We start from the raw sequence: 57,387 nt of genomic DNA, 5'->3' as shown, positions 1-57,387 counted from the left end.
GCGCGCCGACCAGGTCGACCAGCAAGGCGAAGGCGTCGTCGAAAGGCTGCAGTTCGGTGATCTGGCTGCCGATATGGGTATCGATGCCGGTGATCTTGATGCCGGGAAGCGTTGCCGCGCGGGCATAGACCTGGCGCGCCCGCTGCCACGGAATGCCGAACTTGTTCTCGGCCTTGCCGGTTGAGATCTTCTTGTGGGTCCTGGCGTCGACATCGGGATTGATGCGCAGCGACACCGGCGCCACCTTGCCGAGAGCCGAGGCGCGGGCCGACAAGAGTTCGAGCTCCGGCTCGGATTCGACGTTGAAGCAAAGGATGCTGGCTTCGAGCGCAAAGTCCATTTCACGCGCCGTCTTGCCGACACCGGAAAACAGGATCTTGCTGGCCGGGACGCCGGCGGCCAGTGCCCGGCGCAATTCGCCTTCCGAGACCACGTCGGCGCCGGCGCCGAGCTTGGCCAGGGTCCGCAGCACGGCCTGGTTGGAATTGGCCTTCATGGCGTAGCAGACCAGCGCGTCGAGCCCGGCAAAGGCCTTGACGAAGACACGGTAGTGCCTGGTCAGGGTCGCCGTCGAATAACAGTAGAACGGCGTGCCGACCTGTGCGGCGATATCAGGGATTGCCACGTCCTCGGCATGCAGCACGCCGTCGCGGTAGTCGAAATGGTTCACGAGAGCGGTTCCGGAAGTTGGCGGGTGCTAGATCAGCGGGTCGAGGATGAACTTCTTGTCCACGACCGGTTTTTCCGGTTCCGGCGGCACGGGCTGGTGGGCCTTCTCGGCATCCTTGCGCGCCTGGACAGCCGCCTCGTACGGCGTATCGAGGCCGGCCTTGCGGCCGCAGGCGGTCACGGAGGCAAGCGCCGCAAGCAGCGTCAGCGTTACCAAAATCCTGCTTCCGGTCATCGATCCATCCGTCCGAAACGTTTGCCAGCCGCCGCTTTTAGCCGAGTTCTCAACGTATTGCACCCCGGATATTGCCGATCGCAACATCGGGATATTTCTGGTCGCAACATCGGGATATTTCTGGTCGCAACATCGGGATATTGCTGATCGCAATATCCGGGATCACGCCTTGGCGATACGCTTTTTCCAGGCGCGGATCTGCTTCCTCACTTCCGACGGCGCGGTGCCGCCGAAGCTGGTGCGGCTCTTGACCGAGTTCTGCACCGCCAGCACCGAGAATATGTCGGAAGTGATGCCCGGGTTGATCGATTGCAGATCCTCCAGCGCAAGCTTCTCCAGGCTCACCTTCTTCTCTTCGGCCAGCGCCACTGCGCGGCCGGTGACATGATGGGCTTCGCGGAACGGCAGGCCCAAAGTGCGCACCAGCCAGTCGGCAAGGTCGGTGGCGGTGGCGTGGCCGGAGCCGGCGGCCTTCTTCATCGCGGCCGCATTGACCGTCATGTCCGAGACCATGCCGGTCATCGCGGCCAGCATCAGGTCGAGCGTCTCGGCGGCGTCGAAGACCGATTCCTTGTCTTCCTGCATGTCCTTGCCATAGGTCAAAGGCATGCCCTTCATGACCGTCAGCAGGCCGACCAGATGGCCATTGACGCGGCCGGTCTTGCCGCGCACCAGTTCGGCGGCGTCGGGGTTCTTCTTCTGCGGCATGATCGAAGAGCCGGTGGAAAAGCTATCCGACAGCCTGATGAAGCCGAATTGCGGCGTCGACCAGATGATGATCTCTTCCGCCAGCCGTGACAGATGGGTGGCGCAGATCGCGGCCATGGCGAGGAACTCCAGCGCGAAATCGCGGTCGGAGACGCTGTCCAGCGAATTGCGCATCGGCTCGCGGAAACCGAGCGCCCTGGCGGTCTGGTGGCGGTCGATCGGGAAGCTGGTGCCGGCAAGGGCGGCGGCGCCGAGCGGGCTTTCGTCCATCCGTTCGATGGCGTCGCGCACGCGCGACAGGTCGCGCGAAAACATCTCGACATAGGCCATGCAATGGTGGCCGAAGGTCACCGGCTGTGCTGCCTGCATATGGGTAAAGCCCGGCATCACGGTCGCCGCATGTTCCCCGGCCCGTTCCAGCAGCGCCCCGATCAACCCCTTCAACGCCTCGGCGACGCGAAAACACTCGTCCTTGACCCAGAGCCTCAGATCGACCGCCACCTGGTCGTTGCGCGAGCGGGCGGTATGCAACCGGCCGGCCGCCGAGCCGATCAGGTCGGCGAGCCGGGCCTCGACATTCATGTGGATGTCTTCCAGCCTGGTCGAGAACTCGAACGTGCCAGCTTCGATCTCTTTCAGGATCGTGTTCAGGCCGTGAGCGATTTTTTCTTGATCGGCAGCCGAAATAATGCCCGTCTGCGCCAGCATCTCGCTATGGGCGATCGAACCGCGAATATCCTGCGCGTAGAGTTTGCGGTCGAACGAGATCGACGCGTTGATGGCTTCCATGATCGCGGCCGGACCCGAGGCAAATCGTCCGCCCCACATCTGGTTGCTGGTCTTCTTGTCGCTCATCGCTATAAAACCCGTGCTTCGGAGCAGTTTTGAGAAAATGGCAGACGGAAACAGATTTTTCCCGGCCCCGCGCCTGATCCTCGCCGCCCTGGTGGCGGGAGCGCTGGCCGGTGCGGTCGCGGTATATGTCAGCGAGAGCCGGTCTGGCAACAACGCACCGGCGCAGGTGGCCGCCGGCGACAGCAAGGACGACGTCGCCTGCGCCGCCAAGAGCGATCGTGCCAAGAAGGTGGCGGCCGCGGCCACCGGTGAGGTCGCGGCACTTTTGCCGGCCGATCCGCCGCAGTCGATGAGAAGCCTCGCCTTCAACGGGCCGGACGGCAAGCCGATGACGATCGCCGACCATGCCGGCAAGACGGTGCTGCTCAATCTCTGGGCGACATGGTGCGCGCCATGCCGTGCCGAAATGCCGGCGCTCGATGCGCTGCAAAAGGAGAAAAGCAGCGACGCCTTTCAGGTCGTCGCCGTCAACGTCGATGCCGGCGACGATGTGAAGCCGAAGAAGTTTCTCGCCGATACCGGTGTGCACACGCTCGGCTACTACCGGGATTCGACGATGACACTGTTCAACGACCTCAAGACGCGCGGTCTGGCGCTCGGCCTGCCCGTCACCATGCTGATCGACGGCGAAGGCTGCCTGATCGCCCATATGAACGGTCCGGCCGAATGGTCCGGGCCGGACGCCAAGCGGTTGGTCGAGACGGCGCTCGGGTCGTGAGCCAACGCATGTCGCGCTTTAAGCCGACCGCACGCTCGGCTTGAGCAGCACGAGGCTGCCATCCCGGCGGCCGGCACGCACCGGAGCGGGTTTGCCGTGGCCGGTCAGGTCGTCGAACGCCTCGATCGGCGCCGGCTTGCCGAGATAGTAGCCCTGGCCGATCTCACAGGCCTCGGCGTCAAGGAACTTCAACTCGCCAAGCGTCTCGACGCCTTCGGCCAGAACCGGCAGGCCAAGGCCGCGCCCCAGCCCCAGCACCGCGCGCACGATCGCCGCGACCTGGCCGTTCGTGTCGACCGCCTTGATGAAGGAGGAATCGATCTTGATCTTGTCGAAGGGGAAGGCGCGCAGGTTGGAAAGAGAGGAATAGCCGGTACCGAAATCATCCATGGCCACGCGCACGCCGAGCGCCTTGACCTGCCGCAGGGTTGCCAGCGCACGCGGCATGTCCTTCACCAGCGCGGTTTCGGTGATCTCGAGTTCGAGCCTGGTCGGGGCAAGGCCAGTCTTCAGCAAGGTTTCGTGGACCTTGCGGCTGAAATTGGGGTTGTGGAGTTGCACCGCGGAGACGTTGACGGCGACCGTCAGCGGGTTTTCCCAGCGTGCGGCTTCCTCGCAGGCCGCCTCGAGCACCCAATCCCCGATCTGGCCAATCGCGCCGCTGTCCTCGGCCACCGGAATGAAAGTTGCCGGGGAAACCTCGCCACGCTCAGGATGGCGCCAGCGGATCAGGGCCTCGAAGCCAACCATCTTGCCGCTGCTGATCTCCTTCTGGGGCTGGTAGACGAGGTAGAATTCACCGCGCACGACGGCCTGGCGCAATTCGTGCTCCATCACGCGCTTGTCGCGAGCCTCGGCGCCCATCGAGGCTTCGAAATAGCGAAACGTGTCCCTGCCTTCGGTCTTGGCGCGATAGAGTGCCGTATCGGCATGGCTGATCAGGCTGGTCTGGTCCTCGGCATCGAGCGGATAGATCGCGATGCCGATGCTGGCCGAGACCAGCCCGCCACCGACCGCTGCCCGGTTTTCCTCACGCATGGCGGCGAGCACCGTATTGGCGATGCGGCCCGCCGCCTGCGGGTCGGGCAAATTGGGGGCTATGATGGCGAATTCGTCGCCGCCCAGGCGCGCAAGCATCTGGCCGTGGCGCAGAACGCCGGACGCGCAGCTTGCCACTTTCTGCAACATGGCATCGCCGGCGCCGTGCCCGTAGAGGTCGTTCACCTCCTTGAAGCGGTCGAGGTCGAGCAGCAAGAGCGCAAGATGCCGGCCCTTGATGTTTGCGTCGGCAGTCGCGACGCGGTTCATCGATGCGATTTCCGCGTCGAGACGGCTGGAGAAACTGCGGCGATTGGCAAGCCCCGTCAGCGGATCGAAATGGGCAAGGCGAAGGATCTCCTGCTCCGCCTTCCTGCGTTCGCGTATGTCGCGTACGGCGATGACATTGTGGGGCTTGCCGCAATAATCGATGCTCCTGGCGATCAGTTCGACGGGTATTCTCGTCCCATCGCGGCTCCTCAACTCCGCTTCCTGCGGCTGGCCCTCCAGGCTGGTCGCATCGGATGCTGCGCGTTCGTCGAAAAGTTCGCCCAGTTGCATGCCGTTCAGGGTCGTAGCCGGCGCGCCGGTCAGCTTGCCCATGCTGTCATTGGCGCTGACGATGCGACTGCCATCGCAGACGATCAGGCCTTCCACGGCTGCATTGGCCAGGCCATGCATGCGGTCGACCTCGAGTTTCTGGCGACGGAAGCGCAGGTCGATCCACAACGCCGATGCCGACAGAACCAGGATCACCAGGGTGGCGGCCGCGGCCGCGAAAGCCTGCGAGGTCGGCGCGATCGTGTACTGCGATATGACAATCGAGGAATCGGGAAAGATCGAGACGGCGCCCATGCCGATGAAATGCAAGGTGCAGATAGCCAGCGTCAGCAGCACGGCGCCGGCGGATGTCGCTGACAAGGAAGGGCGGCGCAGAACGACATGCAGCGCCAGTGCCGCAAGCGTTATACCGGCCAGCAGGGAAACGGCGACAAGCATCAGGTTCCATTCGATCCGCCCCTGGACCTCGAACGCCGCCATGCCGACGTAGTGCATGGCTGCGATGCCGCCGCCCAGGATGGCGCCGCCGACGAGATGGTAATCGATCTCGTCCCGCAAGGTGGCGATCCACATGCCGGCCGCCGTCAATGCGACCGAGGCGGCGAGCGAGATCACGGAGAGCCCCGGATCGTAAGCGCTGGGGATGCCCGGCGTGAAGGCGAGCATGGCAATGAAATGCGTTGCCCAGATGCCGAACCCCGTCGAAGTCGCCGATATCATCAGCCAGACCAGCCGGTTACGGTCCCCCGAGCGGCTGATGTGGTGAAGCAGGTTTACAGCAGAGAAACAGGAAATTCCGCAGATCAGCGCTGCCAGTGCGACCAGTCGCAGATCGTGCTGGTGCACGATGCAGTTATAGACCTTCAGCATCTTATTTCCCCCTAGCCACAGGAAATAAAAAAAGAAATATGACTGATTAATGCTTGGCTGTTGAAGGATCGATAAAGTCGCCTGCAACCATAGCGTGCCTTCGTGGCGCAGGCTGGCCGCAAAGGCACCGACCGGTTCAGCCGCATCGACTTGAAGATGGCGGCTATTTCAGGCGAACGGTCACGGTCAGGGCTTCATGATCCGAGCTCGGGCTGCCGTCCGGCAACACCGCCGGAAGGACCGCTGGCGCGCTGGCCGCGAGGCCGCGTGTGAAGAACCAGTCGATGCGGCCGACCGGCATGCCGGCAGGCCGGCGCTGGGTGGGCAGGTCCATGTCGTTGGCCGCCTGCCAATCATAGCCGCGTTCGGCAAGGGCCGCGAACAGCGGCTCATGGCGCTTGCTTCACCAGCATTTCATCATCCCTTTAGCCGGATAACCATGACGGCCTTTACGTCCCTGACAGCCGCCCTAGCTACCTAAGGCGCCGGTGTGACGTTTTCATGCCGGCGCAACCGCCGAGGGGGAGGAAAGACCGGCTGTCCACAGGCCCGGGAGGCCACAACAGAACTGTCACATACCTTCTCTAAGAGAGCGGGCAAGGACTTGCGCAGACCCTTGTCAACAGTCATTCAAGAGGGAAGAAATCATGACGATCATCAAGCGGGGCCTCGCTGCCCTTGCCGCAGGCGTGCTCAGCACGGCGGTGGCGGTTCCTGCCTTCGCGGAACCGGTAAAATTCGATTTCTGGTTCGGCCTTTCTGGCGATCTTGCCCGCGTCGTCGATACGCTGTGCAAGAACTTCAACGCCTCGCAGAAGGATTATGAAGTCACCTGCACCAGCCAGGGCAATTACGACGCGACGCTGCAGAACACCATCGCCGCCTTCCGCGCCGGAAAGCAGCCCGCCGTCGTCCAGGTCTACGACGTCGGCACCGCCACCATGATGCTGTCGGGCGCCTACAAGCCCGCCGACAAGCTGATGGAAGAAAACGGCTACAAGATCGACTACGCCGACTATTTCCCCGGCATCGCGCGCTACTACGCGACGTCGAAGGGCGAGATGCTGTCCTTTCCGTTCAATTCCTCGACCCCGCTGATGTACTGGAACAAGGATGCTTTCGCCAAGATCGGCAAGACCGAAGCGCCCAAGACATGGGAAGATGTCGCCACCGATCTCCAGGCCTTGAAGGACGCCGGCTATGAATGCCCGATGGCGATCAACATCTCGGCCAATGAAAGCTGGCAGCTGATGGAGCAGTTCTCGGCGCTGCACAACCAGCCGATCGCCACCAAGAACAATGGCTATGACGGTCTCGATGCCCGTCTGGAGGTCAACAAGACCAAATTCGTCCAGTACGTCACCGATCTGAAGAAGTGGTATGACGCCGGCCTGATCAAGATCAAGTCGAAGGATCTCGGCCAGGACATGGTGCAGGCCTTCGCCACCGGCACCTGCCAGGTCATTCTGACTTCGGTCGGCGACCACGGCACGGTCGGCCGCACGCAGAAGGAAGGCATGAAGTGGGATGTCGCCGAACTGCCGGTCTATGCCGGCACCGAGCGCAAGAACTCGCTGGTCGGCGGCGCTTCACTGTGGGTGCTGTCCGGCAAGTCGGACGCGGAATACAAGGGCGCGGCCGCCTTCCTCAACTTCATCCATGACCCCAAGACCGCCCTGTTCTGGTCGACCAACACCGGCTACATCCCGGTGACCAAGTCGGGCTTCGAATACCTGAAGTCGCAAGGGTTCTACGACAAGGCGCCCTACAAGGGTCGTGAAGTCGCGATCGCCAGCCTGACCGCGTCGGAGCCGACAGAGATCACCCGTGGCGTGCGCCTGGGCAACTTCACCCAGATCCGCGCCGAGTTCGGCACGCAGATGCAGGCGATCTTCGCCAACAAGGTCAGCGTCCAGGAGGGTCTCGACACGCTGGTCAAGAACGGCGACGCCATCCTCGACCGCTTCCAGCAGACCTATCCGGGCAAGACGCTGCCCTGATCCGCTGAAATGCACTGGCCCGTCCGGCGACTCCCGTTGAGCATGATCGCGAAACCGGTTTCCAGTTTCCGGGATCATGCTTGGGTCGACGGGCGGCCATTTCGTTATTAGTCTCACCTTGCACCAAGCGAGCCGCTTGAGCGGCGTCGGCGGACCGATGGAAAAACGCGTCACTTTCAGCAGATGGACGATCGGTATCCTGTTCGCGGTGCCGCAGCTGTTCCTGATCTTCACCTTCTTCTACTGGCCGGCCGGCCAGGCGGTATACTGGTCGCTGACGCTGCAGCAGCCTTGGGGCGGCGGCAACATCTGGGTCGGCCTCGACAATTTCCGCTCGATCCTGTCCAACGCCGACTACTGGAACTCGATCACCGCCAGCCTGATTTTCGCGGCCATCAGCACCGGCCTGGCGATGTTCATCGCGCTGGTGTTGGCCGCCTTGACCGACCGGCAGCTTGCCGGCTCGTGGCTGTATCGCGTGGTGCTCATCTGGCCCTACGGCATCGCCGCGCCAGCGCTGGCGCTGGCATTTCGGTTCATCCTGGCGCCGGAAGCCGGCTTCATGGCCGTCGTCAACCAGGTCTGGCCCGGCTTCTGGGATCCCGGCCTCGACGGCGCTGATGCCATGGCCTCGATCATCGTCGCCTTTTCCTGGAAATATGTCGGCTACAACTTCATCTTCTTCCTCGCGGCCTTCCAAGCAATCCCGCGATCCCTGATCGAGGCGGCGGCGATGGACGGCTCCGGTGTCCTCAGGCGCTTCTGGGACATCCAGTTCCCGCTGATCACGCCGACCATCTTCTTCCTGCTCGTCATCAATATCACCGAGAGCTTCCAGGACTCCTTCGGCATCGTCGACATCATGACATCAGGCGGACCGGCGAACGCCACCAACCTGATGGTCTACAAGATCTACTCGGACGGCTTCAAAGGCCTCGACTATTCGGGCGCGGCCGCGCAGAGCATTATCCTGATGGTGCTGATCGTCGCCCTCACCATTGTCCAGTTCCGCTTCATTGAGCGGCGCGTGCACTACAGGTGAGATGATCATGGTCGAACGCACCCCGTTCCTCAATTTCTTCACGCATCTGATCCTGTTCGTCGGCTTCGTTTTCTGTGTCGCGCCGTTCGCCATCGTGGCGATCGCCGCGTCGCACAATCTCAAGGACGTCAACGATGTGCCGATGTCGCTGTTGCCGGGCAGTGACTTCTGGGTCAACATCAAGACGGCCTGGGTGACGGCCGATCTCGGCCCCAAGCTGCTCAACAGCTTCATCATGGCGTTCGGCGTCGCGGCGGGCAAAGTGATCATCTCGGCGCTCACCGCCTTCTCGATCGTGTACTTCCGCTATCCTGGCCGCATGCTGATCTTCTGGCTGATCTTCATCACGCTGATGCTGCCGCTCGAAGTGCGCATCGTGCCGACCTACGCCGTGGTCGCCAACGTGCTCGAGCCCTATCAGACGATCCTGGACCTGACCGGGCTGTCCTCGCTGATCGAGAAAGTATCGGGCGTGCGGGTTGCACTGAGCCTGGGGCTGCTCAATTCCTATAGCGGCCTGATCCTGCCGCTGGTCGCCACCGCGACCGGAACGTTCCTCTACCGGCAGTTCTTCCTGACCGTGCCGGACGAGTTGACCGAGGCCGCGCGCATGGACGGTGCCGGGCCGCTGCGGTTCTTCATCGACGTGCTGCTGCCGCTGTCGCGCAACAATATGGCCGCGCTCGGCACCATCATGTTCCTGTGGGCCTGGAACCAGTATCTGTGGCCGCTGCTCATCACCACCGACCAGTCGCATGCGATGGCGGTGACCGAGCTCAAGCAGCTGATCCCCAATGTCGGTGGCGCCCCGGAATGGCACATCGCCATGGCCGGAACACTCATCATCATGCTGCCGCCGATGATTGTCGTGGTGTTGATGCAGCGCTGGTTCGTGCGCGGCCTGATCGCCACCGAGAAGTAACAAGGAGACAAAGATGGCCTCCATCGCAATACGCGGCGTCAAGAAGAATTATGCCAAGACGCAGGTCGTGCATGGCGTCGACCTCGACTTCGCATCGGGCGAGTTCGTCGTCATCCTCGGCCCGTCCGGCTGTGGCAAGTCCACCTTGCTGCGCATGATCGCCGGGCTGGAAGAGATTTCCGACGGCACGATCGCCATCGACGGGACCGTCGTCAACAAGCTCGAGCCGCGTGAGCGCGGCTGCGCCATGGTGTTCCAGAACTACGCACTCTATCCGCATATGAGCGTGGCGCAGAACATCGGCTATTCGCTGAAGGTATCAGGTGTTCCCTCGGCCGAGCGCAACCAGCGGATCCAGGCGGTGGCCCGCACGCTTGAGCTCGAGCATCTGCTCGACCGCAAGCCGATGGCGCTTTCGGGCGGTCAGAGGCAGCGCGTCGCCATGGGCCGGGCCATGATCCGCGAACCGAAAGTCTTCCTGTTCGACGAACCGCTGTCCAATCTCGATGCCAAGCTGCGCGTGCAGATGCGCTCGGAAATCCGCAAACTGCATCGCCGGCTGAACGCCACCTCCGTCTTCGTCACCCACGATCAGGTCGAGGCGATGACGCTGGCCGACCGGCTGGTGGTGATGAATGGCGGACGGGTCGAACAGGTCGGCACGCCAGGTGAGATCTACACCCGCCCGGCCAGCCGCTTCGTCGCTACCTTCGTCGGCGCGCCGGCCATGAACATTCTTGAAGGCACCGTCGAACTCGACGGGCTGTCGCTGCTCGGCGGCAGCCGGCGCCTGGGCATGGCTCGCGCCGGCCTGCCGGTCGGTACGAAGGTGGCGATGGGCATCCGGCCGGAAGCCGTCCGGCTGGTGGCGCCGGGAACGCCGGGCGCGCTCGATGCGACTGTCGACCTGGTCGAGGAACTGGGTGCGGGGCGGGTGATCTATGTCGACCTCGACGGCGCGCCGTTTTCGGTGATGACCTCGGAGGCCGTTCATCCCGAACCCGGTAGCACCGTCGGCCTGAAGATCTCGCCGGACGACATGCACTTCTTCTCGTCGGAGACAGGGACCCGTCTCGATGTCTTCAAGGCTTCCGTGCCCGAGCCGGCGCTTTGATTTCCCAAACGCTCAGCCAAGAGACGCGCATGAAAATCATCCAGGTCACCGACGTGCATCTTGGCCGGCGAGGTGAGCGCCGCTATGGGGCGGACCTGCATCAGCGGCTGGATCGGTGCATCGCGCACATCAATGCGCATCACCCCGACGCCGCGCTTTGCGTCTTCACCGGCGACCTGACGGAGACCGGTGCGCCGCAGAGCTATGCCGATCTGCGCGTTGCGCTTGGCACACTGTCCATGCCGTACAGGCTGCTGCCGGGCAACCATGACCGGCGGGCCAATCTCGTCGCCGCGTTTCCCGAAATTGCGGTCGACGAAAACGGCTTCGTGCAGTCGGTCCACGATACCGGCAACGAGGGTGCTGTTGTTTCTCGACTGCCTGGCGGAAGGACGCATAGAAGGCGAACTGTGCGACAGCCGGCTCGCCTGGCTCGAAGCCCGGCTGGGACAATCCGGCGGCAGGCCAGCCTACGTTTTCCTGCATCATCCGCCGGTCGCGCTCGGCCTGCCGCAGCTCGATCCGCTGGCGCTCGAACAGCCCGAGCGGTTGCTCGGCCTGCTGCGGGGCCATGGCAACGTTCGCCACATCTTCTTCGGCCATGTCCATCGCGACATTGCCGGCACCGTTGCCGGCATTCCGTTCTCGGCGCAGCGCGGCCTACATGCCCGGTTCGAGCTTGCCCTCGACCGATCGAGCGAGATCGTCGAACAGGCGCCGCCTTCCTACGCCGTCATCCTCGTCGACAGCGCCAACGAGTGCGTGGTGGTGCACAGTTGCGATTTTCTCGAGCAATGGCCGATCTATTCAGCGGAAACAGGCGAACGCATCACGGCGTGAGCTGGCCACTTCGCTGGGGTTCAACTCGTTCAGCCGTCGCTCTCAAGTGAAGACATGCGCCTTGCCCGATACAGTCAGCCGTACGATCTCGCCGACCGCCGGTGCGTCCATGCCGGGTTTGCGCAGGATCAGCGGCGTGCCGCCGATGGCGGCGGCGTCCGGCGGATCGGAATTGTTCAGGAGCCGCACCGCGACCGTGCATGTCGAGCCGGCGAACTCCGATTCCGTCACCTCGCCGAACAGCATGTCCGATGTGCCCGACATGCCCTCGCGCGAGGTGCGTTTCAGCCCGATCTGTTCCGGCCGCAGCATGATGCGGACGATATCGCGGCTGTCCGGCGTATCGACCGCGATGCGGCCGAGCGGGGAGCTGGCGAAGCCGCCCGAGACGCTGGCCGGCAGGATGATGGCATCGCCGAGGAACTCGGCGATCATCCTGTCCTTCGGCTTGAGATAAAGTTCGCGCGGCGTGCCGACCTGGGAAAATTTTCCATCCCGCATCACCGCCACCTGGCTGGCGAAGGACAGCGCCTCGGCCTGGTCGTGCGTCACCAGGATGGTGGTGATGCCGGCCGCCTCCAGAAGTTCGGCCACAGCCTTGCGCATCGAGGCGCGCAGGCCGGTGTCGAGGGCCGAGAACGGCTCGTCGAGCAGCATCAGCCGCGGCTTCATCGCCATGGCGCGGGCCAGCGCCACGCGCTGCTGCTGACCGCCGGAGAGCTCGTGCGGGCGGCGTTTCAGGATCGCCTTGTCCAGTCCAACGATATAGGCAAGTTCGACGATGCGCTCGGCGCGCTTGTCATCGTCCCGTCCCATACCGAAGCCGATATTGTCCGAGATGGTCAGATGCGGGAACAGGGCGCCGTCCTGCGCCACCACGCCGATGCCGCGGCGATGCGCCGGAACGGCGGCGCCGCCATTGGCCAGCACCTGCCCGTCGAGCACGATGCGGCCCTGATCGGGCGCCTCGAAGCCGGCGATCAGCCGCAGCAAGGTCGTCTTGCCGCAGCCGGAAGGTCCTACGATCGCCGTGCGGCTGCCGCTGGCGACGTTCAGGTCGACGCCGGCCAGTGCAGCGACCGGGCCGTAATGCTTGTGCAGATTGCGGAGTTCAAGAAAGCTCATCGTCCGGCCATCCGCTTCGACTGGACATAGAGCAGCCAGGTCAGGGGCAGCGACATCGCCACCATGATGAAGGCGTAAGGAGCGGCCGAGGCGTAATCGATCTCGCTGCTGTAGGACCAGAACGCCATCGCCAGCGTGCGGGTGCCGTTCGGCGCCAGCATCTGGGTCGCGGTCAATTCGTTCATGATGCCGAGCGCCACCAGCGCCATGCCGGCCGCCGCACCCGGCGCCGACAGGCGGATTGTCGTCGACCACAGCGCGTTGAGGGGCCGCCGGCCGAGGCTCGACGCGGCGCGCTCGAGCTCGACCGGCGCCTGGGCGATCGACGCGCGCAGGCTGACCAGGGCACGCGGCAGGAACATCAAGGCATATGCGACCAGGATGGTGAACAGGGTCTGGTAGAGCGGCAGGGCGATGCGCACGGTGATGGTGACCAGCGCCAGCGCAATGACGACACCCGGCAGCGAGCCGACAATGTAATTGCATCCCTCCAGAAGGCGCTGCAGCGGTCCCGGCGCGCGGATCGAGATCCAGGCCATCGGCATCGCCGCGACAGTGGCAAGCAGCGCCCCGGCAAGGGACAGGAACAGCGTCTGGCCGAGCGCCAGTCCAATTTCGTCGAGACGCCAGACATCGGCGCCGCCGGCGAGGAGCCAGCGCCCGATGGTGACGAACGGCACGCCAAGCGCCAGCAGCGTGGTGACGACGAGCAAGGCAAGGCTCGGGATGGTGGCGCGGCCTAGGCCGATGCGTTGCTGATACCGCGCGGCACCAGAGCCGACACGGGCATAACGTTCCTCGCCGCGCACCAACACTTCGAGGCCGAGCAGCACGAAGCAGCAGGTCACCAGCACGCCGGCCAGCATGTTGGCGGCCGGGCCGTTGAAGGTCGACTGGAACTGGTCGACGATCGCGGTGGTGAAGGTGTCGAAGCGGATGAAGACGTAGAGGCCATATTCGGCCAGCAGATGCAGGCCGACCAGCAGCGAGCCGCCGCATATTGCGAGCCTGAGCTGCGGCAACACGACACGCCAGAACACGCGCCAGGGTCCGAGACCAAGTGCCGCCGCCGCATCCTCCAGGGCGGGATCGAGGCGGCGCAGCGCCGCCGATACCGGCAGGTAAAGGAAGGGAAAATAGGCGATGACGGACACCAGCACGCCTGCCCACAGGCCGTGCAGCCCGGGCACCATGGTGATCCAGGCATAGGAGTGCACGAAAGCGGGGATCGCGAGCGGCGCCACGCAGAGCCAGGCCCAGAGCCGGGCACCGGGCAGGTCGCTGCGTTCGGTCAGCCAGGCCAGCGTCACCGACAAGATGATGGCGATCGGTACGGCCAGCAGCACCAGCAGGCCGGTGTTGACCAGCAGTTCGCCGACACGTGGCCTGAAGATCAGTGCCGAGACGGCCTCCCAGCCGGTCTGCACCGCGATCCCTATGATGAAAGCGAGCGGCAGCAGCGCCAGCAGGGAGACAGATATGGCGGCGGCGACAAGCCAGGGCGCCGCCCGCCGTTGCGCCCGCCGGCGCATCTTGGGCGGCAGGCCCGGGCGCGCGAGATGGACCGCGGACTGCATCAGCTCACACGCCGCGCCATTGCCGCCCGGCGGCGGCAATTGAAGGACCACGGTCGCGGTCGGATAGGCAACGTGTCGTCATCGACGAATGCAATCTCGAAAAACAAAACGCTCCCGCGGAAAGAGAGTCCGCGGGAGCACGGTCTGACGTTCTTATTAGGACGAACGCCAACTAAAGCAAGCCGGCTGCCGTCATCAGGTCGGTGACCTTCTTGGAGTTGAGCGTCGTGGCGTCGACCTTCGGCGCCTGCAGGTCGGCCAGGGGCACCAGCTTCGGATTGGACTGGGCGTCCTTGCCGACCGCATATTCGAAGGAGGTTCCGTTCTTTAGCACGTCCTGGCCACCCTTGCCGGTCACCCATTTCAGGAAGGCCTGGGCTTCCTTCTGGTGCTTGCTCGAGGCGAGCACGCCGCCACCGGAGACCGACACGAAAGCGCCCGGATCCTGGTTCTTGAAATAGTGCAGCGCGACGTTCTTGGAGTTTTCGCCGGTCTTGGCCTGATCGCCAAAGTAGTAATAGTGGTAGATCACGCCGCCTTCGATCTCGCCGGCATTGACCGCCTTCATCACCGTGCTGTTGCCCTTGTAGGCGGTGAAATTCTCCTTCATCGCCTTCAGCCAGTCGGCCGTGGCGGCCTCGCCCTTGAGTTGCAGCAGCGCGCTGACGATGGCCTGGAAATCGGCGCCGGAAGGCGAAGCCGCCCAGCGGCCTTTCCAGCTCGGATCGGCGAGATCGAGCATCGACTTGGGCAACTGATCAGCCTTGAGCTTGGTCGTGTTGTAGGCAAAAACGGTGCTGCGCGCGGCCACGCCCACCCATTTGCCGCTGGCCGCCTGATAGTCCTGCGGGACCTGAGCCAGCGTGTCGGCGTCGACCGGCGCGAACAGGCCGGCATTCTCCACCAGCGCCATGGCCGGCGAATTCTCCGTCAAAAACACGTCGGCGGGCGAGGCGGCGCCTTCGGAGACGATCTGGTTGGAGAAGTCGCTGTCGCCGCCGTTTCGCAAGGTGACCTTGATGCCGGTTTCCTTGGTGAACCCTTCGGCCCATTCCTTGGTCAGGCTTTCATGCTGGGCATTATAGACGATGATGCCGGCATCTTCGGCCGTTGCCGGACCGGCGGCCAGGCTGATTGCAAGCACCGCTACGCTGGCCAGGGCAAGAAGGGGGGATTTCATAAGGTACTCCTCGGGTTGCCCGCACTGCGGGTGCGTCCGAGTATCAATTCATGAATGGGTTAGTCAAGATTGAAAGCCAATCGGCATCATCACGGTTTCGCGTGTCGGACGCATTTGACATCACCCGATATGCGGTGCCGGTGGCTGCTCCTGCGGAATGCAGCCATCGACCATGGGATGAATGGTCCAGCGCTGATCCAGGCCCTGCTGTGTTCGTTTGGTCTCCGGATCGAACGCGTCGTTCAGCATGGCGCACCAGGTTCTGCGCAGGTTCTCGCAGCGTGTCCTGAATGCCGTGCTGCCAAGCCCGTCACGCATATCCTGCGCGGTGAGGTCGGTGGCCTCGCCCGGCGGTTTGGGCGGGACTGTGCCCATGTCGGGAAAGTCCGGGTTCCACTGAAGATAGTGTTTTGCGTCGACACCCGCGGCCGCATCGAATTTGACCACCGCCATCAGCGGATGAAACTCGTGCCAGCCCTGGTGATAGCCGTCATAGACATGTTCGCCGAGGACGGCGACATGATCGCCCATCCTGATGGGGCCGAGCGCCTTGTCGCCGACATTGGCGTCCTCGACATTGCCGGGGTTCCAGTTGAACAGCCCCTGCAGGACCGGCTTGACCCCGCCGAAGTAGGACGCCGCGCCGCCGATCGCGCCGCCAATGGCCGCCCCGAGCAATCCTCCCAGGAACGAGCCGATGGCGCAGCCCAGCGCACCCAGGAAAAACGACCCTATGGCGCAGCCGACGGCCGCCCCGACACCGGCGCCGGCGGCCGCCGCGGCCGCCGTGACGACCAGAGCCGCCGTCAGCAGGATGACGATGGCCGGCGCCCATTGGCGCATCTTGATCCAGAAGTCGCCCTCGGCCTCGCAGTGCAGGCCCCAGCGGGCATGGTCGTCGGTGGGTGCGTAGCCGAGGTCGGTCTTAAGATCATCGCGCGGCAACAGCAGCTCATGACCCTGAAAGCCGTCATTGAGAATGTCGTTGGCCGGATGGGCCGCGATGCTGGCGGCGAATTCCGCGACGACGCTGCCGTCGGCATTGTAGCGATTGGCGGCCGCCAAAGCCGCCTCGTTGGTCTCGGCGTTGAGGATCTCGGCCGTCGGATGCGGCATCAGGATGACGTCGAAATACTGGTCGTTGTCGAAGGCGCCGAGATCGCTGCGGAACGGATTGTAGGAGACGATGCCGACCGCGCATTTCGGATTGTCCTTGTCGAGGCAGACCAGGCGATGGTTGAGCCATTCCCCGGCGGCCTTGTCGATCGTGGCGGTGGCGGACGCCAGAAATGCGATTGCCGCGGCAAGTGCCGCACCGACCGGCCCCAGCAGCAACCCGAAGGCGGCTGCCAGCCCGGTGATAACGATGATCTGCAGCGCCTGGCCGGCGAGGAAAGCCAGCCGGTCGTCCTCGTTGTAGGGCTTGCCACCGGCGGGATAGAGGAAGCAGCTCGTATAGTGCCTGTAGGCCATCGGAACGTTCAGCCTTTCGTGGCGGTGAGCGTCACACCGCCGGTCATGGTGCGCGATCCGCTTTCGCCAATCGTGAACACATGGACATTGAAGGTCTTCGAGCCACGGAAGGCGGCGTCCTTCGCTTCGATCTCGACGGCGATCTCGGTGATCTGGCGCGGCTGCAGTGAAAGCGTTCTTGGAACGATCCTGACCGACCAGTCGTCCGGGATGGGAAACCGGCCATAGGCCTGGTCCTCGAGGGCCCTGGCCCAGCGTGCCTTGCTCTCGGCGAGCCGCGGCTGCGGGGTGTCGGTGCTCTCGCCCCGACCTTGGCCGCGTGGCGGGGCACATGGCTGCAGCTTCGGCAGGCCGTAGCAGTCCGCCTCGATCTGGAAACGCCGGACGACCGAGGCCTCGTTGCGTACGCTGAAGACGAACCTTGCCGGTGAGCGCATCTCGGCAATGTTGACGTTCTTCTGGCCTAGGTTGTTGCCGGGGTTGGCGTCATCGCCCCAGGAGAGCTGTGCCTGCAGGCAATAGTGGCCGCTGGTGGCGGGCGTGGTCCAACTGAACTCGGCATAGGCAGGGCAATCGATCGTGCCCTTGGCCCCGAGATTGACGGCGGTGCTGGCGATCGGACGGGAAACGGTCTGTGCGCCGAAGGACAGGTAGGACAGCGCCACTCCGACGCCGATGGCCGGGGCGTCGTAAGACCCGTTCCAGACACGCACGCGAACGCGATATGTGTGTGCTGGCTGGAGCGCGCCGGTGACTGGCGCGGCGCCGTCGAAAATGTCGATGTCGGGATTGTCCCAGGTGACCGCGAGGCCCTGCGCCATCAGATAGTACTGGGCATAAAGAAGAGGATCGGCGCGCTTGTAGATGTCGGGCGGCAGCTGGATACAGCAATCGTTCTGCGCCGGGCTTGGCAGCCGCTGGCCCTTGGCCAGCCGGCATAGCAGCATGCGGATCGTCGCAAACAGCACTTTCAGCCCGGTGGCAAGACGCTTCCAGAATTCGGCGGCGAACAACAGCAGGGCCGCGGTTCTGATGTGGTTGACCAGAGATCCTGCCATGTCGTGTTTCCCACGCTGAGAGGACGCAACGGTAATGTTTTTCCTGGCGGACGTGTCCCCGCCGATTTTCCAGCGGCTATTTCTTCAGTGATCTCTGTCTCCGGTAGAAGTAGATGGCGGCGACAAGGACCATGGCCGCAATGACAAGGCTGCCCTCGAAAGTTCCCGAGCCATTGTCCGGAGAAAATCCAAAAATGCGTTCAATGAAATCCATTTCGGCCGCCCTCCGATCCTTTGACGCTACAGAAGGGTTTACCCTACGTCAACAAAGCTTGGTCCGTGCTGTCCTCGCCCCTGGACTGGAAACCAGAGAACCCATCCGGGAATTTCGCGGACCATCCCGCAAACTTTCGTGATTTGCCGGTAGTTTGGCTTGGACATTATTTCGCGGGCCACGTAACAAATCAGTGCCGAGGCGCGAAGATCGGGGAGTGAACTCTTGTGAGCGGCAAAGACGAGGCCGAGCTTTCCCGGCTGATGCGGGCCGCGATCGCGGGAGATGAAAAGGCCTATGCCGACTTTCTCCACCGGATTGCCGCGCTCATCCGCGGCTTTGTCAGGCGCAAGATCGTGCAGGGCGGGGTCGATCCCGAGGACGTCGTGCAGGAAACCTTGCTGGCAATTCATGTGAAGCGACACACCTGGCGCCAGGACGCGCCGGTCCTGCCTTGGGTCTATGCGATTGCCCGTTTCAAGCTGATCGACGCGTTCCGGCGGCGCGGACGGCGCATCGAGATCGATGTCGACGACATCGCCGAGACTTTTGCCGAGCCGGAGACCGATACGGTCAGCGAACGCGACATCAACCGGGCGCTCGACGGCCTGCCGCCGGCACAGCGTTCCGTGGTTTCGGCCGTGTCCGTGGAGGGTCGCTCGATCGGCGAGACGGCGGCGAAGTTCGGCATCAGCGAGACGGCGGTGCGTGTATCGCTGCATCGGGGACTTGCCGCCATAGCCAAGCGATTCGGACAGGGGCGGTTCGGACGGGAATGACATGAAGACCGACGATCTCATCAAGGCGCTCGACGCCGATGCCCGCAGCAAGGCGATGCCGTTGCGCCTGGCTTGGTGGCTGGCGGCCGGCGCGGCCGTCGTCGTCGCGGCCGCTGTTTTCATGATGACGATCGGGCCGCGCCCCGACTTCATGGTTGCCGCGCACACGATGCGCTTCCTGTCCAAGTTTGTTTTCACCATCGTGCTCGCCATCAGCGCCTTCGCCCTGATCCGAGCCCTGTCGACTCCGGGTGCGGCGACAGGCCGGGCAATGGCGGCGATGATCGCCGCGCCGCTGCTGGTCGCGGTGGCCGTGGTGCTGGAGCTCTTCATGGTACCGCAGGCGCTGTGGGGCACGCGCATGATCGGTTCGAACATGATGATCTGCATGACCTTCATCCCGCTGATCGGCATCGGTCCGCTGGCCATCTTCCTGTGGATGCTGCGCTATGGCGCGCCGACACGGCCGGTGCTTGCCGGCGCGGCCGCGGGGCTGCTTGCCGGCGGGCTGGCGGCGACTTTCTATGCGGCGCACTGCTTCGACGATTCGCCGCTTTTCGTTGCCACCTGGTACACGATCGCCATCGCGGCCCTTGCCTTGCTTGGCGCGCTCGGCGGTCGGTTTTTCGTGCGTTGGTAGCAGGATACCGCGCCCAGACCCCGTGAATACCGATCCTTAATCATGCCGGCAATTGTTTGCCGGTTGTCCATATCGCCGATGCCCCGGACGCAACCTTTCCTTAAAATCGATCCTTCAGGGTTTCGATGGAAAAAAAGCGATTGCCCACGGGGGTGGCATAAATCGTGACATTGCGAAGTATCATCGGGCCGGGACGGTACAAGCATGCAGCGCTGGCGCTGCTTGTGGCCGGTCTTGCCGTGGTGGCCGCCTCGCTTGTGCCGTCAAGGCTGGACGTCGGCGCGGAAGCACTCAGACTTTGCCTTCAAATATCGGTCGCCGTGACGGTCTGCGCGCTTTTCCTGGCATATCTGTTCATCGGTCGAATCTCGGAGGATCGACGGCAGATCACGGAGAGCGAGCAGCGGTTCCGCCGGGCCATGGAGGACTCGGCCATCGGCATCGCCATCGTCAGCCTCGACGGGCGTATTCTCCAGACCAACCCCGCCTTCGCCACCATGCTTGGCTACAGCCGCGAGGAAATCGAGGCGTTGACCTTCTTCCAGATCACGCATCCCGACGATCTGCAGATCGGACGCGAAACGATGGCCGGCCTGAGGGCGGGCACCGTCGATACTTTCCACTTCGAGAAGCGTTATCTCAAGAAGGACGGTACACCCGTCTGGGCTAATCTTGCCGGCTCCGTCATTCGCGATGGGAGGAGTGGGCGCCCGCTTTATCTCGTCTCGCAGATCGAGGATATCGACGCGCGCAAGCAGGCCGAAGCGCGCATCACCGAGGCCGAAACGCGCTGGAACTTCGCGCTCGCCGGCGCCGGTCAAGGTGTCTGGGATTTCGACATGCGCAAGGGGGGCACGACCTATTCCGCCACCTGGGTCAAGATGCTGGGCTATGGGGATGGCGAGCTCGATGGCGACCCCGACCGCTGGCTGACGATGATCCATCCAGACGACCGCGCCACGGTCGCGGAGGCCGATCGCGCCCATCTCGACGGCCAGACGGAATTCTTCGAGGCCGAGTTCAGGATGCGCCACAAGGACGGCCGCTGGATCTGGATCCTCGACCGTGGCAAGGCAATCGAGCGCGATGCCGACGGACAGCTGGTCAGAGCGATCGGCAGCTTGACCGACATCACCTTGCGCAAGCAGGCCGAAGAACGGCTCATCGTCGCGGCGGCGATGCTGGCCGACGAGAAGGAGCGGCTTAAGGTGACGCTGCAATCGATCGGCGATGCGGTCATCTGCACCGATGCCGCGAACCGCGTCACCTTCATGAATCCGGTGGCCGAAAAGCTGACCGGCGTTTCCAGCGACGACGCGCTGGGCAAGACGCTGAGCCATGTCTACTGGGCTGTCGACGAGGAGACGGGCCACAGGATCGGCATGACGCGGCCGGCGACAGGCGAAGAGGCGCGCTCCGACCAGAACAGCCGCGCGGTCCTCATCCGTCGCGACGACACACGCTGCAGCATCCGCCAGGTCGTGTCGCCGATCATCAACGAACGCAACGAATTCGGCGGTCTGGTGATCGTCTTCCAGGATTTCACCGATGCGCGCGCCCTGCAGCGCCAGCTTGCCCATGCCGCCGCCCATGATGCGCTGACCGGGCTTGCCAACCGCTCGAGCTTCATCCGCGCCATGGAGGGACTGGTCGATCAGGCACGCAAGGACGGCACGACGGCTGGGGGCCACCATCAGTTCATGTTCATCGACCTTGACCATTTCAAGCTGGTCAACGACACGGGCGGTCACGCGGCGGGAGACGCCCTGCTGAAGCGGGTCGCCGAGGCGGTGCGCGGCGTGCTTGGTCCTGAAGACATCGTCGCGCGCCTGGGCGGCGACGAATTCGCTGTCATCCTGAAGTCGGGTTCCGCACCCGGCGCGAGGATCGCGGCGCGCTCCATCATCGATGCGATAGCCGGCCTGAACTTCACCTGGGATGGCCGGCCGCACGCGATCGGCGCCAGCATCGGGCTGACGGCGATCTGCGCCAATTGCGGCGAAGTCGACGAGATCATCGCAAGGGCCGACGCCGCCTGCTATGCGGCCAAGGCGGCCGGGCGCGGATGCGTTTCCGTGGCGCCGGACGGCAAGATCGGCGACGACAGGTCAGAACCGCCCAAGCCGCTCGCCGCGGCCTCGTGAGCGGACGCGTCAGCGTGTCGGAACGGGGTGCTCGCCGCGATAGTCGTAGAAGCCGCGTCCGGTCTTGCGGCCGAGCCAGCCGGCCTCGACATATTTGACCAGCAGCGGGCAGGGGCGATACTTCGAATCCGACAGGCCGTCATGCAGCACCTGCATGATCGACAGGCAGGTGTCGAGGCCGATGAAATCGGCAAGCTGCAGCGGTCCCATCGGATGGTTGGCGCCGAGCCGCATGGCGGTGTCGATGGCATCGACCGATCCGACGCCCTCATAGAGGGTGTAGATCGCCTCGTTGATCATCGGCAGAAGGATGCGGTTGACGATGAAGGCCGGGAAATCCTCCGAGACCGTGATCGTCTTGTCGAGCTGCTTCACATAGGTCTTCGCCGCCTCGAAGGTCTGGTCCTCGGTGGCGATACCGCGCACCAGTTCGACCAGCTTCATCAGCGGAACCGGGTTCATGAAATGAATGCCGATGAAGCGCTCCGGCCGGTCGGTCTGCGCGGCTAGCCTTGTGATCGAAATCGACGAGGTGTTGGTCGCCAGGATCGCTTCGGGGTTGAGCTGCGGGCAGAGCTGCGCATAGATCTTGCGCTTGACGGTTTCGTCCTCGGTCGCTGCCTCGATCACCAGATCGGCGCCGGCAAGATCGGCCATCGCCGGTGCCGACGCGATGCGTGCCATGGCCTGGTTGCGGAGTTTCTCGTCGAGCTTGCCGGACCCCACCTGACGGGCCATGTTGCCGCTGATGGTGGCGATGCCCTTCTCGATACGGTCGGGCGATATATCGTAGATCAGCACCTTGTAGCCCGAAAGCGCGGAGACGTGGGCGATGCCGCCGCCCATCTGGCCCGCACCAATGATGCCGATCGTCTCGATCTTGCTCATTACCCGATCCCGTCCGGAGCGTTTTTCGCCACAATCGCGAACCGCCCCATCTCTTTGTTTTCCCGCAATTCCCGGCGCAAAAACCCCTGCGCACTGCCGCTGGAATTGCTCTCAGCCTTGTGGCCTGCTTATTGTGCGGTGCAAACTAAAAGGGTGGGGCGACTTCGTCTACCCCACCCCTCGTAATTTAATACGGTTGCGCGGAAGCGTCAAAGCGCCTTCTGCAACTCCGGCAAGATGACGAAGAGATCGCCGACGAGGCCGTAGTCGGCAACCTGGAAGATCGGCGCTTCCTCGTCCTTGTTGATGGCGACGATGACCTTGCTATCCTTCATGCCGGCGAGGTGCTGAATGGCGCCGGAGATGCCGACCGCAATGTAGAGATCGGGGGCGACGACCTTGCCGGTCTGGCCGACCTGCCAGTCGTTCGGCGCATAGCCCGCATCGACGGCGGCGCGGGAAGCACCGACGGCGGCACCGAGCTTGTCGGCGACCGGCAGGATGACTTCCTGGAATTTTTCCGAGGAACCGAGCGCGCGGCCGCCAGAGATGATGATCTTGGCCGAGGTCAGCTCCGGACGGTCGGTCTCCGACAGCTTGTTCTCGACGAAGGTCGAGAGGCCGGGATTGGCCGCCGCATGAATCGTCTCGACCGAAGCCGAACCACCCTCGGGTGCCGCCTGGAAGGAAGCGGTGCGCACGGTGATCACCTTCTTTGCATCGGTCGACTGTACCGTCTGGATGGCGTTACCGGCGTAGATCGGCCGCTTGAAGGTGTCAGGCGACACCACTTCGATGATCTCGGAAACCTGCGCAACATCGAGCAGGGCCGCAACGCGCGGCGCGATGTTCTTGCCAGCGGACGTCGCCGGCGCGATGATCGTGTCGTAAGCGCCAGCCAGCGAGACGACCAGTGCCGCCGTCGGCTCGGCCAGGCGCTCGGCGAGTTCGTCGGCCTCGGCGAGCAGCACCTTGCCGACGCCCTTCAGTTTCGCGGCTGCATCGGCAGCGGCCTTGGCGCCTTTGCCGGCCACCAGCACATGAACGTCCGAGCCGATTTGCAGGGCGGCCGAAAGCGCCTTGGCGGTCTGGTCGGAAAGGGTGGCGTTGTCGTGTTCGGCGATGAGGAGAATTGCCATTTTATCTGTTCCTTTCCCGATCGCTTACAAAACGCCGGCTTCGTTCTTGAGCTTGTCGACCAGTTCGGCGACGCTCTTGACCTTGACGCCGGCCTTGCGGCCACCCGGCTCCTCGGTCTTGATGACCTTCAGGCGCGGCTTGACGTCGGCGCCGTAGTCGGCCGGGCTCTTCTCGTCCAGCGGCTTCTTCTTGGCCTTCATGATGTTGGGCAGCGAGGCATAGCGCGGCTGGTTGAGGCGAAGGTCGGCGGTGACGATCACCGGCAGCTTCAGCTCCACCGTCTGCAAGCCGCCGTCGACCTCCCGCGTCACCTTGGCCTTGTCGCCTTCGAGCACGACCTTGGAGGCGAACGTGCCCTGGGCCCAGCCAAGCAGGGCGGCCAGCATCTGGCCGGTCTGGTTGGAATCGTCGTCGATCGCCTGCTTGCCGAGAATGACAAGGCCTGGCTTCTCCGCATCGACCACGCCCTTCAGCACCTTGGCGACACCGAGCGGCTCGGTCTGCTCGTCGGTCTTGACCAGGATGGCGCGGTCGGCGCCCATGGCGAGCGCGGTGCGCAGTGTTTCCTGCGCCTGCTGCGGGCCGATCGACACGACGATGATCTCCTCGGCCTTGCCGGCTTCCTTGATCCGGATCGCTTCCTCGACCGCGATCTCGTCGAACGGGTTCATCGCCATCTTGACGTTGGCGAGTTCCACAGCCGAACCATCGGCCTTCACGCGAACCTTCACATTCGCGTCCACAACCCGCTTCACGGGCACAAGGATCTTCATTTGCCTGTCACCTCTTCACGCTAGTTGGGCGCGCTATAGCAGCCTGCGCCCTTTCTGAGTTGTCGAAAGCCGACATTCCTGACTGAATTCCGGCCAGACGGAATTCTGGCCGGATGGAAATTCTGGTCTTTGCCCGCCTTGGGCTGCGACGGAGACGTTTCCGTAATTGTGGCAACCCTTGCCGTCAATACGCTGGAAGCTGCTCAAATCGGTTCAGTTTGGGCCAGAAGGGTTTCCCCGGCCCCAGCGCGCCGTGGTGGCGGACGTTTGGGGCGTCGCTGGTTCGCCAACGGCCGGCGGCTGTTCGGGGGTCGGAACCACGGCATCCTCGTCGGCGGGGGCAAACAGCGGCACGCCGCGACTGCGCAGGACCAGCACCAGGACCGCGCCGGCAATGATGCCGCCGATGTGGCAGGCCCAGGAGATCCGATCCTCGCCGCCGGCCGCGAACATGACGACCTGGAACGCCACCCACAGTATGAGCGGGATGAAGGCTGGAATGCGCAAAGGGATGCGGGCAAAGGCAAGCACCCACACCTTCACCCTGGGATAGAGGATCAGGTAGGCGACGACCACGCCCGCAATGGCGCCCGAGGCGCCGATTAGGGGCACTTGTGAATCCCAGGCGATGAGCCCCTGGAAAGCGGCTCCGGCGATGGCGCACAGGAAATAGAAGATCAGGTATCTGATATGGCCGAGCGCGTCCTCGACATTGTCGCCGAACACCCAAAGGAACAGCATGTTGCCGCCGAGATGGAAAATGTCGGCGTGCAGGAAAGAGTAGGTGAGGTAGCTCAGGCTCTCGGGGATGATGACAAAGCGGGGGTCGAGTTCGGCCGTGTCGTGAACGACGGAGGGGATGAAGCCGAGGCCAAGCACGGCGGCATTGGTGAAGTCCTTGCCGCCGAGCGCCGTGGCGCAATAGATCACGGCGTTGGCGACGATCAGCCCGATCGTTACATATTGCAGCCTGATATGGCGCAGCCTGTTGGTGTCGTAAAGCGGGATGAACATCGGTCGTCGGCCCCTCCCGCCCTCCGGTCCGTTTCAGCGGTTCTTGCCGGGAACCCATAGCACGTCGGCATTTCCATTGTCATTGACCACCCGAGCGGCGACAAACAGGAAATCCGAGACGCGGTTGATGTACTTCAGCCCGTCGCGATTGACGTGTTCGGCCGGGTCCTGCGCCAGGGCCACCATCAGCCGCTCGGCTCGCCTGGCCACGGTGCGGGCGAGATGGAGGGCGGCCGCCGCCGGCGTGCCGCCGTTCAGCACGAAGGATTTCAGCGGCTGGAGGTCTTTGTTGAGGAGGTCGATGTCGTGCTCGACACGGTCGGTCTGGGCGGCAACGATGCGCAGCGGCTCGTAGCCGAGCGGCTTGCCGTCATCAGGCACGGCGAGGTCGGCGCCGAGGTCGAAAAGGTCGTTCTGGATGCGACCAAGCATGGCGTCGATCGCCTGATGGCTCTGTGCGGTATGCACGCGGGCCATGCCGATACAGGCATTGGCTTCGTCGACCGTGCCATAGGCGTCCACCCGGAGATCGGATTTCAGCCGCCGCTCGCCCGTGCCGAGGCCGGTTGTGCCGTCGTCTCCGGTGCGGGTGTAGATCTTGTTGAGCTTGACCACATCGCCTCCGAAAGGCCCTTACTTGCGGGTGAAATACACGGCCAGCAGGATCAGCGCCAGCGCCACGGCCTGCAGCAGAACGCGGGCCTGCATCAGCTTGTTGGACGTCACGCCGGAGCCGCCGCGCATCATGTTGATGAGGCCCCTGATCAGCACGACCACCACGGCGGCCATGACCAGAATGGCAAGGATGTTGAAGACGGTGGCCATTTTTTGCGTTTCCAGTTCTCTGCTTGTTCAGGCGCGCCTGGCAAGCAGGCGGTGGAGCATTGGGGCCGGCAGGATGCGTTTGAGCACGGCCCCGATCCTGGCCGACATTGTTACCACATAGTGTGGGCGCGGGTGCCGCGACAGAAGTGCATGGCGAAGCGCCTTGTGGACCACTTCCGGCCCGGGCTTCAGGGCCGATTGGCTGCCGCCGGCGCGCATGCGCTCCAGTTGCGCGGCATAGTCGGCGCGATGCACGGAATTCTCGTGATCGATATTCCTGAGGAACCAGGGCAAGCCATTGCTGGCGATCTTCGATTTCACCGGCCCCGGCTCGATCAGCGAGACATGGATGCCACTGCCGGTTAGTTCCTGGCGCTGGCAGAGCATCAAGGCTTCCAAGGCGTGCTTGGATGCCGAATAGGCGCCACGGAAGCGCACCGGCACGAGACCCAGGATCGACGAGCAATGGACGAGGCGGCCGTGGCCCTGGCGGCGCATCACCGGAACCAGACGGCGGGTCAGGTCGTGCCAGCCGAAGAAATTGGCCTCGAACTGCTCTTTGAGCGCCGCGACGGACAGATCCTCGACGGCGCCGGCCTGGGCGTAAGCGCCGTTGTTGAACAGGGCATCGAGCTTGCCGCCGGTGCGCTCGAGTACGGCCGATGCCAGGGCGGCGATGGATCCCGGTTCCGTGTAGTCGAGATAGAAAGCCTCAATTCCGTCCGCTTCGAGCGCGGCGATGTCTTGCGGCTTGCGCGCCGTCGCGAACACCCGCCAGCCCTCGGCCTTCAATGCGCGGGCGCAATAGGCGCCTATGCCGGAAGACGCACCGGTGACGATGATGGTGCGCAACTCTGCCGCTGGAGAATTCGGAGTTTGACGAAGGGTTGCCATTTGCCGCATTCCCTTCCCATATTCGCGGCGTCGAGACAATCGAAGGGAGCGCGCCTTCTTGCTGCGGAATATTGTCGCCCTGCGTCGCGTGCTCTACGACGCGCTCGGCCATTTCAACACCGATGACGGCTGGGCGATGGCCAGCCATCTGGCGATCACCTCGCTGATGGCGCTGTTTCCGTTCCTGATCTTCGCCACGACGCTGGGCAGCTTCCTCGGCGCCCAGGCCTTTGCCGACACGGCGGTGCATCTGGTCTTCGACACGTGGCCCGAGCAGATCGCCAAACCGATCGCGCATGAAGTGCTCAACGTGCTGACCGTCAGGCGCAGCGACCTGTTGACCTATGGCGTGCTGCTTGCCGCCTATTTCGCCTCGAACGGCATCGAGGCGCTGCGCACGTCGCTCAATCGCGCTTATCGGGTCACCGAGACGCGCGGCATCATCTACCGCCGGGTGCAGAGCATCTTCTTCGTGCTGATCGCGACCGCCGGGTTCCTGGCGATCAGCGTGCTTCTGGTGTTCGCGCCCCTGTTGGCGCGGCTGGCTGAAGCCCATTTCGAGTGGATCAAACCCTATACGGGCACGATCACGCTGTGGCGTTACGTCATTGCCTCGACCGTCATCATCGGCGGGCTCTTCGCCGTTCACTACTGGCTGCCGGCCGGCAAGCGCCGTTTCGTCTCGCTGGTGCCGGGCATCATCTTCACGCTGGCGGCATGGCTTATCGGCTCGACGATGTTTGCCACCTATCTCGACCATTTCTCGTCCTATGTGACGACCTATGCCGGTCTCGCCTCGATCATGATCGCGGTGGTTTTCCTCTACATCGTCTCGGCGATCTTCATCCTCGGCGGCGAGCTCAACGCCGCGATCAGCCGTTATCTGGAGGCGCGTGCCCGGGTGGGTTGACCGGCGGAATTGAAGAAATGAAGAATTGAGGAGTTGAAGAACTGAGGAATTGGAGAAAAAGGCGCCATATCCGGCGCCGTGCACTTCTTCTTCAATTCTTCAATTCCTCAGTTCTGCAATTCCTCAATTCCTCGCCTGGCCGGTCGCGCCGTTGCCAGGCCCACGCCAAAGGTGGTGATCGCCATGCCGACGATTTGAAGTGCGTTGAGCTGTTCGTTGAACAGGGCCCAGGCGATGATGGCCGTCACCGCCGGCACGAGGTAGAACAACGACGCCACTTTCGACATCTCGCCGTCGCGGATCATCACCATCAACAGGAAGATTGCGCCGAGCGACAGCACCAGCACCAGCCAGGCCATGGCGAAGATCAGTTCGCCGTTGATGACGACGGCGTGAGTTTCGAAGGCGAGCGCGGCCACGATCATCAGCGAGGCGCCGCCGACATATTGCCACATGGTGGCCGCGACGAGGTCGCCGCCGGAGGCAAAGCGCTTCTGCCAGATGGTTCCGGCGCTCATGCCGAGCACCGAGACTAGCGAGGCGGTCAGCGTCGCCACCGTTACGCCACCGCCGAGCGCGCCGAGTTTTGGCCACAGCACAATGACGATACCGATCAGACCGATGCCAAGGCCAAGCCAGTGGCGCGGCAGAATGGCTTCACCGAGAAATTTGCCGGCAAGCACGGCCGTGATCAGCGGCTGCAAGCCGACGATAAGGGCCGAAAATCCGGCGGGCATACCCCTGTGGATGGCCCAGAAGACGGCGCCGAGATAGACGCCATGCATCAGCACGCCCGCACCGGTGGCATGCAGCGCCTCCTCGCGGGTGGCTCGCTTCGAGCCCAGCACAAGCATCAGCACTGCCAGCAGGATGGCGGCTATGACGAAACGCGCCGCGAGGAAGGTGAATGGCTCCGCCCACGGCATGGCGTAGCGGGCGCCGATGAAGCCGGTTGCCCACAAGACAACGAAGGTGGCGGGGATGAACCGCTTGATGCTGTGCATTTTTCCGGAGACCGCCGTACTGGTGAGAATTGACCGTGGCGATGCTCTAACCCTGTTCAACCTGGCGCGCAAAACCAAACCGTTGATCCATACATCACCGGAATTCAACGGGTGAAGGGCTCAAAAAGGTGTCTCCCAAGGATTGCTGGGCTCAGAGCCCGACCATCCTTCTGACATCGTCCGGCGAAGCGCCGGCATCACGCAAGGCGGCAAGGCCGGTATCCCTGAGGCTCTTCGACAGTTTTCGCCCGTCCGGCCCTAGGACCAGCCGATGGTGGAAATAGGCGGGTGGCTGCAATCCCAGAATCTCCTGAAGCAGTCGCTGCACGCCGGTCGCGGAAAACAGGTCCTGTCCGCGCACGACATGGCTGACGCCTTGCAGCGCGTCGTCGACGATGACGGCGAGGTGGTAGCTGGTCGGGATGTCGCGGCGCGCCACGATCACGTCGCCCCAGTCCTGCGGACGGGCCTCGACCAGGTGCGTCGCGGATAGCGTCTCATCGGTGAATTCGGCCCATGCGAGGTCCTTGCCGGCACGCGCCATGGCGGCGCCGACGTCCAGCCGCCAGGCGAAGGGTGTATTCTCGGCAATCCGCCGCCTGCGTTCCTTCATCGGCAATGCCTTGTCGGCTGGCGGATAGAGCGGCACACCGTCGGGATCGCGCGGCCAGTCGCGCCCGCGCATTTCGCTGTCGGCGATGAAAGCCCTGATCTCGCCACGGCTCATGAAGGCGGGATAGACCAGTTCCTCGCGGATCAGGCGCTCGAGCACCGTCCGGTATTCCGCGAAATGCTCGGACTGGCGGCGCACGGGCTCTTGCCAGCCAAGCCCCAGCCATTTCAGGTCGGCAAGCATGCCCGCCTCGAACTCCGGCGTGCAGCGTGTGGTGTCGATATCCTCGATACGCAGCAGCAGACGGCCGCCTGACGCCTTTGCGAGCTTCTGGTTGAGCAACGCCGAATAGGCGTGGCCCAGATGCAGTTCGCCATTGGGGCTGGGCGCGAAGCGGAATGTCAGGAGCGTCATGTCTCGGGCGGCAATCGGGTTGTGCTGCGGTTTTGGCGGTTGCTACTTTGCGGCACATTCGCGGACAAGGATACCATGCAGCGCATCGCGACACTGGACGACGTTGAACGGGGACTGGATGCGCTTTGCATCATCGATCCGCGCCTGGAAAAAGTGCGCGGCATGGCCGGCGAGGTGCCGCTCAGGCTTTCGGAGCCCGGGTTCAGGAGCCTCGCCTCGATCATCGTGTCGCAGCAAGTTTCCCGGGCGAGTGCCGATGCCATCTTCGGCCGGCTGACGAAACTGGTCGATCCGCTAACGCCGCGGGCTATCCTTGCCGCCGGCGAGGACATGTTTCGCGAGGCCGGCCTGTCGCGGCCCAAGCAGCGTGGTCTTGTCGCGGCCGCCCAAGCGGTGGCCGACGGCCTCGACCTGCATCATCTCTGTTCGCTCGACGCCGGGGAAGCGATCGCGGCAATGACAGCGGTGCCTGGTATCGGCCCCTGGACGGCGGAAGTGTATCTGTTGTTTGCCGCCGGACACCCCGATATTTTCCCGGCGCGTGACGTCGCCCTGCAGAGCGCCGTCGGCCACGCGCTCGGCATCGACCCGCGCCCGCCTGAGAAAACACTGATCGCCTTGGCCGAATCATGGAGCCCGTGGCGAGGTGTCGCATCGCGGCTTTTCTGGTCCTATTATCGCGAAACCAGGGGCCGGGACGCCGCACCGCCGGCCTGAATCCGCAAAAAAGCATAAAAATCATGTGTTTTTGGCACGCCGCGCCCGCGACAATCCGCTTCACATCCCTGTCATGTCAGGCTTACAGTATCCGCGCCGAACGGTCGGGCTTTTGAAGCAGCACGTGACCCTTTCCGAAAGTCGAATTCGATTTTCGGGATCATGTGCGAACCAAGGAGGTCAACAAGGTGACGGTTGCCGTATCTCCGGATGGGCTTCCAGCGCTGGTGCTGAATGCGGATTACCGTCCGCTCAGCTATTACCCCTTGTCGCTCTGGTCCTGGCAGGACGCCATCAAGGCGGTATTCCTCGACCGGGTGAACATCGTCGCCGAATACGAGCATGCGGTGTCCTCGCCGACCTTCTCGATGAAGCTGCCGAGCGTGGTCAGCCTGAAGGCCTATGTGAAGCCGTCGAGGCACCCGGCGTTCACCCGCTTCAACGTCTTCCTGCGCGACCGCTTCCAGTGCCAGTATTGCGGCACGCCCGAGGACCTGACCTTCGACCACGTCATCCCCCGTCATCGCGGCGGCGCGACGACATGGGAGAACGTCGTCGCCGCCTGTTCGCCTTGCAATCTTAGGAAGGGCGGCATGATGCCGGCGCATGCCAAGATGTTTCCTCTGCAGAAGCCCTACCAGCCGACGGTGCATGATCTGCACAACAACGGCCGGCTGTTCCCGCCCAACCATCTGCATGAAAGCTGGATGGATTATCTCTACTGGGACGTCGAACTGGAGCCTTGAGTTCGTTCGAGAATCCGGAAGGCTGGCCGCCTGACGCAGCTTTCTGCGCTTCCGGCGCTCACGTACTTAAGCACGCTCCGCTCCGGTTCTCGAGAGCCGCGCGATCCGACTCAGCCCGCCGAATTTCTGGGCCTGCCGAATTTCTGGACGAACTCTGCGTCGCGCTGGTTCAGTCGCGGGAAAATGCGCCGCGGAAGGCGACTGCGGCGAGGATCAGGCTGGCGATGGCGTTCCAGCCGGCCAGTGACAGGCCAAGGATGCGCAGCGCCGCCTTGTCGCAAGAGGGCGGCACGAATTTGTCGAGCGCGTCGAGCACGCCTTTGCCGCCGGTGTCGACCGGGCCGGCGCCCGCCGTGCAATCGGCCGGACCCTGCCACCAGGCCCATTCGACGCCGGAGTGATAGACGCCGAGATAAAGGCCGTAGAGCATCAGGAGGCCGCCGATGGCCAGCAGGCCGCGCGTCACCCATGCCGGTGCGCGCAGCATCGATGCGATCACCGCCAGCACCATCAAGGGCACGCCGATGTAGTATGGCGTGCGCTGTTCCAGACAGAGATGGCAGGGGATGTAGCCGCCGATGTGCTGGAAGCCGAGCGCCGAGCCAACGGTCGCGGCCATCGCGACCGCGAGAAACAGGGCAGCGCGTGTCCGCTGGCGTCCGGTATCGGCATTCATGGTCGCTGTCATGGTTCTATCGTCCGTTGTGTTCGCCGCCCGCCAGGTCCGCCTGCCACTCTCAAAACCGGTTTTGAGAGGGCCTCAGACGACGTATTTGATCAGGATATAGAGCAAAATCAGGGCAACCGCGGCGGCGCCGGCGATCAGGCCCAGGCGCTTTTCGATGAATTCGCGGATTGGCTCGCCATAACGGCGCAAAAGCCACGCCAGGAGCAGGAAGCGGCCGCCACGCGCGATAATGGCCAGCACGATGAACAGCGCCAGGTTGACGCCCAGGGCGCCGGACAGGATCGTCACCACCTTGATCGGCGGCAGATGCGCGGCACCCGAGGTGACCAGCATCAGGGCGATGAACTCGATGCTTACGCCCGCGGAGGAGCGCAACTGCTCGAACTCGTCATACTTGCCATAGAATTCGAGGATAGGCCGCGCCACCGCGTCATAGGCGTAGTGGCCGATGAACCAGCCGGCAATGCCGCCCAGCACCGAAGCGACGGTGGCGATGAAGGCATAGCGATAGGCCCGGTCCGGCCGCGACAATGCCATCGGCAGATAGAGCACGTCGGCCGGCACCAGGAATACCGAGCTTTCGACGAAGGCGATGAAGGCCAGCCACCATTCGGCGGATTTGCGGGCCGCCAGTGACAAGGTCCAGTCGTACAGTCCGCGAAGCATCGGCTCTCCTAGTGGATGTCGTGCACGCTGCGGTTCTCGGATACCGGCATGCATGAGACAAGGGCCTAAAGCGCCGCAGCCATCGCTTTCGCGGACATTTGAACGCGAGCCTGTCTAGAAAGATTTTCCGTGCCGCACAATGGCAGCGCTGTTTACGAAATCGTAAGGCGCGGGTTCAAGCGCGCCGACATCGGCAAATCTGCAACAGGCCAGTTGACGAACAGTCCTCCGACCGTATAGTCCGCGCCCATCCAGGCCGCCCGGCCTGAGCCCCTATGGCGGAATTGGTAGACGCGCTCGACTCAAAATCGAGTTCCGCAAGGAGTGCTGGTTCGATCCCGGCTAGGGGCACCACCACCTTTATGCAGGTGTTGAGTCATCAGGATTTTTTCGGATTTTTGTCCCACCTGTGGCCCGTGCCTTTTTCGGTGGGACAATTTTGTCCTGATTTTGTTCTGGGATGACCAGTAGATGGGCGGCATGCTCAGCCATCCGGCGGCGCTGCGCCTTCTTGGTGTAGTGCGTCGTTTGCTGCTTGGTGGTCCAGCCGAAGATCGCCATGAGCTGCTCGTCGGTGGCCCCGTTCTCGGCCGCGATGGTGGCTCCTGCCTTTCGGAGCCCGTGGAGGGTGCAATGGGGCAACTCGGCCTGGTCGCACCAGTCCCGCATTTTGTTACCAAGTGAATTAACAGTGAACGGTCTTCCCCACTCCGACGTCAAGAAGGTCAGGTCACCGCAGGCACTGGCGTCGATGGTCGCCTTCAACTGGGGGAGGATTGGGAGCTCCACCTCCACGCCCGACGATTGACTGGTCTTCTGAGGGCGGATGTGGAGCCACCCGTTCTTGACGTGCTGGCGCCCAAGGATCGCGAGATCCTGGCGACGCAGCCCTGTGAACAGTCCCAGGTGGAGTGCCAGGCGTGCCTTGCTGCCGATTGGGTGGCGGGCCTCGAACTGGCGCACCTCTTCGACTGACCATGTGTGAAATCCATCGCCAGACTTCAGGCGCTTGATGCCGAGGGCTGGGTTGCTCCGAAGGATATCGTTCTCAATGGCCCACCCGTACATGGCCGAGATGACCTTGACGACCTCGTTCTGGGCGCCTGGCGTCGAGCGGAGATCGTCACGGATTTCGAGGACGTGCCTCCGCTCCAGGAGGTCAAAGGGTAGCGTACCCCGCTTGTTGCCGCTCTTGTGCTCGCTGTTGCAGATTTCATCGAGAACCGATGACCGCCGGGCCAGAATTTTGGGGGAGAGCCTTACGCGTCCCTTGTACTCCTGACACAGCCAGCGGAAGGACCTCTGGGACACCACTTCAGGTCGATCCACAGTGGCGCCGGTCTTGAGGGGTGAGTACGCGACGTTAAGCCGAGCGCAGGCCACCTCGGCCTCGAACTCCTTCGTCCCGGGCCGTTCCCGAAGTCGAACTTTCGACCGGCCATGGGTGCGAAAATACAAGCGCACGTTTCCATGCCGGTCACGATCGTGGGTAACGCCTTTTGGTAGTTTTCTCGGCATCAGTTCCAGGGGTTGTTGGGCGGGGAAGATGGCCCTGTTCTGCTGGTCTCGCCTCGATGTGGGATCGCCCGAAAGGCGGCTACAACCTCATCCACGTCCCAAAGAAGGCGTGAAGCGATCGGCCGAGGCTCTGGCATCTGACCGGCGGTCACTAGCTGAGTGAACAGCGACGTGCCGATCCCGATGAGCGCGGCAGCTTGGTCAAGGTTGACCCCAACAGGTGGGAGGTTGTCTGGCAGTCGGCTTGACGGTCGTCTCATGCAGTGCGGGCTCAATCATTTGGAAGGCCCTCGATCTAATTCCGCCCGTGTCTTGGTTCTATGGGTCATCTGCGCGGTACTCTAGGGGAAGTCCCTTTTGTCAGCCGGAGGGGCTTGCTGCGGCGACTGCTATTACCTGAAAACGCAAAATTTTTTCGCGCCGTGGGTAGGTCTATTCCCGCCCCAACTCGGCCCCTCCCCACGAAAAGGGTGTACTCCTTCCGCGCGCCGGCTCGAGGCGCGCGGGTGATCGAAAGATCCGCGGCCGAGCCGGTTCCAAAACGTTCGGGCCGGCAATCGACCGGCAAGTGCGAAGGACCCGACAAGAGCCATGGGCGAAAGGGGGGCGGAGACGAGGACCATTGGACGATCACGGGCTGCTTGAGCTGGAAGGGCGAAGCGTAGCTGAGCGTCGTGCGGGTCATTCAGGATCAAGTTTCGGCACGATGCGCTCCACGGCCTCCCGAAGCCTAGCTGTCGTCCGACGGCCGCGTTCGTTGATCATCTCCTGCAGCAGGTCATGCGGAATGGTCGGCGCGAAGTCCGCCGACGTGACTGCGCCATCCTGATAGGTGAAGTTGACGGCCATCGCCCCGACTAGGCTCACGTGGCGGGCGAGGTACCACGCAAGCTGGTTGAGACTGGCGGCATGCGCGTATAGCAGAGCCGTGGCGGCGGGGGATTGGTGAAGGGTGACATCGCCCAGCAGCAGCTCATAGCCCCTCCACCACATCAGTTCGCCAAGGCCCCGCCAAGGAACAGAGTCGGCGGACCGGGCGGCGCCCACATACCGTTTCAGAAAGTCTTCGTCATAAAGGACTTCCGGTTCCCCTTTCGCCCAGCCGATCTGCGCGTTGCCCTTTTGATTAACCTGGGTCCGGAGGTACACCCGGGCCTTTCTGTTCTCGTCGCGAACGCCGGCACTCCAGTTGCGAGGGTCGATCAAGATCTCGACGTGTTCCTTGTTGAGCCCGCAGTCGTAGGTCTCGTCGTCCAGCATCCAGGCTAGTTCCTCGTTCAGCCTGGACGTCCCGGCCCGGTGTCGTTCACGGGCCAGGGTCAGGTAGTCAGCGCTCGAGATCGAGCGGTCAAACGGTGCTGTCATTTTTTTCGAAAGTCCTGTGGAGGAGGGAGGCTGCGCGCCGTGAAAATCCGCTGTCGGATCGCTATGTTAAGAACGAGTCGCCCGTTCGAAGCGGCGCATGACATGGTGGTAGACTTCAGGGGTCTTAAGGCCGGCGTCCGTCATCAGGGCAGCAGCCCGTTGCAGCGTTTCGATCGTCGGCTTAAGGGCTCGGAACTCCCCATCATCGTGGTGAAGATCCAGCTCCGAGGAGAGTTCGCGCAGGAGGTCGGTCAGCACTTTTGCCGTTGTCTGGTCGATGGTCATGTGTGAGTTCCTTAGGGGTTAGTCGTTGATCAAAAACAGTGCGTGTGCACTGTATACGATACATAAGTGGCGTAAAGATGTCTTCAATAGGCCGCCAAAAATTTTTGCGGGAGAATGTCTGGATGACTGAGAGCGAGTGGGAGCGGCTGGTAAGTGGCGTGTTGAAGGCCGAGCTAAAGCTTCAGGGTCTGAGCTACGCCGATTTGGCCGAGAAGTTGGCTGCCATCGGCGTCGAGGAGAAGGTGCCCAATATCCGCAACAAGCTCTCGCGCGGACGGTTCAGCGCGGTTTTCTTCGCCCAGTGCCTTCGGGCGATAGGGTCGAAGAGACTAAAGCTCGACTAACGTTGTAGAGGCGCCTGCGCCTCGTCCGGGTCGAAGAGACTGAAGCTTGGCTGACAATTGTGGGACGCCGGCGCCTTGGCCTGGTCCACATGTCGATCTAGACGCAGCAGCAGCGGAACTGGCAGAACAATCCGGATTTTGGCCCTTGGATCTGGGCCAGGGTTTGGCGCGGGTGGACAGGGCACCACCTGACACGCCCATCCAAGATTAACCTGACGTGTCGTTCACGCCGCTCTAGTCGCTAGGCTACGCTTCAACATTGTGCCGCCTGGCCTGCTGCCAGCCAGGCATGTCTTGGGTAAAAGGCAAGGCCCCACTTGCCATTCTCCCTGAAATTTTGGAGGCGTGATCACCCACAATGACAGAGCTAGGCCATAGACCATGACGAAGTGGATCACGACGACGCAACTCGCAAAAGAACTCCAGGTCTCGGACCGGACAATCAGGTATTGGGCGAGGAGTGGTGAAATCCCCGCCCACCGATTGGGCCGGCAATTGCGATTTCACTGGGATGAAATAGACGCTTGGTTGTCCAGCAAAAAGATCTCGCGGCCAGAGGTCTTTCGGCCGCCGGCCGAGCCACAACCTCAAAGGACCATAGGCCGCGGTAAGGATATCTCCGGCCACGGGCTAGAAGCCGCGGTGCTTAGGCTCCTTGAGAAAAGAAGGCAGAGGGCCGAGAAGGAAGCTAACGGCAAACGTTAGGCGTAGTTCACCCGGAGCGCCCTCCCATGGAACGGGAGTAGACCGAGGGGACGACCTAGTGGGAGATACCCCGCAGTGCCGCAGTAGGTGGGGGCAGTTCCTAGTTCTGAGTTATCGAGCCTTAGAATAACTTTTAGCTCTAACCTATCAGATGGAAAGTTTCTTAAAATCTGAGAACTCAGGAACTAGGAACCGAGCGGTTGTCAGATGTTCTGTAGTCGAGCCGTTTCCTCGACCAATCCGAGGACGATGCCAGAAGGAGCAACCACCCCCTCGTAGTGAGCCTTGCGCTCCGCGTGGGTGGCTGGCAGCCACCGTTGCGTGTTGCGCAGCGCCCAGAGATCGACCGTAGAGCCGTTTGAGAGCTTAGTCTTTTGCAGTTTCCTGGCGCCCAGTTCCTGGAGTCCCTTGGTGACTTTGGAAGACGACGGGCCACCGGCAATGGACATGGGGGGTGTGAGCAGGGAGACGATCTCCTGCACGGTCACCAGGTCTTTTCGGATACGGTAGGTTCGGAGGAGCTCTTGAATATCCGCCGCAACAGGCGTCCTGCTGGCCTCGATAATCTCGGTCTTTGCCTCGGTCACAGGCGGGCGAGCATTCGGAGACCAAGCCGAAATGTCACGCTGCAGCAATCTTGCTTTGAAGGCGGGGAACTGCTGAACACCCGTGCTGAAAAGTCGATCGTAGTAGGCTTGGTCGCGCGCAGGAGCGTCGACTCGAAAGACGGCGTTCCGTCGTTCACCCGGCTCAAACACGGCCGGGACAGCGTGGTTGGTGTGGATGAAGATACCCCGCGGCGATCTCACTTCATGCGCTCTGATGTACTTCTCGTTGGCCACAACCTTTTCGCTCGTGAACCACGGCTTCAGCGCGTTCGTAACTTCCCATTTGGATGATGTTGCCATCTCCTCAATGATGAGGACCTGCTTGTTGCCGAGCGCACGTTTGTAGTCGCTTGCGTGGATCGCCGCATCATCGACCTTGACGTTCTGCTCGCCAAAGACACCCATCAGCAGGTCGTTGATGAACGATTTTCCAACCCCAGGCTCCCCTATAAGCATTATCGCGTGTTTGATTTTGATGGCCGGATGCTGAAGCAGGTGAGCGAGATAATCCAACACCCAATTTCGTTCGTGATCCTTCGGAAGCAGAAGCGCGAAGTGCTCATCAATGATCTCGGCACTGCCCTCCCTTGCCTCCAGTCCCCCGGGTCTCCACTCGTTCAGCACGGCTGTCCCTTCGGGACGCCGGATGATCAGCCGCTGATCACCGGCGATGTAATCCGTCCCAATGACTTTTGGCGACCGAGCGTCGTGGATGAAAAGGCTGTGGATCCTTTCGAGGCGGTGAGCGAAATGATTGTTGAAGGATTGGGCGGGCAACGCCGGCATATCTCCAGAGACCGGATGGTAGGAGTCCGTCTGAGCAGAGAGGACATACTGAGCCTGCAATTCGAGGAGCTTGTCGTCTCCGAAGGCCAGCTTATAGGGAGACATCATGTCAGCTGCCTTGAACGGGCACCGCGCGCATGCCGATGAGCCGAGGCTGGTCTCGATATCGAAGCATGTCCGCGGCTTGACCTTTCTAGCATGCCGCAGCTTTGCGGCGGTGTCGTCTTCGCGGTAGCGAGAACTGTCCAAGCCCGACAGCCGGTGAAAACTATCTTCTCCGTCTTCACAATGTGCGGCGAGCGTCGCCACCGCGTACCATTCGGGTTCGCTGACGTCTTCTGGTGTCTCAGAGAGCTGACGCACAAAACCGCAGTGCTTTTCGATCAACGCAAACTCGCCACCCTTGCGCTCGACTTCCACCGCTGATGTCGCCGGCATTCTCTCGGCCGTTCGTCGAAGGGCTCCGGCACCAATCAACATCTCGTAGTCCGCGACAGTAAGGCGTTCCTGTGTTTCTGACACCAACTCGACGACGCGGAGGTCATCGTACTTCCAGTTCCGGGTGCCGATCGGACGAGCGATCCGGGCCAAGTCTGACACATTGTCGAGCGCCCAGCCTTGGGTCTGCAGGGCGGTCCGGATGATCGCAGTGACACCTTCCGTGACTGCGGCCGCCCTAGCTCGGTCAGCCTGTCCTGTGAGGATCAGCGGTTCGTCGAACAGATAATGGAGATACAGACCACCGCCGCTCGAGATAATCCTCGACGGCTCGGGGAGGGCGGTTTGTCGGAGGACTGCGAGCGCGTCCGTTGCACTCGGAGCATAGTTCTTTTTGGCGTGATTGCCGCTGGCCAGATCGAGATCGATGAGGATGCCGGGCAGCACACTGGCCCTGTCCGCCGCCCTCGACGGCTCGGAGAAAAGGCACCAACCGACGTAGGCGCTCTGACGGTTGTTTTGGGCGTACAACCAAGCCTCGAGCTGGGGTCGCTGCTCAGGCCATCGAAAGAATTGCTGCTGCCTGTTTGCGAACCCGCATGCAAACCCGGTGGCACCTTTCCAGCCATCGGCGAAAACCTCCAGATCCGGCTTCTTCGGTTGTTGATCAGTCGCGTTCATTGCGGCGTCCTCGCGGCGGAGGCGAGCGTCGGCAAGTCGCAGAGGCGCACTTCGGGAACGTCAGTGTCTTCGCAAGAAAGGAACACCGGCTCGTGGTCTGGCAGATCGGCGACAACGTAGCTGATCCACGGCCGCAAATGCAGTGACCCGTCTTTCAGCTCGAACACGGCGTAACGGGGACCCAGATCCACCACCGCGTATTGTGCACTTACGATCTCGAGGTAGATGGAACCAGAGCTGGTCCCGAGCGTGAAACCCACGCAAGGAGCGTCTTCCGCTCTCAAGAACCTCTCGATTTCATCTTCCGCGTAGCGCGGCTTGCCACCAATCAGATGAGGCTTCGGCAATCTGCCGTCACTGGCCATTCGTGCGACGGTCTTCTCCGAGACGTTCAGCCGGCTCGCGACCTGTGCTGGTGTCAATAGTCTTCTCATTGCAACCCCTTACGTTTGTATCTTGCCCGACAGTGGTGGGCACCAGGGTGTAAGTGGGCTCACGGCAGAAAATCTGCCATCCGGCACTGCATCAAACTGCAGCACAACGCATCATCACACTGCATTGGAGCTAGCTAAGTGGTGGAAGCAGGTGAGATTGCAGACCTATGTACTGTCCACTAGTGGCTGCCATGCCGATACAATCTCAAAGCGGGTAAATTGCGTCGCGACATTTCTGGAGATGCTGCAGATGAAAGACTTAAACTGTGTTGTTGAGTACGAGGCCACTAAATGGGCACCCCAGGGCATCGCCACTAGGATCGATATTACAAGGTTTGTCATGGTCGCGATGACAACGAGCCTTCCTCCGTGGAGGCCGATACCGTCTCGCCTTGCAGCACAGTTTCTGGGCACCTCCCTCCAGTCACTGGCGAACTGGCGAATGCGGGATCTGGGCCCTGCAACCGAACCGATGCGGCGGGGGCAGGGCAACCGCATATACTATCGCCCGGACAAGATCGCCGAGTGGCTCTCGGGCGGGCAATGTTCCGATTGGCAGTTCTCGGCGCTCTGGCTCCAGCAGATGGGTATGGCGCTCGATGAGGTCAGCGAGAACGCCGTAGGCGATCGTATCGCCCAGCTGGAGGGGGTGTACAACTTGTTCCCTGCCGTCAACCGGCTGTGGCGAACCTTCCGCGAGGTCGAGGCGCCCTAAGCCAGTGAAATAATTGTGCGGTCATTTCGCCGCCGCTTGAGCTCTCGGTAGAGGCCACAGTGGCCACGAACCCAAGGGTCCCAGCTCGATACTCTAGGACAAGCGAATTATCCGTTTGCGTCCTGGCGAACCTTCCCCACATCAGGCCGGCCGCAGCCCCTCGCTGGATCCCGAAGCCTTCCCGGGTGCTGTAGCGCCCGAGTAACCGCAATAAGGCACACGAAATGAAAATTACTTCGAAATTCCCCAGGGTGGATGGGTCCGATCGGCTCAGGGCTCACCTCGAAAAGGAGGAGGAAGAGGCGCCGCGGTGCGAGCCCGCAAATCTCGTTCCGATCATCATCCACGGCTACATCGACAGCGTCATCGGGGATGATGGCGTGGCGACAGGGATGTCCATCATGGTCACAAAGGTTGAGGCCGATTGGGAGGCAGAACCATCGAGCTGGGAAGTCGAGCTGTCGTGCGGGTCGGAGACGAACCATTAACCGTTTGGTTCCGGCTGAAGACTAGAACGCAGTGGTGGGGCGCAGACCCAGACGATCTTTAGAGGCCGACCGGTCAGGATTCGGATGGTCGTGAAGGTTGTACCCTTTAGGGCATCACGGGTCTGTAGTCACTATGATCTCCCCGTTGTTCCCAAGGCGGCGCCCGACCAAACATTGCGAGGGCCCTTCGCCAAGTTACGATCCCTCTTGTGTATGGGATAATAGTGATGGCCACAGGACACCCCCGTAAGTGACGGGGTGTTGAACATCCTCGGCCGATGCCGCGCCCTTGGTATGGCTACCCTTGGTGATACCAGGTACGATGAAAACGGGATGGCCAAGGCGCGGCATCGGTTATGATCCCATGTGCGCGCAGGATGCCATCCCGCCTCTGGAAATCGGCGCGCAGCAGCGCCCCGATGCCATCTGCCCTGTCGGGGATGAAGGTCGCCTTTTCGACGACGTTCCCGATAGTCCCAAGCGCGAACTGCGACGGGAATCCGTCACCGCGCTTCGCGCATTCAATTATTGCACAGTCTACCGGGCGGCATTCGTCATCAACCATCATTCTCATCGCAATGGCCACCGCTCCCGGCGAAGACATCCATGTGGTCTGGTAACTGGTGTCGTCCGAGAAGCGGCGGTCCGAAAGAGCGGCGGGATTATCTGGCCTGAACCACGTCAAGTCATCTGCGGCACTTAGCAGGAGTGGCACCCGTGGGGTTTCCCCGATCGGACGCGTGAAGGGAGACCTGAGAGGTATGGGATTCCCTCCACGGTCGGCGAGCGAGACCTTAGGGACGAATGCGAGGCATGGAAGGATGCCGCCTGCGCTGCAGGGCAGCAGCTGCAGCGTTACCTCTCGCCAGAACCTGATCCTTGCCAGGGATGGCGAGCGAGCCCTGCCGTCGGTGTCCGTCAGCCGCCCGGTCGCGCTGCGCGTTTCGACCATGAAAAGGCGAACCGCAGGGGCCAGCGCTTCGTCGTGCGGACTGCGCATGAAGTTGTACTCTTCGAGATCGGCGGGTTCAGGGCCCGAGATGTAGCGTGGTTCCTCGAATGACTCTGCATCGAGATCTTCGCCGACGAGCGCCGGCGGTAGCGCGGCGGTTTCGGCCCCGAGCAGCTCGGCCACGACACCTCCCGGGTCGGCGACTGGTTCCTCGCATAGCGCGAACCAGGAGGAGAGTCCCAGCTCCTCGTCCAGGGCATGCGCTATCTCAAGCCATGCGTCAGACAACATCTTGCCGCTGTCGAGCAGGGTTTCGGACTCCATGCTGTACCTGACGTATGAGATGGAGGACGGGCCGAGAATCCGCAGCAGCGCCGAATCGGCATCGAAGTCAGGGACGCGTTCCCGTATCAGGGCGCAGGCCGCGCCCGCAAGTCTGAGCCTCGCGTTGAGGTCCAGGGGCCCGGGCTGCCGGGGATGCGCGTAGCGGTGGCGGTCCCGGCGATAGGCTTCCAATGGAAGGCGATCTCCGTTTCCGGCATATGCCAACGCTACCGCATCCCTTCCGGCGGCAGTTTCCGCTCGTTCAAGAAGGTGCAGGAGTTCGGACTGCACCGCCAGGATGTCGCCCGCGGCGATCGAGATGCGTTTGGAAGGCTGCCCGCCTTTGAGGAAGCGAGCGACCTCGCGCCGGAGATCGCCGACAGAAAGCCGCTCCGGTTTCAGCGTTTCCGGAACCTCGCTTCCGAACAGCAAGGATGCCATGTAGTCGTCGAATTCCCTGAACATGTTCGTCATGCCTCCCGCCGTCCTCGCGAGTGGCAGCGGCCATATGAGCGTCGCCCGCGCCGTAAGGCCGTGACCACCGCACCGTCGCCCGACACGACCAGTACCACGTTGCGGGCACGTTCAGCATCGCTGCCGATCGAAATCCGCAGCCAGTCTGCCTTCTTCCTGCTGATCTGAACAGCGGTACAGCCGCCACCGCAAGGGGCCAGCCTGTCCGCCTCCGTGTAGACGAGGTGAATCAAGCTGTCGGTAATCCCGCGCTGGCGCATCCTTTTCATAGCGTGTTCTGTCAAGACCATCGTGACATCTCCCGTGTCCGGGTTGGCCCTGCCCTTGAACCATGATTTTCAGAGGAATTCCGTCGCAGTCCGATTGCGAGACGCTGCAGAGGACTGCGACGGATCTCCGCCCGCCTTCTGTCAATGGTGTGAGCTAGCGCAAGCGCAATACACTCGTTCGTCTGCCTGTCTCCGTTGGCTGGTGGCAGAGTTTTTCAAGGAGGACGTCTGAGGGCGGAAATGCTAGCTTTCCCGCGGATTGGGGAATCATGAACAAGCGGATTGCTATTTGCAGCGGTTCGGCCGTTGCCCTGCTGGGAGTCGGTGCCTTCGTCCTGCCGAAAGGTTGGCAGGCCACTCACGCATTCTTTAGCGAGGAAGCCTCGGTCCAATATCAGATCGACCACATTCCCGCGAATGACTACCTGGCGGGCGTCAATGATGCCTTGAATAAGAAGGACACCGAACTCGCCCAGAGCATTGTCGCTTTAGCGAGTGACCAAGGCATCCAGATGCCTCCTGACGTGAATGGCAGGATCAAGGAAGCAGAGGAAAACACACCGTCGGTTTGGGAAGACATTTGGGAAGGCACGACGACCGGAGAGGCTGACACCACGGCAGGCTCAATCGCGGCTGGGATAACTGACCTCTTAGTCATCGGAGATATCAGAGACCTACATGAGCAGTATCAGCTCTATCCGAAATATGACCCGCTTACCGTCGCGCTGGCGGCCGGAGGAATCGCTATCACGGGTGCAACTGTTGCCACCGCAGGCGGCGCCTTGCCTGCGCGTGCCGGCGTGACGCTTCTTAAGTCGGCAAGGAAGGCTGGTGGTTTAAACACGGAACTGGTCGTCGTTCTGGAAAAGACAGTCGCCAAAACGATCGACAAGGACGCTCTTCAAACCGTTGCCAAGAACGCCTTTCCTCCCAATCTCAAGGTAATCAGAGAAGCGGCTCCCAAGATCGTGTCGTCGGAGTCGATCACGATGCTGAAATCGATGGGGTCGGCTGTCTACACGATCGGCAAAGATCACGGCAAGAAGGCAGCAATGCAGACATTGAGTGTCGCTGAAAGTGCCGCTGACCTTGATCGTTGGGCGCGCATCGCCAAATCCGCTCCCAAGAAAACATTCAGGGCTATGGTCAGACTTGCACCGACAGCAGGCAAGGGTCTTCTGCATCTGGGGACACTAGGAATTGAGGCCTCCGCCTGGACAGCCACCCTGGTGCTATGGCTGCTTTCGACCCTCTATTTCGGATTCAAGGTGTTGCGGTTTGGATTTCGGATGCTTCTGACAACTGGAAGATGCGGAATCCGGACCGTTAAGCCATGACGACCCCCCCTTGTCGGCCTTCATCTATCAACCCGGGGCGAGATGGAGCGAGCCAACCCTTCAGGACAATGAGCGGAGCCGTGGCCGCCTCGGTCTGCTTACACCTGTCGAAGGATACCTGCTCGCGAGAGCAGCTCCAGCAGGGTGGGTCTCCATCGAACCGAGGAGAAGGCGGACGACGGGTGTTTCATCCGCGCAGCAACCGCCGGCCCAATTTTCTGAAACGGTACGCTCGCCGGGTCGCCATTGAAACCATTGGGCCTTCCCTTCAAAACCCACCACCAGAGCTCATATCCGCAGACCAGGATGGCATCGGGGCGCAATTGCTCAAGCACGAGTTCAAACGGCACTCGGCCAAGAGCGAACCTGTCACCGGGACGAATTCGCGACTCCGTTCCCACATAGACGGGAACATAATTATAGAACGCAATCGAATGCCAGATTGCGGCAACATCGCCACGTGACATCTGCCACTTGGGTTTTCCGCTGATGACCTGCGTGATCCCGGTAAAGAACCGATGGGAGCCTTCAATTGCGTATTGCCGCACCACGTAGCTTGTCACGTCCGGCTCACAAAGGCCCACCAGCTCCGGCTTTGCACGATCACAGTAATGAGATTCTCCCAACACCAGCAGGCGGCTACCTTGAAGGGCATTGTCCTGGTGCCCCCAATCATCTCCGAGCCATGGCTTGAACATCAGAAGCCCTTTTGCGCCCGGGCAGCCTGATAAGCAGCGTTGAGACGCTTCGTTTCGCGCTCTGCAAGTTCCTGGAGCTTTGTCCCCAATCCGGAGACGCGGTCGGGGTGGTAGTTTTTCACGGCAGCTCGATAGGCGCTCTTGATCTCATCAGGCGAAGCCGAAGGGGCAACATTCAGTACTACATGCCAGTCGCTGGGCTCCTCCGCAGCATGCTGGTCTTCCTCGGCATTGGCCTCGTCAAATCCTTCGACGAACAGCCTTTCGAACTCAGCTTCACTCCATTTGCGCTCCAGTTCGGACCATTGGGCGAGCGCCGCTCCATCGAGCCGCCCGGATACGGCCTGCCGATGGCTTCTGAAGCGCAGAGGAAAGACAACCGCGGCGACCAGCATCGACACCAGGAATGGGCTCACCAATACACCCGGATAAGGCTGCCAGACGATCACCCCCTGCAAAGCCCAGAACCTGTCCGCATAGGCGAAGGCAAGCACATAGCAAACAACAACGGAGACGAAAAAAATGCGGACCGTGTCGGAGAACGCCGCGCTGGCATCCTGCCAGGTCTTCCATTCATCAAACGCTATATGCCAAAAAAGGATCGGAAATTTCTCTCTTACTTGGCGCCTCTTGGACTCAATAAAATCAGTCGCTGAAACAACCCGCTCTTCATTCGCTTTGATTTTGCCGTTGAGTTCCCGCCCCAGTTTCGATCGCGTGTCGAACCGACTTTCGCCGCTTCCCTTTGTTAAATAGAGCCCATTCCTCGCGCCAATCGCATAGCTATTCTGGATATCGGTGATCAGGTGCGACCGTTCGATGATCAGACGTTTGACCTCTTTTGAAATTTCGGCCGAATCGTATTTCGAAGCATCCGGAATTTCCGGATATTCAACGTTGTGTTTCCGTACGTATAAATAGGTCGCCAGAGAAATGAGGGGAAATAGATAAAAAATTGCAGTTATCGTCAGGGTTATCATCACGGACAGAGCGTGAATGATGAGCCCAAATGCATAGAAAATCGCTATGCCAACGAATATGAGAATGCCACCGCCGTCGCCACTTTTCTTCTTTCTTCTGGCCATGGTTATCGGCCAATAAATAAACTAACTATGCATCCCGCGACAAACAAATAGAATGCCGCGCTGAATATGTAGGTCATAACTGGGCTGCGGGCATGCCGCGTAGCCCGGACTACCGAGCCATAATTTCCTGACGGAAACATGTAAATGAACCACTGGAAAAAGAAGCCTGGCGCCAGAAGCCACTTCCATCGGCGATCAAACTTCAGACCGGGAATGTTCTCCCGTTGCCAGCCCATTCCACTCCCCCAAAAAGATACGCCCCGATGGCATGATCATTTTTCGATTCCTGGTGTCAACAGAAACAATGCGCCGCGTACGGCAAACCGACAGAGACTACTGACAAATACTTCTTGGCCCCCAGCCATTCGGAAATGGTCAATGCGGCAGGCGGAGTTTGTCGGACCGCAGGAGGCCGGGGGGAGGCGCCTGAGGATACTGAGGCTCGCAGTCGCCGATCAGAGGTATTGACCGTCGTGCAAATAGCCACACGTGTCCCTGAAGCATCGCGCCAGTTCGTGTCTCGATCCGGCTCGGCAGGTCCCGACCACGGGATCTGTCGCTTGGAACGCGATGGACGGTTCACTTCCCTGCAGTCCCGGTTTTCAGAGAACGCCTTGGCCAGATCACAAAGGTAGACGTAGAAGTTCGCATCTGTGCCCCTGCAGTCTGCTCGATCGACGTCGCCGACGGTGGGAGAAAAGCTGAGAATGTCATCGTCTCTTCCGGAAGCTGTAGCCAAGTTCATGATCTGGATGTCCACGCCGTTCTTCCTGAAGAACAGGTAACAGATTGACGATGTATTCCGAGCCGAGCACGCGAATTTGTACGTCCTGCTGCTGGTTCGGTGAAGGCGCCAGCCGAACTCCCTGATGACGTTCCAGACGTCAACGGGCCGATTGACGCCTTGGTGCAGCCTAGGCGGATTTGGCGGAAAAATCCCGTGCAACGTGAATTCCGCTTCGCTTGCCAGGCACTCGATTGTATTGGCGCAATTCCAGTTGAGGTAGGCAAGGTAAGCAATCTCAGCGCGCTTAAGAATGTCGCCTCGAGTCTTCATGCGGACTACGACGGCGTCCCCTTCTTTCACGTCCGATCGCCAGCAATTGACAGGGTATAGGGTTTCCTCGGGCGCAAAACGAACGAAGGCAACAATGTAACTCAACGTCAGATATCCTTGGCACAGTGCAACTACCATCTAGGAAGCACGCATCGCGTGGTACGGCAAGTTGAACAGTGCGATGTGCACGCGGGGCACTGCGCGGCCGCATCGGAGTCAGATAAGGCAACCGACAGATCGCCTCGTACAAAGACTTACCGGGGAGGCCGTCGTTAGAGCCGATGGTGAGGAAGAAGAGCCCACCGGTTCGAAGACTAGGGGGCGTCCGGCTGAGCGATGACCTCATTCGGATAAACGACCCGGTTGAGCCGAAACACAAGGTTCCTCACGAAGGCCGCGATTTTGGACGCATGCTGCGGCTGGATGTGCCTGACTGCGCCGCTGGCCTCACGATCGCCTTCATGAGCGATCTGGTTGCGGCGCTTCACATAGCCGGCGAGAGTTCGCTTCAGGTCATCGGTCGTGCTGTTTGGGCCGGGCCATAGGGCAGACACCGAGTCAAATATTCCAGCGTGTCCGATCATGTCATAGCCGGCGTCGATCTTCTCGGGGGCTTGGTATGAGAGGAATGTCAGCGAGCGGTCCCGCAGTCGATTGGCTAGTTCCTGATGTAGATTCGCCGCCGCGATGACAGGCATTGCATCCCGGAAGTTCTGGGCGTTCCGTATCGGCACGATGTTGACCATCGCCTCAGCCAATGAGTTCGGTATCGGGTTCGTTTGCAGGACGTGAGGTATCCGATCGTACAAGACGGCATGTACATACGCGTCCAGGGCCGAGAGGCTCGCGACGATCGCGGACCGTGGTAGCCACAACAGATCTTCATTTTCGGCCGTAAGGCTCCCTCGCTGGCCCAGTCCGCGTGCACGGCGAAGCTCTTTGTACATGGCGATGAGGTTGTTCGCGGCCGCAATCGCGTTCTGAAAGTCCGTGTAAGCCGTCACATTCTCCTCCTGGGTCGCCGCTGCCGCTTCAATGTCGTCGGCCGTACTTCACCCTTTAGCGTCATATCTCCGATCGTCTCACCCCAGAATCCCTCAGTTTGGAATCTGCGATCGGAAAACGTCAGATCCTATTAAATTCGGTTATCCTAATAACCGCCCAACATGTCTTGGTGCCAAAAGGCGCTTCCCGACAGGCGGCAGAAGGAAGCATCCGGCGTGTCAAGTTCATACCGATAGCAGAGCAGAACGGCCGCGATGCATTGGGCTGAGGCCCTAGTATGCGACCGCGCATTAACACATAACTCAAATCGGGACGTCCCTACATGGAATCTGTAGCCGAGGCCGCCATGCCGTCGAGGTTAAGAGGCACCGCTCGACAGGTGGTCTCTCGGCTGCGACACTCAGCGTTCTTGGAATCCACTCCGCTAACCTTCCTCGACCTGTTGCTGGGCTGCGGCGGAAAGTCCCCGCTTGGCGCCCGCCTTTGAGTGGAACAGATCTTGCTGATGCTGACGCGCGCCGATAAGTATTCCTGACGAATCCAGAAAATAGACCCACATAGTTTTCGTGTGGACTGGCTGGATGGGGGCATGGGTGGGACGCGGCCAGCAAGAGCTGAGTTGGAGTGTCCAGCAGCGCCTCGAGTTCATTGAGTACCGCCTGTTCTGGGCGGGACGTGTGAACCGAGGCGGTTTGATGGGCCAAATCGGATTTTCGGTGAACCAGGCGTCCACCGACGTGAACCGCTATGTCGGCTTGGCTGCCAACATAGTCTACGAGATCGCCCCCCACGGTACTCTGCCCGAAACGCAGGCCAAGGCAATCGCGCTCGACTACGGGATGGTCGGCGGCAAGGCAAAGATGAAGGTGCGGCAAGCGCGGGCTCGATACCGATGGAACCCGCAGGATCAGCAGATCGTGCTTTTGAACCGGGAGAATATCCATGGCGATCATGGATAGATTTTCCCTCCTTCTGGGCGGGCAGGGGAAGACGGCGATCGAGCCGGGGCTCCACCCGCTCGACGTGGCCGAAATCCGGATGATTGCGGATGCTCGTACGGAGCGGCTCGCCGGATTTGCCTCTTCGCCACGTCTGCATGCCAGAGATCCCAAGGGTGATACTCCCCTGCATATCGCGGCACGGATGGGCAACCTGGTCCTGTGCGATTTGTTCATTCGTGCGGGCTCCGATCCGCTAGCGCGGAACCATGAGCGCCAGACGCCCGCTGATGTTGCGTTTGCCGAGGGCCATCTTCTCGCGGCTCAACTCCTCTTTTCGCTCCCCGGCGAGCCGCAGGTCGAGACGTCACGCGATACCTTCGTTGATATGCCGCAGGGCGACGTCGAGACTGAAGAGGGACAGTCGCCGCCCGCCGGGTCAGCGCCGCTCGAAGGAAGCGAAGACCGGATTGACTTGCTGACGTTCGAACCCGAGGAAGACCCAGAATACTTCTTCGATCGATCAGTCGGCAATTCGGCCTCAGGCACCTTCGTAGCGCTGCTCACCAGTCCACCGACAGGTTTAGCCGAAGCGGATGTCGATTGGGCGGTTGACCTTTCCCCGGCATCGATCTCTGGCGATGGCATCGGCTCCGACGCTGCAATAGCGCCCGATCAGGGCGGCGATCATGACTTCCTCAAGGTCCGCAACCGGGGTCGGCAATCGGCGAAGCGCGCCGTGTTGCAGTCGGGCACGCGTCTTTCCATTGATCCCGACATCTGCCTGGCTTGGTCGACGGAGATCCTCGAAAAGCGGTGGTTCAGTTCTTACGACGTGGACGCCCTGATCTTGCTCTGCGAGGGCAACGGCGACCCCGATGAGCTACGCGTCAATCTGCTCCGAACCCTGGAGGTGGCGGGTCTCGAGTTGTTCGATGGGGAGAACGAAAATAGCGATGTACTTTGGGACATCAGATCGGAAGTTTCGGCCGACGAATTGGCCGAAGCAATAGAAGCGAATTTCACGCGAGCAACCCGCCTGCCAGGAACCCGGCGCTTCGACATGGACAAATCCAATGAAGCAAGGCTGCTCGACCCGATGGTTCGAGCGAAACAGGAGCTCCAGTTGGGAATTCTCTCCTCCGAGCCAGCAGTCAAAGGCATCACGGGCGCGATTGACAAGGTCCTTGACGGCACTTGGAAGCCACAAATGGTGACGACGAGAACAATCGTCCCCTCGCGACCTGAAAGTTCCGAAACAGCGGCATTTTCAAACGCGGGTCAGGTCCTGCGCAAATGGAATGCTACGGGTCGCGTGATGGATGGCAAGCGTCGGAGGGAAGCCTTGCAGGCGCTGGAAGCACTCGATCTCTCACCGGCATTCCAAGGGGCGATCGTAACGGTCCTTGCCGAGCAACCGTCGTTTGTCCGGGCGTCTCGTGAGTTGACTGGCTTGATCTCTGTTTTTGAGACAGCTGTCGAACGCCTGGTCATCGAACACCTTCCTTATGCACGTCGATTTGCTGCCCGCAATGCTGAAGACAGGGAAGATCCTGAGGACGTATTTCAAGTCGCGTTCATCGGTCTACAGCGGGCCACCCGACGCTTCGACGCAGAACACGGCCATCGTTTCGTCCACTATTCGACATTCTGGATGAAGCAGTTTCTGACGCGATGGCGCGGGGATGAGGGGGCGCTCATACGGGTCCCCGTTCATCGGCACCAAAGGCTCGCTGACCTCGATCGGGCGATCGAGAGGCTGGACGCAAGAAACGGATGCCCCCCGACGGATGACGAACTGGCCATAGAACTTGCATGGCCCTTGGAGAGCGTCCGACAATTTCTACGAATTCCTCGTCAATGCTTCGATCTGGGCTGTCTCGACGACTGGGAGGGCGTCGGTTCTGAAGCTGATCAGGAGCATTTCCTTGGTCGGGCTGAAATGGCACGAATTGCATCGGAAGCGCTCGTAGAACTCCCGGAACGTCAAGCGGACGTGATCCGGATGCGGTTTGGCATCGGACGCGACGATGAGATGACGCTGGAAGAGATCGGTCAGATCTACGGTGTGACACGTGAGCGTATTCGACAAATCGAAGCGAAGGGGCTCAAGTACCTTTCGCATCCCGCCCGCAAGCGACCTCTGCAGGCATTGCTGGGGATCTGACGCATGGGTGTCCGCAACGCTCCACCACATGCCGGCTCAATGCTCGAGTCCCTTCGGGGGCTGGGCTATGTCCCTGCCACCGCGCTGGCCGATCTGGTCGACAATTCCGTCACGGCAAATGCATCCGAGGTCGGCATCCATCTCGAGTGGAGAGGTGCAGACAGTTGGGTGAGGATCGTCGATGACGGCGATGGCATGGACGACTCGGCCCTTGAAGCAGGAATGAGGCTTGGCGCGCGTGATCCAAGGGGGGATCGCGCCACCAGCGATCTCGGCCGGTTCGGCCTCGGCCTCAAGACGGCGAGCTTTTCACAGGCCCGACGGCTAACGGTTGCCAGTCGTCGCAAGGGAGGCTCGATTGTCTGCCTGCGCTGGGACCTTGATCTCATGGGCCAGGAACACGGCGCCGAATGGCCACTTTTCGAAGGCCCTGCGCCTGGATCAGAGCACCTGCTCGAACCTCTCGATAGAATGGAGCACGGTACCGTCGTCCTGTGGGAGACGCTCGACCGCATCGTGACGCATGGCTTTACAGCCAATGACATGATCGAGCTGGCTGACCGTGTCGAAGCGCACCTCGCCATGACCTTCCATCGATTGATCGATGGCCCACAGCCCGAATTCAAGCTCCTACTCAACGGCCGGGTCGTGAAGCCATGGGACCCGTTTCTTATGGGACATCCTGGCAAAGCCCTCGAGAGCCTCGACTATCGCCTGCTCCACACCACCGGCGTGACCGTTCAGTGCCACGTGCTACCGCATCGCGACATGCTCAAGCCTGCCGAACAGGAAGCCGCCGCCGGACCAAACGGGTGGACCCAGCAGGAAGGGTTCTATGTCTATCGCAATCGACGACTTCTGCTTGCCGGCGGCTGGCTAGGCCTCGGCGACGGTGGCAAACCTTGGCCCCGGGATGAAGCGCACCGGCTTGCGCGGATCCGATTGGACATTCCAAACAGCGCGGATGCTGAATGGAAGATCAACGTTCTGAAGTCCATGGCCAGCCCGCCTGTCCGGCTGCGGTACCAACTTCATCGTCTGGCGTCGGAGACGCGGGACACTGCCAAGCGGGTCTTCGCACATCGCGGGCACGTCACATCGGCCTCCAGCGGTCGGTCGAACGCGCTAGCCGAAGCATGGCAGGTCCGGCGATCGACCCAAGGCACCTCCTATCGCATCGCCCGGGACCACGATCTTGTCGCCTCCATCCTTGATCGCGCGGGCCCGCTCAAGGCGGACATCCTCGCCCTTCTTCGGCTGATCGAGGAAACGGTTCCTGTTCAGCGGATCTGGCTGGACACCGCCGAGGACAAGGAAACGCCTCGGACCTGCTTCGCGGGTGCCCCCGAACACGAGGTACAGGGAACGCTGTCCTCAATGTTCGAAGCGCTTGTCAGATACCGCGGTCAAAGTCCGGACGAAGCCCGCGAACGGCTCGGTCGCACCCCGCCATTCGATCGCTACCTCGAACTTGTTGCTGCTCTTGAAATGAAGGATTCGGAATGACGGTCTCCGATCAAAAGGCATTCGATTCAATACTATCGATGGCGCAAAACATGCTCCGTCTCGCCGCAGAGCGTGCACAGAGCGCGGTCACGCCGGAGATGATCGAAAAGGAACTGAAAAAGCTCGCAGTCCTGATGGAAGAGGATTTCGATCTGATCGATCGGGAAGCGCTCGTGGATGAATTGATCCGCCGTTCGAGCCGCACTGTTGGCGAGAATGCAACCCTCTCCAGTGGCGAGGATCACGTTCCTTGGCTCGATGCAGAACGCAAGAAAGGCTGGACCTACTGGCGACGCTATTCCGAGTACATGGAGACGCGCATCCCTTGGACTGCACTCGACGCCCTCGATGTGGCGACAGACGAAGTTCTGTCCCAACTCGAGGATCCGAGACGCGAGGGTGCCTGGGATCGGCGCGGTCTCGTCGTCGGTCACGTCCAATCGGGCAAGACCGGAAACTACACTGGCCTGATCTGCAAGGCGGCGGATGCCGGGTACAAGATAATCATCGTCCTCGCCGGCCTGCACAACAATCTCAGGGCGCAGACACAGATCCGACTCGACGAGGGCTTTCTGGGTTTCGCGACCATAGCCGATGCTGACGAGCTGCCGGCAGTCGGCGTCGGACTGATCGACAGCGACACATCCGTCCGCCCCAACGCCGCGACCAATCGCAGTGACAAGGGCGACTTCAACACATCGGTTGCGGCCAAGATGAATGTCAGCCCGGAGCAGCGGCCTTGGCTATTCGTGGTCAAGAAGAACAAGACGGTGCTAGAACGCCTGCTCCACTGGATCCGGAATCGCGTCGTTAACCACGTGGATCCGGAAACCGGTCACAAGCTGGTTACCAACCTGCCTCTGCTCGTCATTGACGACGAGTCCGATCACGGGTCGGTAGACACCGGCGAGGATGTCGTGGACGAGTTCGGCAATCCGGATCTGGAGCATCAGCCGAAGACTATCAACAGGCTGATCCGGTCGGTCCTGCATCATTTCTCACGGAAGGCTTATGTCGGCTATACGGCGACGCCCTTCGCGAACATCTTCATCCATGACCGTGGCGAGACGCAGGAACATGGGCCAGATCTGTTCCCTGCTGCCTTCATAACCAATCTTGCCGCCCCCTCGAACTATGTCGGGCCTGGGCGGGTCTTCGGCTCGGCCTCAAGTACGGCCCATGACTTGCCGCTGGTCCGCCCGTTGGCTGACGATGATTTCCAGAGCTGGATGCCGCAAGGCCACAAGAACGGCTACCGTCCGCGCTGGAAGGGGGAAGATCGAATCCCAGACTCGCTTGCGGAGGCCATCCGTTGCTTTGTCTACGCCTGCGCCGTTCGCAAGCTGCGTGGCCAGGGGAGCAGGCACTCCTCCATGCTAATCCATGTCACACGATTCACCTCTGTGCAGAACGTGGTGGTCAGCCAGGTTGCAGAATACGTGCGTGATCTGAAAGGGCGCTACACGCGTGATATCGACCTTGCCGCTCTCGAAGCCTCTATGGGGCTAGAGTACGAGACGGTTTTCGTGCCGGAAATGCAGCGGATCCGCAGTGCCCTCGTCGAGGGCGAAATTCTCAACGACTTCGACTGGATCGACGTGCGAGCCGTCTTGCCCGATATCCTTTCGGACATTCGTGTGCGGGAGATCAATGGCACAGCGAAGGATGCACTGGACTACGCGGAGAACGAAGGCACGGGCCTCAAGGTCATCGCAATCGGCGGTGACAAGTTGGCACGTGGCCTTACGCTCGAAGGGCTCTGCACGAGCTATTTTCTGCGAACTGCCCGCATGTACGACACCCTGATGCAGATGGGGCGCTGGTTCGGCTACCGCGACGGATACCTTGACGTCTGCCGACTCTACACCTCGACGGAAATGGTGGAGTGGTTCGGTCACATCGCCGATGCCGCCGAAGAACTGCGTCAGGAGTTCGACAACATGGTCGCGGCTGGCGCGACCCCGAAGCAGTTCGGCCTCCGCGTAAAGTCTCATTCCGTGTTGACTGTCACGTCTCGCGCGAAGATGCGCAACGCGCGCGCGATGCAGCTGACCTACTCCGGCGATCTGCTGCAGACGATCGTGTTTCCAAATCGCAAGGATGACATTGCCGCCAACTTCCGGGCGACCGATCGCTTCATCAAGGCCCTAGGCCCCTCCCTGGACCTGAACCAGCAGCATTTCGCTCAGGGCCAGCGTTGGAACGGCCGTCTCTGGAGGGACGTGCCCGCCCTCAGCGTGATCTCCTTTCTTCGCGAATACCGGACTCACCCGGCCAGCTTTCGTATCATGAGTCCGCTGATCGCCGACTTCATCGAAGAGATGAACAAGGACCGTGAGCTCACACGTTGGACCGTGGCCCTGATCGGAAAGGACAGCGGTCCAGATGACAAGCATCGGAGCGTCGGCGGTTGCTCCGTCAACATGCTCCAGCGCAAGCGCACGACCGAGCACTCCGACCGTTATTCCATCAAGACGCTGATCTCGCCTCGCGACCAGGCCATCGATCTTACGGAGACGGAATGGACGGCTGCCCTTGAGCTCAGCCGGAAGACCTGGCGCAACGACACGGACCGCAACGAAGGCAGAGACCCTCCATCGGAACCTCGTGGCCCGCAGATCCGCCGAATCCTGGGAGAGGGGGTCAAGGACGCCGGAGTCCCGCATCGCCGCGATCGGGGTCTGCTGATGCTTTACCTGCTTGATCCGGCGGAAGCTGGTGAAACGCTTGCAGACGCCGACCCGGTTGTCGCATGGGCGATCAGCTTCCCGGGAAGCACTTCTGAACGCAGGGTCTCGAACGCGAGCTACGTTGCCAACAGCGTCCTGTGGGGAGGCCTCAATGACTGGGTGGACTGAGGAAGGGCTCATCCGGGCATGGCGAGCTCTCGTCCACCAGGAGGCAGGCGAAGACTGGCGTTTCGTTCACCTGACGGGAATGGACGAAGTCTCGGTCGAAGCGGGTTGCCATTTTCCCGCAGGTCGGGAGGCACTTATCGTTTCATTTCCGGGATCATGGCCCGTCAGTCCGGCGCGTCTGCCCGAGGGCAAAGGATTCGATGTTGTCTGCATCGAAGGACAGAAAGTCTTCGCCGGACGAACGGCCATCGCCCTCGTCCGTCGAGCCGAGGGATCGTCGGACATCTTTGCAATCATGGCCGTCGATGTGCTTCGTGCGCTGGAGGCGGCAGTCTCGGCAGCACAGCGTGACGTGATGGATGCATTCCTTGAGAGGGTCAGGGAGTGGCAAGACTTCATGGCGCGCAAACACCGCCCTTTGTCGCCCGATGCGCAGGTCGGCCTGATGGGCGAACTATGTTTGCTTCGGCTGCTTGTGGATTCTCCGCTTGGAGTGGGCGCTCTTGACTGCTGGCAAGGACCATTGCGGGCGGCGCAGGACTTTCATGTTCGTGGAGGCGCCATCGAAGTGAAGAGTACGACGCGGGCGGGGGCCTTCCTCGCGCGCATCAACAGTATCGAGCAGCTTGACGGTGACCGGTCACCGATCTTCCTTTCTGCACTTCGATTCGAAGAAAACACAGACGGCACATCGCTCGTCGACCTGGTTGCGGATCTGCGTGCAAGGTTCACGAAAGTTGGTGTTCATCGCGCGTTCGAAGCACTTCTGATGGTAATGGGATTCCTCGACGAGCATGCGCAGCTCTATGGGCGTCCACTCACGCTCAAGGAGGCCAGAGTGTTCCTCTCGGAAGGCGAAATGCCACGTCTTGTCCGTTCCGCGCTGCCGGCCGCCGTGCGCTCAGCCACTTACGTTCTCGATCTCGACGCCCTTGGGGTCCCTTCGACAGGGCTCCCGGAGCTACTGAAGGCATTTGGACTGAATTGAAATGAGCCTTGAAGATTTTCACCGTAATTTCCGCTCCGACATGCAGACAATCATCGCCGAGCGGGTCGAAGCCGGCGAGGGACAGTTTCCTTCCGAGGAGCTGATCTTTGCGGAAATGGTCATGGAGCATGTCGCGGAGGCGGGTATCTGCGAGACTCCGACGGTCTGCCATTGGAATGGCCAGGTTGGTAACGCAAGGCTTCGCATCACGGGCTACGCACTCAGTCCCGATGAAACGGCGTTGGATCTGTTCGTCACGCATTACTTCGGCGCCGAAGAACTGAACGATCTGCGAGACTCGGATGCGG

Annotated in this window: 51 protein-coding genes, 1 tRNA gene and 1 pseudogene (2 of these 53 cut by a window edge); 23 read left to right on the top strand and 30 right to left on the bottom strand. The window is 61.6% G+C overall.

Annotation, left to right across the window (positions count from 1 at the left end; genetic code table 11):
* The 3 genes from lysA to argH all read right to left on the bottom strand — a co-directional run.
* Positions 1-670, bottom strand: partial view of a diaminopimelate decarboxylase gene (gene lysA, locus EN845_RS20500; protein ID WP_127872227.1) — the 5' portion only. The gene continues 599 nt to the left of window position 1, outside the view; 670 of the gene's 1,269 nt are visible here — the first part of the coding sequence; it begins with the start codon at positions 668-670; its stop codon lies off the left edge, out of view.
* Positions 671-697: 27 nt separating this feature from the next.
* Positions 698-904, bottom strand: a complete 207-nt coding sequence (locus EN845_RS20495; protein WP_015315543.1) for a lipoprotein — start codon at positions 902-904, stop codon at positions 698-700.
* Positions 905-1,066: 162 nt separating this feature from the next.
* Positions 1,067-2,467, bottom strand: a complete 1,401-nt coding sequence (gene argH / locus EN845_RS20490) for an argininosuccinate lyase (protein ID WP_127872228.1) — start codon at positions 2,465-2,467, stop codon at positions 1,067-1,069.
* 37 nt (positions 2,468-2,504) lie between these two features.
* On the opposite strand from argH, the gene EN845_RS20485 reads away from it, so the two are divergent.
* Positions 2,505-3,185 carry a TlpA disulfide reductase family protein gene (locus EN845_RS20485; protein WP_127872229.1) on the top strand — a complete coding sequence of 227 codons (681 nt, stop codon included), beginning with the start codon at positions 2,505-2,507 and terminating at the stop codon, positions 3,183-3,185.
* 18 nt (positions 3,186-3,203) lie between these two features.
* Here EN845_RS20485 and EN845_RS20480 read toward each other — a convergent pair whose 3' ends face one another.
* Together EN845_RS20480 and EN845_RS20475 are read right to left on the bottom strand one after the other, a co-directional pair.
* Positions 3,204-5,654 (bottom strand): EAL domain-containing protein, encoded by a 2,451-nt coding sequence (locus EN845_RS20480; RefSeq protein WP_127872230.1) that lies wholly within the window; start codon positions 5,652-5,654, stop codon positions 3,204-3,206.
* A 163-nt stretch (positions 5,655-5,817) separates the two neighbouring features.
* Positions 5,818-5,988 (bottom strand): hypothetical protein, encoded by a 171-nt coding sequence (locus EN845_RS20475; protein ID WP_245511774.1) that lies wholly within the window; start codon positions 5,986-5,988, stop codon positions 5,818-5,820.
* A gap of 313 nt (positions 5,989-6,301) precedes the next feature.
* On the opposite strand from EN845_RS20475, the gene EN845_RS20470 reads away from it, so the two are divergent.
* From EN845_RS20470 to EN845_RS36130, 6 genes and pseudogenes are all read left to right on the top strand, one after another.
* On the top strand, positions 6,302-7,654 hold the full coding sequence (locus EN845_RS20470; protein ID WP_127872231.1) for an extracellular solute-binding protein: 1,353 nt from the start codon (positions 6,302-6,304) through the stop codon (positions 7,652-7,654).
* A 157-nt stretch (positions 7,655-7,811) separates the two neighbouring features.
* Complete coding sequence (locus EN845_RS20465) at positions 7,812-8,696, top strand: sugar ABC transporter permease (protein ID WP_127279190.1); 885 nt, start codon at positions 7,812-7,814, stop codon at positions 8,694-8,696.
* A gap of 7 nt (positions 8,697-8,703) precedes the next feature.
* Positions 8,704-9,618, top strand: a complete 915-nt coding sequence (locus EN845_RS20460) for an ABC transporter permease subunit (protein ID WP_127279189.1) — start codon at positions 8,704-8,706, stop codon at positions 9,616-9,618.
* Positions 9,619-9,631: 13 nt separating this feature from the next.
* Complete coding sequence (locus EN845_RS20455) at positions 9,632-10,732, top strand: sn-glycerol-3-phosphate import ATP-binding protein UgpC (RefSeq protein ID WP_127872232.1); 1,101 nt, start codon at positions 9,632-9,634, stop codon at positions 10,730-10,732.
* A gap of 29 nt (positions 10,733-10,761) precedes the next feature.
* Positions 10,762-10,962 (top strand): annotated as a pseudogene (locus tag EN845_RS36135) (metallophosphoesterase); the annotation flags it as partial.
* A gap of 136 nt (positions 10,963-11,098) precedes the next feature.
* Positions 11,099-11,572, top strand: a complete 474-nt coding sequence (locus EN845_RS36130; protein ID WP_245464512.1) for a hypothetical protein — start codon at positions 11,099-11,101, stop codon at positions 11,570-11,572.
* Between the two features lie 42 nt (positions 11,573-11,614).
* On the opposite strand, the gene EN845_RS20445 is transcribed toward EN845_RS36130, so the two are convergent.
* The 5 genes from EN845_RS20445 to EN845_RS20425 form a co-directional block, all read right to left on the bottom strand.
* Positions 11,615-12,697: an ABC transporter ATP-binding protein gene (locus EN845_RS20445; RefSeq protein ID WP_127280573.1), complete on the bottom strand. Its 1,083-nt coding sequence runs from the start codon at positions 12,695-12,697 to the stop codon at positions 11,615-11,617.
* Positions 12,694-14,274, bottom strand: coding sequence for an iron ABC transporter permease (locus EN845_RS20440; protein WP_167531491.1), 1,581 nt, complete (start codon positions 14,272-14,274; stop codon positions 12,694-12,696). Before EN845_RS20440 ends, EN845_RS20445 begins: the two co-directional genes overlap by 4 nt.
* 172 nt (positions 14,275-14,446) lie before the next feature.
* The gene (locus EN845_RS20435) at positions 14,447-15,454 is read right to left on the bottom strand and encodes an iron ABC transporter substrate-binding protein (protein ID WP_127280289.1); all 1,008 of its coding nucleotides are present in this window, start codon (positions 15,452-15,454) and stop codon (positions 14,447-14,449) included.
* Positions 15,455-15,574: 120 nt separating this feature from the next.
* Complete coding sequence (locus EN845_RS20430; RefSeq protein WP_127280288.1) at positions 15,575-16,927, bottom strand: hypothetical protein; 1,353 nt, start codon at positions 16,925-16,927, stop codon at positions 15,575-15,577.
* 8 nt (positions 16,928-16,935) lie between these two features.
* Positions 16,936-17,985, bottom strand: coding sequence for a hypothetical protein (locus EN845_RS20425; protein WP_127872234.1), 1,050 nt, complete (start codon positions 17,983-17,985; stop codon positions 16,936-16,938).
* Between the two features lie 441 nt (positions 17,986-18,426).
* Here EN845_RS20425 and EN845_RS20420 point away from each other — a divergent pair, with 441 nt between their 5' ends.
* From EN845_RS20420 to EN845_RS20410, 3 genes are all read left to right on the top strand, one after another.
* Positions 18,427-18,978 carry a sigma-70 family RNA polymerase sigma factor gene (locus EN845_RS20420; RefSeq protein WP_127280286.1) on the top strand — a complete coding sequence of 184 codons (552 nt, stop codon included), beginning with the start codon at positions 18,427-18,429 and terminating at the stop codon, positions 18,976-18,978.
* A gap of 1 nt (position 18,979) precedes the next feature.
* Positions 18,980-19,618: an NrsF family protein gene (locus EN845_RS20415; protein ID WP_127872235.1), complete on the top strand. Its 639-nt coding sequence runs from the start codon at positions 18,980-18,982 to the stop codon at positions 19,616-19,618.
* Between the two features lie 164 nt (positions 19,619-19,782).
* On the top strand, positions 19,783-21,762 hold the full coding sequence (locus tag EN845_RS20410) for a PAS domain S-box protein (RefSeq protein ID WP_127872236.1): 1,980 nt from the start codon (positions 19,783-19,785) through the stop codon (positions 21,760-21,762).
* A 9-nt stretch (positions 21,763-21,771) separates the two neighbouring features.
* Here the strand turns inward: EN845_RS20410 and EN845_RS20405 are convergent, their stop codons facing one another.
* The 7 genes from EN845_RS20405 to EN845_RS20375 form a co-directional block, all read right to left on the bottom strand.
* On the bottom strand, positions 21,772-22,650 hold the full coding sequence (locus EN845_RS20405; protein WP_013892834.1) for a 3-hydroxybutyryl-CoA dehydrogenase: 879 nt from the start codon (positions 22,648-22,650) through the stop codon (positions 21,772-21,774).
* A gap of 209 nt (positions 22,651-22,859) precedes the next feature.
* Entirely contained in the window at positions 22,860-23,789 is a 930-nt protein-coding gene (locus EN845_RS20400; RefSeq protein WP_127872237.1) for an electron transfer flavoprotein subunit alpha/FixB family protein, read from the bottom strand.
* 24 nt (positions 23,790-23,813) lie between these two features.
* Positions 23,814-24,563, bottom strand: coding sequence for an electron transfer flavoprotein subunit beta/FixA family protein (locus tag EN845_RS20395; protein WP_127872238.1), 750 nt, complete (start codon positions 24,561-24,563; stop codon positions 23,814-23,816).
* 213 nt (positions 24,564-24,776) lie between these two features.
* Positions 24,777-25,577 (bottom strand): rhomboid family intramembrane serine protease, encoded by an 801-nt coding sequence (locus EN845_RS20390; RefSeq protein ID WP_127872239.1) that lies wholly within the window; start codon positions 25,575-25,577, stop codon positions 24,777-24,779.
* Between the two features lie 33 nt (positions 25,578-25,610).
* Positions 25,611-26,192, bottom strand: coding sequence for a cob(I)yrinic acid a,c-diamide adenosyltransferase (locus EN845_RS20385; RefSeq protein WP_127277871.1), 582 nt, complete (start codon positions 26,190-26,192; stop codon positions 25,611-25,613).
* A gap of 18 nt (positions 26,193-26,210) precedes the next feature.
* Positions 26,211-26,402, bottom strand: a complete 192-nt coding sequence (locus EN845_RS20380) for a twin transmembrane helix small protein (RefSeq protein ID WP_127277870.1) — start codon at positions 26,400-26,402, stop codon at positions 26,211-26,213.
* Positions 26,403-26,429: 27 nt separating this feature from the next.
* Entirely contained in the window at positions 26,430-27,296 is an 867-nt protein-coding gene (locus EN845_RS20375) for an SDR family oxidoreductase (protein WP_127872240.1), read from the bottom strand.
* Between the two features lie 58 nt (positions 27,297-27,354).
* On the opposite strand from EN845_RS20375, the gene EN845_RS20370 reads away from it, so the two are divergent.
* Positions 27,355-28,206 (top strand): YihY/virulence factor BrkB family protein, encoded by an 852-nt coding sequence (locus EN845_RS20370; RefSeq protein WP_127277868.1) that lies wholly within the window; start codon positions 27,355-27,357, stop codon positions 28,204-28,206.
* 107 nt (positions 28,207-28,313) lie between these two features.
* On the opposite strand, the gene EN845_RS20365 is transcribed toward EN845_RS20370, so the two are convergent.
* Together EN845_RS20365 and gluQRS are read right to left on the bottom strand one after the other, a co-directional pair.
* Positions 28,314-29,210, bottom strand: a complete 897-nt coding sequence (locus EN845_RS20365; protein WP_127872241.1) for a DMT family transporter — start codon at positions 29,208-29,210, stop codon at positions 28,314-28,316.
* A 151-nt stretch (positions 29,211-29,361) separates the two neighbouring features.
* Complete coding sequence (gene gluQRS, locus EN845_RS20360; RefSeq protein WP_127872242.1) at positions 29,362-30,237, bottom strand: tRNA glutamyl-Q(34) synthetase GluQRS; 876 nt, start codon at positions 30,235-30,237, stop codon at positions 29,362-29,364.
* A 75-nt stretch (positions 30,238-30,312) separates the two neighbouring features.
* Here gluQRS and EN845_RS20355 point away from each other — a divergent pair, with 75 nt between their 5' ends.
* Positions 30,313-30,954 carry a DNA-3-methyladenine glycosylase gene (locus tag EN845_RS20355; RefSeq protein WP_127872243.1) on the top strand — a complete coding sequence of 214 codons (642 nt, stop codon included), beginning with the start codon at positions 30,313-30,315 and terminating at the stop codon, positions 30,952-30,954.
* Between the two features lie 188 nt (positions 30,955-31,142).
* Positions 31,143-31,700 carry an HNH endonuclease gene (locus EN845_RS20350; protein WP_027031236.1) on the top strand — a complete coding sequence of 186 codons (558 nt, stop codon included), beginning with the start codon at positions 31,143-31,145 and terminating at the stop codon, positions 31,698-31,700.
* Between the two features lie 169 nt (positions 31,701-31,869).
* Here EN845_RS20350 and EN845_RS20345 read toward each other — a convergent pair whose 3' ends face one another.
* Together EN845_RS20345 and EN845_RS20340 are read right to left on the bottom strand one after the other, a co-directional pair.
* Entirely contained in the window at positions 31,870-32,388 is a 519-nt protein-coding gene (locus EN845_RS20345; RefSeq protein WP_127872244.1) for a disulfide bond formation protein B, read from the bottom strand.
* 72 nt (positions 32,389-32,460) lie between these two features.
* Positions 32,461-33,054 (bottom strand): YqaA family protein, encoded by a 594-nt coding sequence (locus EN845_RS20340; RefSeq protein WP_127277861.1) that lies wholly within the window; start codon positions 33,052-33,054, stop codon positions 32,461-32,463.
* 269 nt (positions 33,055-33,323) lie between these two features.
* Between EN845_RS20340 and EN845_RS20335 the strand changes: the two genes are divergently transcribed.
* Positions 33,324-33,408 (top strand) — tRNA-Leu (locus tag EN845_RS20335).
* Positions 33,409-33,414: 6 nt separating this feature from the next.
* Here the strand turns inward: EN845_RS20335 and EN845_RS20330 are convergent.
* The 3 genes from EN845_RS20330 to EN845_RS20315 all read right to left on the bottom strand — a co-directional run bounded on the left by EN845_RS20330 (position 33,415) and on the right by EN845_RS20315 (position 36,222).
* On the bottom strand, positions 33,415-34,512 hold the full coding sequence (locus tag EN845_RS20330; protein WP_167531490.1) for a site-specific integrase: 1,098 nt from the start codon (positions 34,510-34,512) through the stop codon (positions 33,415-33,417).
* A gap of 741 nt (positions 34,513-35,253) precedes the next feature.
* Positions 35,254-35,937: a hypothetical protein gene (locus EN845_RS20320; RefSeq protein ID WP_127872247.1), complete on the bottom strand. Its 684-nt coding sequence runs from the start codon at positions 35,935-35,937 to the stop codon at positions 35,254-35,256.
* A gap of 66 nt (positions 35,938-36,003) precedes the next feature.
* On the bottom strand, positions 36,004-36,222 hold the full coding sequence (locus tag EN845_RS20315; RefSeq protein WP_127872248.1) for a hypothetical protein: 219 nt from the start codon (positions 36,220-36,222) through the stop codon (positions 36,004-36,006).
* Positions 36,223-36,344: 122 nt separating this feature from the next.
* Here EN845_RS20315 and EN845_RS20310 point away from each other — a divergent pair, with 122 nt between their 5' ends.
* Positions 36,345-36,566 (top strand): DUF6471 domain-containing protein, encoded by a 222-nt coding sequence (locus EN845_RS20310; RefSeq protein ID WP_127872249.1) that lies wholly within the window; start codon positions 36,345-36,347, stop codon positions 36,564-36,566.
* A gap of 908 nt (positions 36,567-37,474) precedes the next feature.
* On the opposite strand, the gene EN845_RS20300 is transcribed toward EN845_RS20310, so the two are convergent.
* On the bottom strand, positions 37,475-39,784 hold the full coding sequence (locus EN845_RS20300; protein ID WP_127872251.1) for a primase-helicase family protein: 2,310 nt from the start codon (positions 39,782-39,784) through the stop codon (positions 37,475-37,477).
* Positions 39,781-40,218: a helix-turn-helix domain-containing protein gene (locus EN845_RS20295; RefSeq protein WP_127872252.1), complete on the bottom strand. Its 438-nt coding sequence runs from the start codon at positions 40,216-40,218 to the stop codon at positions 39,781-39,783. The genes EN845_RS20300 and EN845_RS20295 overlap by 4 nt, the downstream gene beginning before the upstream one ends.
* Before the next feature lie 157 nt (positions 40,219-40,375).
* Here EN845_RS20295 and EN845_RS20290 point away from each other — a divergent pair, with 157 nt between their 5' ends.
* On the top strand, positions 40,376-40,933 hold the full coding sequence (locus EN845_RS20290) for a hypothetical protein (RefSeq protein ID WP_127872253.1): 558 nt from the start codon (positions 40,376-40,378) through the stop codon (positions 40,931-40,933).
* Positions 40,934-41,719: 786 nt separating this feature from the next.
* On the opposite strand, the gene EN845_RS20280 is transcribed toward EN845_RS20290, so the two are convergent.
* Positions 41,720-43,171, bottom strand: coding sequence for a hypothetical protein (locus EN845_RS20280; RefSeq protein WP_127872255.1), 1,452 nt, complete (start codon positions 43,169-43,171; stop codon positions 41,720-41,722).
* A gap of 538 nt (positions 43,172-43,709) precedes the next feature.
* Between EN845_RS20280 and EN845_RS20275 the strand changes: the two genes are divergently transcribed.
* Positions 43,710-44,777, top strand: coding sequence for a hypothetical protein (locus EN845_RS20275; protein WP_127872256.1), 1,068 nt, complete (start codon positions 43,710-43,712; stop codon positions 44,775-44,777).
* Between the two features lie 98 nt (positions 44,778-44,875).
* Here the strand turns inward: EN845_RS20275 and EN845_RS20270 are convergent, their stop codons facing one another.
* From EN845_RS20270 to EN845_RS20260, 3 genes are all read right to left on the bottom strand, one after another.
* The gene (locus EN845_RS20270; protein WP_127872257.1) at positions 44,876-45,475 is read right to left on the bottom strand and encodes a hypothetical protein; all 600 of its coding nucleotides are present in this window, start codon (positions 45,473-45,475) and stop codon (positions 44,876-44,878) included.
* Positions 45,475-46,560 (bottom strand): DnaJ family molecular chaperone, encoded by a 1,086-nt coding sequence (locus EN845_RS20265; protein WP_127872258.1) that lies wholly within the window; start codon positions 46,558-46,560, stop codon positions 45,475-45,477. Before EN845_RS20265 ends, EN845_RS20270 begins: the two co-directional genes overlap by 1 nt.
* A gap of 1,371 nt (positions 46,561-47,931) precedes the next feature.
* On the bottom strand, positions 47,932-48,621 hold the full coding sequence (locus EN845_RS20260) for a HEPN domain-containing protein (protein WP_127872259.1): 690 nt from the start codon (positions 48,619-48,621) through the stop codon (positions 47,932-47,934).
* A gap of 582 nt (positions 48,622-49,203) precedes the next feature.
* Between EN845_RS20260 and EN845_RS20255 the strand changes: the two genes are divergently transcribed.
* The 6 genes in view from EN845_RS20255 to EN845_RS20230 are tightly spaced (at most 3 nt apart) and all read left to right on the top strand, a layout consistent with a single transcriptional unit that may run on beyond the window.
* Entirely contained in the window at positions 49,204-49,581 is a 378-nt protein-coding gene (locus EN845_RS20255) for a hypothetical protein (protein ID WP_210235363.1), read from the top strand.
* Positions 49,565-51,727, top strand: coding sequence for a sigma-70 family RNA polymerase sigma factor (locus EN845_RS20250; protein WP_127872260.1), 2,163 nt, complete (start codon positions 49,565-49,567; stop codon positions 51,725-51,727). Before EN845_RS20255 ends, EN845_RS20250 begins: the two co-directional genes overlap by 17 nt.
* Positions 51,728-51,730: 3 nt before the next feature.
* Entirely contained in the window at positions 51,731-53,233 is a 1,503-nt protein-coding gene (locus EN845_RS20245) for an ATP-binding protein (RefSeq protein ID WP_127872261.1), read from the top strand.
* Complete coding sequence (locus EN845_RS20240; protein ID WP_127872262.1) at positions 53,230-56,091, top strand: Z1 domain-containing protein; 2,862 nt, start codon at positions 53,230-53,232, stop codon at positions 56,089-56,091. Before EN845_RS20245 ends, EN845_RS20240 begins: the two co-directional genes overlap by 4 nt.
* Complete coding sequence (locus EN845_RS20235; RefSeq protein WP_127872263.1) at positions 56,075-57,079, top strand: PD-(D/E)XK motif protein; 1,005 nt, start codon at positions 56,075-56,077, stop codon at positions 57,077-57,079. The genes EN845_RS20240 and EN845_RS20235 overlap by 17 nt, the downstream gene beginning before the upstream one ends.
* A gap of 1 nt (position 57,080) precedes the next feature.
* A protein-coding gene (locus tag EN845_RS20230) for an AIPR family protein (RefSeq protein WP_127872264.1) crosses the window boundary here: on the top strand, positions 57,081-57,387 show its beginning. 1,499 nt of this gene lie beyond the right edge of the window; the window shows 307 of its 1,806 coding nt (coding positions 1-307); it begins with the start codon at positions 57,081-57,083; its stop codon lies off the right edge, out of view.

The sequence above is a fragment of the Mesorhizobium sp. M8A.F.Ca.ET.202.01.1.1 genome, assembly GCF_004791595.1.
Taxonomy (GTDB): Bacteria; Pseudomonadota; Alphaproteobacteria; order Rhizobiales; family Rhizobiaceae; genus Mesorhizobium.
This window is presented reverse-complemented; position numbering and strand designations above follow the sequence as displayed.

What these genes read in the sequence shown, in the direction of transcription:
- EN845_RS20400 (WP_127872237.1), bottom strand. Translation starts at nt 23,789, where the DNA reads ATGGCAATTCTCCTCATCGCCGAACACGACAACGCCACCCTTTCCGAC.
- EN845_RS20280 (WP_127872255.1), bottom strand. Translation starts at nt 43,171, where the DNA reads ATGACGAACATGTTCAGGGAATTCGACGACTACATGGCATCCTTGCTG.
- EN845_RS20295 (WP_127872252.1), bottom strand. Translation starts at nt 40,218, where the DNA reads ATGAGAAGACTATTGACACCAGCACAGGTCGCGAGCCGGCTGAACGTC.
- EN845_RS20265 (WP_127872258.1), bottom strand. Translation starts at nt 46,560, where the DNA reads ATGGCCAGAAGAAAGAAGAAAAGTGGCGACGGCGGTGGCATTCTCATA.
- EN845_RS20455 (WP_127872232.1), top strand. Translation starts at nt 9,632, where the DNA reads ATGGCCTCCATCGCAATACGCGGCGTCAAGAAGAATTATGCCAAGACG.
- EN845_RS20445 (WP_127280573.1), bottom strand. Translation starts at nt 12,697, where the DNA reads ATGAGCTTTCTTGAACTCCGCAATCTGCACAAGCATTACGGCCCGGTC.
- EN845_RS20485 (WP_127872229.1), top strand. Translation starts at nt 2,505, where the DNA reads ATGGCAGACGGAAACAGATTTTTCCCGGCCCCGCGCCTGATCCTCGCC.
- EN845_RS20320 (WP_127872247.1), bottom strand. Translation starts at nt 35,937, where the DNA reads ATGACAGCACCGTTTGACCGCTCGATCTCGAGCGCTGACTACCTGACC.
- gluQRS (WP_127872242.1), bottom strand. Translation starts at nt 30,237, where the DNA reads ATGACGCTCCTGACATTCCGCTTCGCGCCCAGCCCCAATGGCGAACTG.
- EN845_RS20460 (WP_127279189.1), top strand. Translation starts at nt 8,704, where the DNA reads ATGGTCGAACGCACCCCGTTCCTCAATTTCTTCACGCATCTGATCCTG.
- EN845_RS20245 (WP_127872261.1), top strand. Translation starts at nt 51,731, where the DNA reads ATGGGTGTCCGCAACGCTCCACCACATGCCGGCTCAATGCTCGAGTCC.
- EN845_RS20415 (WP_127872235.1), top strand. Translation starts at nt 18,980, where the DNA reads ATGAAGACCGACGATCTCATCAAGGCGCTCGACGCCGATGCCCGCAGC.
- EN845_RS20355 (WP_127872243.1), top strand. Translation starts at nt 30,313, where the DNA reads ATGCAGCGCATCGCGACACTGGACGACGTTGAACGGGGACTGGATGCG.
- EN845_RS20255 (WP_210235363.1), top strand. Translation starts at nt 49,204, where the DNA reads ATGGGGGCATGGGTGGGACGCGGCCAGCAAGAGCTGAGTTGGAGTGTC.
- EN845_RS20270 (WP_127872257.1), bottom strand. Translation starts at nt 45,475, where the DNA reads ATGTTCAAGCCATGGCTCGGAGATGATTGGGGGCACCAGGACAATGCC.
- EN845_RS20435 (WP_127280289.1), bottom strand. Translation starts at nt 15,454, where the DNA reads ATGAAATCCCCCCTTCTTGCCCTGGCCAGCGTAGCGGTGCTTGCAATC.
- EN845_RS20380 (WP_127277870.1), bottom strand. Translation starts at nt 26,402, where the DNA reads ATGGCCACCGTCTTCAACATCCTTGCCATTCTGGTCATGGCCGCCGTG.
- EN845_RS20465 (WP_127279190.1), top strand. Translation starts at nt 7,812, where the DNA reads ATGGAAAAACGCGTCACTTTCAGCAGATGGACGATCGGTATCCTGTTC.
- EN845_RS20390 (WP_127872239.1), bottom strand. Translation starts at nt 25,577, where the DNA reads ATGTTCATCCCGCTTTACGACACCAACAGGCTGCGCCATATCAGGCTG.
- EN845_RS20495 (WP_015315543.1), bottom strand. Translation starts at nt 904, where the DNA reads ATGACCGGAAGCAGGATTTTGGTAACGCTGACGCTGCTTGCGGCGCTT.
- EN845_RS20275 (WP_127872256.1), top strand. Translation starts at nt 43,710, where the DNA reads ATGAACAAGCGGATTGCTATTTGCAGCGGTTCGGCCGTTGCCCTGCTG.
- EN845_RS20430 (WP_127280288.1), bottom strand. Translation starts at nt 16,927, where the DNA reads ATGGCCTACAGGCACTATACGAGCTGCTTCCTCTATCCCGCCGGTGGC.
- EN845_RS20315 (WP_127872248.1), bottom strand. Translation starts at nt 36,222, where the DNA reads ATGACCATCGACCAGACAACGGCAAAAGTGCTGACCGACCTCCTGCGC.
- EN845_RS20250 (WP_127872260.1), top strand. Translation starts at nt 49,565, where the DNA reads ATGGCGATCATGGATAGATTTTCCCTCCTTCTGGGCGGGCAGGGGAAG.
- EN845_RS20440 (WP_167531491.1), bottom strand. Translation starts at nt 14,274, where the DNA reads ATGCAGTCCGCGGTCCATCTCGCGCGCCCGGGCCTGCCGCCCAAGATG.
- EN845_RS20470 (WP_127872231.1), top strand. Translation starts at nt 6,302, where the DNA reads ATGACGATCATCAAGCGGGGCCTCGCTGCCCTTGCCGCAGGCGTGCTC.
- EN845_RS20375 (WP_127872240.1), bottom strand. Translation starts at nt 27,296, where the DNA reads ATGGCAACCCTTCGTCAAACTCCGAATTCTCCAGCGGCAGAGTTGCGC.
- EN845_RS20475 (WP_245511774.1), bottom strand. Translation starts at nt 5,988, where the DNA reads ATGGACCTGCCCACCCAGCGCCGGCCTGCCGGCATGCCGGTCGGCCGC.
- EN845_RS20345 (WP_127872244.1), bottom strand. Translation starts at nt 32,388, where the DNA reads ATGACAGCGACCATGAATGCCGATACCGGACGCCAGCGGACACGCGCT.
- EN845_RS20405 (WP_013892834.1), bottom strand. Translation starts at nt 22,650, where the DNA reads ATGAGCAAGATCGAGACGATCGGCATCATTGGTGCGGGCCAGATGGGC.
- EN845_RS20480 (WP_127872230.1), bottom strand. Translation starts at nt 5,654, where the DNA reads ATGCTGAAGGTCTATAACTGCATCGTGCACCAGCACGATCTGCGACTG.
- EN845_RS20240 (WP_127872262.1), top strand. Translation starts at nt 53,230, where the DNA reads ATGACGGTCTCCGATCAAAAGGCATTCGATTCAATACTATCGATGGCG.
- EN845_RS20235 (WP_127872263.1), top strand. Translation starts at nt 56,075, where the DNA reads ATGACTGGGTGGACTGAGGAAGGGCTCATCCGGGCATGGCGAGCTCTC.
- argH (WP_127872228.1), bottom strand. Translation starts at nt 2,467, where the DNA reads ATGAGCGACAAGAAGACCAGCAACCAGATGTGGGGCGGACGATTTGCC.
- EN845_RS20340 (WP_127277861.1), bottom strand. Translation starts at nt 33,054, where the DNA reads ATGCTTCGCGGACTGTACGACTGGACCTTGTCACTGGCGGCCCGCAAA.
- EN845_RS20395 (WP_127872238.1), bottom strand. Translation starts at nt 24,563, where the DNA reads ATGAAGATCCTTGTGCCCGTGAAGCGGGTTGTGGACGCGAATGTGAAG.
- EN845_RS20365 (WP_127872241.1), bottom strand. Translation starts at nt 29,210, where the DNA reads ATGCACAGCATCAAGCGGTTCATCCCCGCCACCTTCGTTGTCTTGTGG.
- EN845_RS20300 (WP_127872251.1), bottom strand. Translation starts at nt 39,784, where the DNA reads ATGAACGCGACTGATCAACAACCGAAGAAGCCGGATCTGGAGGTTTTC.
- EN845_RS20425 (WP_127872234.1), bottom strand. Translation starts at nt 17,985, where the DNA reads ATGGCAGGATCTCTGGTCAACCACATCAGAACCGCGGCCCTGCTGTTG.
- EN845_RS20310 (WP_127872249.1), top strand. Translation starts at nt 36,345, where the DNA reads ATGACTGAGAGCGAGTGGGAGCGGCTGGTAAGTGGCGTGTTGAAGGCC.